Source organism: Micromonospora sp. A202 (assembly GCF_006715105.1).
GTDB lineage: Bacteria > Actinomycetota > Actinomycetes > Mycobacteriales > Micromonosporaceae > Micromonospora > Micromonospora zamorensis.
Window position 1 is genome coordinate 5,567,670 of record NZ_VFMP01000001.1, and the last position, 56,895, is coordinate 5,624,564.

Annotated in this window: 52 protein-coding genes (2 of these 52 running past the window's edge); 20 read left to right on the forward strand and 32 right to left on the reverse strand. The window is 72.2% G+C overall.

The window, feature by feature from the left end; translation table 11 throughout:
- From FBZ33_RS25680 to FBZ33_RS25695, 4 genes are all read right to left on the reverse strand, one after another.
- Positions 1–987, reverse strand: partial view of a chitinase gene (locus FBZ33_RS25680; RefSeq protein WP_141910970.1) — the 5' portion only. It extends 402 nt beyond the left edge of the window; the window shows 987 of its 1,389 coding nt (coding positions 1–987); it begins with the start codon at positions 985–987; its stop codon lies off the left edge, out of view.
- 150 nt (positions 988–1,137) lie between these two features.
- Positions 1,138–2,547, reverse strand: coding sequence for a carbohydrate-binding protein (locus tag FBZ33_RS25685; RefSeq protein ID WP_141910971.1), 1,410 nt, complete (start codon positions 2,545–2,547; stop codon positions 1,138–1,140).
- A 71-nt stretch (positions 2,548–2,618) separates the two neighbouring features.
- Positions 2,619–3,374, reverse strand: a complete 756-nt coding sequence (locus FBZ33_RS25690; protein WP_141910972.1) for a membrane protein insertase YidC — start codon at positions 3,372–3,374, stop codon at positions 2,619–2,621.
- A 102-nt stretch (positions 3,375–3,476) separates the two neighbouring features.
- Positions 3,477–3,770, reverse strand: coding sequence for a DUF6412 domain-containing protein (locus FBZ33_RS25695; RefSeq protein ID WP_231927131.1), 294 nt, complete (start codon positions 3,768–3,770; stop codon positions 3,477–3,479).
- A 173-nt stretch (positions 3,771–3,943) separates the two neighbouring features.
- Between FBZ33_RS25695 and FBZ33_RS25700 the strand changes: the two genes are divergently transcribed.
- Genes FBZ33_RS25700 through FBZ33_RS25710 form a run of 3 tightly spaced genes read left to right on the forward strand, consistent with a single transcriptional unit; the run spans position 3,944 to position 7,531 of the window.
- On the forward strand, positions 3,944–5,080 hold the full coding sequence (locus tag FBZ33_RS25700; protein ID WP_185755411.1) for a glutamate--cysteine ligase: 1,137 nt from the start codon (positions 3,944–3,946) through the stop codon (positions 5,078–5,080).
- Between the two features lie 24 nt (positions 5,081–5,104).
- Complete coding sequence (locus FBZ33_RS25705; RefSeq protein ID WP_141910974.1) at positions 5,105–6,484, forward strand: FAD-dependent oxidoreductase; 1,380 nt, start codon at positions 5,105–5,107, stop codon at positions 6,482–6,484.
- A gap of 27 nt (positions 6,485–6,511) precedes the next feature.
- Positions 6,512–7,531 carry a LacI family DNA-binding transcriptional regulator gene (locus FBZ33_RS25710; protein WP_370453044.1) on the forward strand — a complete coding sequence of 340 codons (1,020 nt, stop codon included), beginning with the start codon at positions 6,512–6,514 and terminating at the stop codon, positions 7,529–7,531.
- 113 nt (positions 7,532–7,644) lie between these two features.
- Here the strand turns inward: FBZ33_RS25710 and FBZ33_RS25715 are convergent, their stop codons facing one another.
- The 4 genes from FBZ33_RS25715 to FBZ33_RS25730 form a co-directional block, all read right to left on the reverse strand.
- The gene (locus tag FBZ33_RS25715; RefSeq protein WP_141910975.1) at positions 7,645–8,598 is read right to left on the reverse strand and encodes a carbohydrate kinase; all 954 of its coding nucleotides are present in this window, start codon (positions 8,596–8,598) and stop codon (positions 7,645–7,647) included.
- Complete coding sequence (locus FBZ33_RS25720) at positions 8,595–9,860, reverse strand: AGE family epimerase/isomerase (RefSeq protein ID WP_141910976.1); 1,266 nt, start codon at positions 9,858–9,860, stop codon at positions 8,595–8,597. The genes FBZ33_RS25715 and FBZ33_RS25720 overlap by 4 nt, the downstream gene beginning before the upstream one ends.
- A 235-nt stretch (positions 9,861–10,095) precedes the next feature.
- Positions 10,096–10,434 (reverse strand): nucleoside deaminase, encoded by a 339-nt coding sequence (locus FBZ33_RS25725; RefSeq protein ID WP_255509041.1) that lies wholly within the window; start codon positions 10,432–10,434, stop codon positions 10,096–10,098.
- Between the two features lie 82 nt (positions 10,435–10,516).
- Entirely contained in the window at positions 10,517–11,368 is an 852-nt protein-coding gene (locus FBZ33_RS25730; RefSeq protein WP_099848282.1) for a TIGR03619 family F420-dependent LLM class oxidoreductase, read from the reverse strand.
- Positions 11,369–11,444: 76 nt separating this feature from the next.
- Here FBZ33_RS25730 and FBZ33_RS25735 point away from each other — a divergent pair, with 76 nt between their 5' ends.
- Positions 11,445–12,311 (forward strand): aminoglycoside phosphotransferase family protein, encoded by an 867-nt coding sequence (locus FBZ33_RS25735; RefSeq protein WP_141910977.1) that lies wholly within the window; start codon positions 11,445–11,447, stop codon positions 12,309–12,311.
- A 61-nt stretch (positions 12,312–12,372) separates the two neighbouring features.
- On the opposite strand, the gene FBZ33_RS25740 is transcribed toward FBZ33_RS25735, so the two are convergent.
- Positions 12,373–13,182: an Fpg/Nei family DNA glycosylase gene (locus FBZ33_RS25740; protein ID WP_141910978.1), complete on the reverse strand. Its 810-nt coding sequence runs from the start codon at positions 13,180–13,182 to the stop codon at positions 12,373–12,375.
- A 268-nt stretch (positions 13,183–13,450) separates the two neighbouring features.
- Here FBZ33_RS25740 and FBZ33_RS25745 point away from each other — a divergent pair, with 268 nt between their 5' ends.
- The 3 genes from FBZ33_RS25745 (at position 13,451) to rocD (ending at position 16,682) form a co-directional block, all read left to right on the forward strand.
- A complete protein-coding gene (locus tag FBZ33_RS25745; protein WP_255509042.1) occupies positions 13,451–14,335 on the forward strand; it encodes a sulfite exporter TauE/SafE family protein in 885 nt (294 codons plus the stop codon).
- Between the two features lie 317 nt (positions 14,336–14,652).
- On the forward strand, positions 14,653–15,468 hold the full coding sequence (gene ddaH, locus FBZ33_RS25750) for a dimethylargininase (protein WP_172862232.1): 816 nt from the start codon (positions 14,653–14,655) through the stop codon (positions 15,466–15,468).
- Entirely contained in the window at positions 15,468–16,682 is a 1,215-nt protein-coding gene (gene rocD / locus FBZ33_RS25755) for an ornithine--oxo-acid transaminase (RefSeq protein ID WP_185755524.1), read from the forward strand. The genes ddaH and rocD overlap by 1 nt, the downstream gene beginning before the upstream one ends.
- Positions 16,683–16,733: 51 nt before the next feature.
- Here rocD and FBZ33_RS25760 read toward each other — a convergent pair whose 3' ends face one another.
- From FBZ33_RS25760 to FBZ33_RS25785, 7 genes are all read right to left on the reverse strand, one after another.
- Positions 16,734–17,888 (reverse strand): FHA domain-containing protein, encoded by a 1,155-nt coding sequence (locus FBZ33_RS25760; protein ID WP_088949971.1) that lies wholly within the window; start codon positions 17,886–17,888, stop codon positions 16,734–16,736.
- A complete protein-coding gene (locus tag FBZ33_RS32950; RefSeq protein WP_185755412.1) occupies positions 17,885–18,178 on the reverse strand; it encodes a 4a-hydroxytetrahydrobiopterin dehydratase in 294 nt (97 codons plus the stop codon). Before FBZ33_RS32950 ends, FBZ33_RS25760 begins: the two co-directional genes overlap by 4 nt.
- 191 nt (positions 18,179–18,369) lie before the next feature.
- Positions 18,370–19,422, reverse strand: a complete 1,053-nt coding sequence (locus tag FBZ33_RS25765; protein ID WP_141910980.1) for an acyl-CoA desaturase — start codon at positions 19,420–19,422, stop codon at positions 18,370–18,372.
- Positions 19,423–19,558: 136 nt separating this feature from the next.
- On the reverse strand, positions 19,559–22,969 hold the full coding sequence (locus FBZ33_RS25770; protein WP_141910981.1) for an SCO7613 C-terminal domain-containing membrane protein: 3,411 nt from the start codon (positions 22,967–22,969) through the stop codon (positions 19,559–19,561).
- A 48-nt stretch (positions 22,970–23,017) separates the two neighbouring features.
- Positions 23,018–23,338, reverse strand: a complete 321-nt coding sequence (cutA, locus tag FBZ33_RS25775) for a divalent-cation tolerance protein CutA (RefSeq protein WP_088949975.1) — start codon at positions 23,336–23,338, stop codon at positions 23,018–23,020.
- A gap of 9 nt (positions 23,339–23,347) precedes the next feature.
- On the reverse strand, positions 23,348–24,364 hold the full coding sequence (locus FBZ33_RS25780) for a 1-acyl-sn-glycerol-3-phosphate acyltransferase (protein ID WP_141910982.1): 1,017 nt from the start codon (positions 24,362–24,364) through the stop codon (positions 23,348–23,350).
- Positions 24,364–25,197 carry a patatin-like phospholipase family protein gene (locus FBZ33_RS25785; RefSeq protein WP_088949977.1) on the reverse strand — a complete coding sequence of 278 codons (834 nt, stop codon included), beginning with the start codon at positions 25,195–25,197 and terminating at the stop codon, positions 24,364–24,366. Before FBZ33_RS25785 ends, FBZ33_RS25780 begins: the two co-directional genes overlap by 1 nt.
- A gap of 166 nt (positions 25,198–25,363) precedes the next feature.
- On the opposite strand from FBZ33_RS25785, the gene FBZ33_RS25790 reads away from it, so the two are divergent.
- A complete protein-coding gene (locus FBZ33_RS25790; protein ID WP_255509043.1) occupies positions 25,364–26,788 on the forward strand; it encodes a serine/threonine-protein kinase in 1,425 nt (474 codons plus the stop codon).
- Between the two features lie 27 nt (positions 26,789–26,815).
- On the opposite strand, the gene FBZ33_RS25795 is transcribed toward FBZ33_RS25790, so the two are convergent.
- From FBZ33_RS25795 to FBZ33_RS25835, 9 genes are all read right to left on the reverse strand, one after another.
- Entirely contained in the window at positions 26,816–27,871 is a 1,056-nt protein-coding gene (locus FBZ33_RS25795; RefSeq protein ID WP_141912950.1) for a glycosyltransferase family 4 protein, read from the reverse strand.
- 157 nt (positions 27,872–28,028) lie between these two features.
- Complete coding sequence (locus tag FBZ33_RS25800; RefSeq protein WP_141910984.1) at positions 28,029–28,700, reverse strand: BON domain-containing protein; 672 nt, start codon at positions 28,698–28,700, stop codon at positions 28,029–28,031.
- 182 nt (positions 28,701–28,882) lie between these two features.
- Positions 28,883–30,445 carry a trypsin-like peptidase domain-containing protein gene (locus FBZ33_RS25805; RefSeq protein WP_141910985.1) on the reverse strand — a complete coding sequence of 521 codons (1,563 nt, stop codon included), beginning with the start codon at positions 30,443–30,445 and terminating at the stop codon, positions 28,883–28,885.
- Between the two features lie 62 nt (positions 30,446–30,507).
- Entirely contained in the window at positions 30,508–32,070 is a 1,563-nt protein-coding gene (locus FBZ33_RS25810; RefSeq protein WP_141910986.1) for a cell wall metabolism sensor histidine kinase WalK, read from the reverse strand.
- Complete coding sequence (locus tag FBZ33_RS25815; protein ID WP_030336721.1) at positions 32,067–32,768, reverse strand: response regulator transcription factor; 702 nt, start codon at positions 32,766–32,768, stop codon at positions 32,067–32,069. Before FBZ33_RS25815 ends, FBZ33_RS25810 begins: the two co-directional genes overlap by 4 nt.
- A gap of 86 nt (positions 32,769–32,854) precedes the next feature.
- On the reverse strand, positions 32,855–33,466 hold the full coding sequence (locus tag FBZ33_RS25820) for a PadR family transcriptional regulator (protein ID WP_141910987.1): 612 nt from the start codon (positions 33,464–33,466) through the stop codon (positions 32,855–32,857).
- Entirely contained in the window at positions 33,463–34,287 is an 825-nt protein-coding gene (locus FBZ33_RS25825; RefSeq protein WP_141910988.1) for a DUF4097 family beta strand repeat-containing protein, read from the reverse strand. Before FBZ33_RS25825 ends, FBZ33_RS25820 begins: the two co-directional genes overlap by 4 nt.
- A 139-nt stretch (positions 34,288–34,426) precedes the next feature.
- Positions 34,427–35,383: a 1-acyl-sn-glycerol-3-phosphate acyltransferase gene (locus tag FBZ33_RS25830; protein ID WP_141910989.1), complete on the reverse strand. Its 957-nt coding sequence runs from the start codon at positions 35,381–35,383 to the stop codon at positions 34,427–34,429.
- The gene (locus tag FBZ33_RS25835) at positions 35,380–36,174 is read right to left on the reverse strand and encodes a GNAT family N-acetyltransferase (protein ID WP_141910990.1); all 795 of its coding nucleotides are present in this window, start codon (positions 36,172–36,174) and stop codon (positions 35,380–35,382) included. The genes FBZ33_RS25830 and FBZ33_RS25835 overlap by 4 nt, the downstream gene beginning before the upstream one ends.
- A gap of 158 nt (positions 36,175–36,332) precedes the next feature.
- Here FBZ33_RS25835 and FBZ33_RS25840 point away from each other — a divergent pair, with 158 nt between their 5' ends.
- The 5 genes from FBZ33_RS25840 (at position 36,333) to FBZ33_RS25860 (ending at position 43,207) form a co-directional block, all read left to right on the forward strand.
- Positions 36,333–36,980: a hypothetical protein gene (locus FBZ33_RS25840; protein WP_141910991.1), complete on the forward strand. Its 648-nt coding sequence runs from the start codon at positions 36,333–36,335 to the stop codon at positions 36,978–36,980.
- A 142-nt stretch (positions 36,981–37,122) separates the two neighbouring features.
- Positions 37,123–38,058 carry an ABC transporter ATP-binding protein gene (locus FBZ33_RS25845; protein WP_141910992.1) on the forward strand — a complete coding sequence of 312 codons (936 nt, stop codon included), beginning with the start codon at positions 37,123–37,125 and terminating at the stop codon, positions 38,056–38,058.
- Complete coding sequence (locus FBZ33_RS25850) at positions 38,055–38,867, forward strand: ABC transporter permease (RefSeq protein WP_141910993.1); 813 nt, start codon at positions 38,055–38,057, stop codon at positions 38,865–38,867. The genes FBZ33_RS25845 and FBZ33_RS25850 overlap by 4 nt, the downstream gene beginning before the upstream one ends.
- A 287-nt stretch (positions 38,868–39,154) precedes the next feature.
- On the forward strand, positions 39,155–42,913 hold the full coding sequence (locus FBZ33_RS25855) for a multifunctional oxoglutarate decarboxylase/oxoglutarate dehydrogenase thiamine pyrophosphate-binding subunit/dihydrolipoyllysine-residue succinyltransferase subunit (RefSeq protein WP_141910994.1): 3,759 nt from the start codon (positions 39,155–39,157) through the stop codon (positions 42,911–42,913).
- 114 nt (positions 42,914–43,027) lie between these two features.
- Entirely contained in the window at positions 43,028–43,207 is a 180-nt protein-coding gene (locus FBZ33_RS25860; RefSeq protein WP_088949992.1) for a DUF6104 family protein, read from the forward strand.
- Positions 43,208–43,301: 94 nt separating this feature from the next.
- Here FBZ33_RS25860 and FBZ33_RS25865 read toward each other — a convergent pair whose 3' ends face one another.
- From FBZ33_RS25865 to FBZ33_RS25875, 3 genes are all read right to left on the reverse strand, one after another.
- Complete coding sequence (locus FBZ33_RS25865) at positions 43,302–45,464, reverse strand: bifunctional polysaccharide deacetylase/glycosyltransferase family 2 protein (protein WP_141910995.1); 2,163 nt, start codon at positions 45,462–45,464, stop codon at positions 43,302–43,304.
- Positions 45,457–46,122, reverse strand: coding sequence for a hypothetical protein (locus FBZ33_RS25870; protein WP_141910996.1), 666 nt, complete (start codon positions 46,120–46,122; stop codon positions 45,457–45,459). The genes FBZ33_RS25865 and FBZ33_RS25870 overlap by 8 nt, the downstream gene beginning before the upstream one ends.
- Positions 46,123–46,249: 127 nt before the next feature.
- Complete coding sequence (locus FBZ33_RS25875) at positions 46,250–47,368, reverse strand: NAD(P)/FAD-dependent oxidoreductase (protein ID WP_141910997.1); 1,119 nt, start codon at positions 47,366–47,368, stop codon at positions 46,250–46,252.
- Positions 47,369–47,469: 101 nt separating this feature from the next.
- On the opposite strand from FBZ33_RS25875, the gene FBZ33_RS25880 reads away from it, so the two are divergent.
- From FBZ33_RS25880 to FBZ33_RS25890, 3 genes are all read left to right on the forward strand, one after another.
- Positions 47,470–48,162, forward strand: a complete 693-nt coding sequence (locus FBZ33_RS25880) for a TetR/AcrR family transcriptional regulator (RefSeq protein WP_141910998.1) — start codon at positions 47,470–47,472, stop codon at positions 48,160–48,162.
- 76 nt (positions 48,163–48,238) lie between these two features.
- On the forward strand, positions 48,239–50,308 hold the full coding sequence (pta, locus tag FBZ33_RS25885; RefSeq protein WP_141910999.1) for a phosphate acetyltransferase: 2,070 nt from the start codon (positions 48,239–48,241) through the stop codon (positions 50,306–50,308).
- A complete protein-coding gene (locus tag FBZ33_RS25890; RefSeq protein ID WP_099848331.1) occupies positions 50,305–51,420 on the forward strand; it encodes an acetate/propionate family kinase in 1,116 nt (371 codons plus the stop codon). The genes pta and FBZ33_RS25890 overlap by 4 nt, the downstream gene beginning before the upstream one ends.
- Positions 51,421–51,427: 7 nt before the next feature.
- Here the strand turns inward: FBZ33_RS25890 and FBZ33_RS25895 are convergent, their stop codons facing one another.
- Both FBZ33_RS25895 and FBZ33_RS32955 read right to left on the reverse strand, forming a co-directional pair.
- Positions 51,428–52,045, reverse strand: coding sequence for a hypothetical protein (locus FBZ33_RS25895; protein ID WP_141911000.1), 618 nt, complete (start codon positions 52,043–52,045; stop codon positions 51,428–51,430).
- A gap of 2 nt (positions 52,046–52,047) precedes the next feature.
- A complete protein-coding gene (locus FBZ33_RS32955; RefSeq protein WP_185755414.1) occupies positions 52,048–52,221 on the reverse strand; it encodes a hypothetical protein in 174 nt (57 codons plus the stop codon).
- Positions 52,222–52,378: 157 nt separating this feature from the next.
- Between FBZ33_RS32955 and FBZ33_RS25900 the strand changes: the two genes are divergently transcribed.
- Both FBZ33_RS25900 and FBZ33_RS25905 read left to right on the forward strand, forming a co-directional pair.
- On the forward strand, positions 52,379–53,272 hold the full coding sequence (locus tag FBZ33_RS25900; RefSeq protein WP_141911001.1) for an alpha/beta hydrolase: 894 nt from the start codon (positions 52,379–52,381) through the stop codon (positions 53,270–53,272).
- Positions 53,273–53,299: 27 nt separating this feature from the next.
- Complete coding sequence (locus FBZ33_RS25905) at positions 53,300–53,845, forward strand: nucleotidyltransferase domain-containing protein (protein WP_141911002.1); 546 nt, start codon at positions 53,300–53,302, stop codon at positions 53,843–53,845.
- Here FBZ33_RS25905 and FBZ33_RS25910 read toward each other — a convergent pair.
- Positions 53,727–54,188, reverse strand: coding sequence for a MerR family transcriptional regulator (locus FBZ33_RS25910; RefSeq protein ID WP_141911003.1), 462 nt, complete (start codon positions 54,186–54,188; stop codon positions 53,727–53,729). The genes FBZ33_RS25905 and FBZ33_RS25910 overlap by 119 nt on opposite strands.
- A gap of 89 nt (positions 54,189–54,277) precedes the next feature.
- Here FBZ33_RS25910 and FBZ33_RS25915 point away from each other — a divergent pair, with 89 nt between their 5' ends.
- Both FBZ33_RS25915 and FBZ33_RS25920 read left to right on the forward strand, forming a co-directional pair.
- Positions 54,278–55,327 (forward strand): aldo/keto reductase, encoded by a 1,050-nt coding sequence (locus FBZ33_RS25915; RefSeq protein WP_141911004.1) that lies wholly within the window; start codon positions 54,278–54,280, stop codon positions 55,325–55,327.
- Positions 55,328–55,424: 97 nt separating this feature from the next.
- Positions 55,425–56,393: a dienelactone hydrolase family protein gene (locus tag FBZ33_RS25920; protein ID WP_141911005.1), complete on the forward strand. Its 969-nt coding sequence runs from the start codon at positions 55,425–55,427 to the stop codon at positions 56,391–56,393.
- A 110-nt stretch (positions 56,394–56,503) separates the two neighbouring features.
- Here FBZ33_RS25920 and FBZ33_RS25925 read toward each other — a convergent pair whose 3' ends face one another.
- Positions 56,504–56,895, reverse strand: the end of a protein-coding gene (locus FBZ33_RS25925) for a zinc-binding dehydrogenase (protein WP_088950004.1). 571 nt of this gene lie beyond the right edge of the window; the window shows 392 of its 963 coding nt (coding positions 572–963); its start codon lies off the right edge, out of view; it ends in the stop codon at positions 56,504–56,506.

Sequence of the window (56,895 nt, forward strand, 5' to 3'; positions counted from 1 at the left end):
GAAGTAGCCGCCGGCCGGGTTCTGCATGTCGATGGTCTGCGGTGCCATCGCAATGATCAGGCTCGACCCGACCTTGGCCCGCAGCGCGCGCAGCGCCTGCGCCATGTACGTCGGGTTGAGCCCGTTCTCCAGGTCGATGTCGATCCCGTCGAAGCCGTAGCGGGCGATCAGCGCGGCGGCGGTGTCGGCGAACGCGGTGGCCGAGGCCGCGTTGTTGACGGTGACCCGGCCGGTCTCGCCGCCGACCGAGAGGATCACCCGCTTGCCCCGGCTGTGCAGGGTGCGCACGTCGGCGGTGAAGTCCGCTTCGGTGTAGCCGCCGAGCGCGGTGGCCAGGCCGGGGTCAATGCCGAAGGTGAGCGCGCCGGGCGTCGCGGTTGCCTCGGCGAAGGCGACCGCGACCAGGTCGTACTCGTTGGGGACGTCGCGCAGCCGCAGCTCGACGGCGGGGTTGTCGAAGTTGTGCCAGTAACCGGTGAGCAGGTGCTTCGGCAGGTCACCGGTGGGCGGGTCGGTCGGCGGCGGGGTCGTCGGGGGCGGCGTGGTGGGCGGTGGGGTGGTGGGCGGCGGCGTGGTGGGCGGCGGGGTGCCGCCACCGCAGGCCACGCCGTTGAGCTGGCATCCGCTCGGCGAGCCGGAGCCGCTGGCCAGGAAGCCGAAGGAGACCGAGGCGCCCGGGGCGATGGTGCCGTTCCAGGACCGGTTGGTGAAGGTGTGCCGCTGGCCGGCGGAGGTGAGCAACGCGTCCCAGTAGCTGCCGAGGGTGGTGCCGGACGGCAGGTCGAAGGCGAGGCTCCAGCCGTTGATGGTCGAGCTGCCGCCGTTGGTGATGGTGTACTTCCCCTCCCACCCGGAGCCCCAGTCGGCGGTCTTGACGAAGCTGGCGGTCGGTCCGGCGGCGAACGCCGGGAGGGCCACCCCGGCCGCGCCGAGCGTCGCGGCGAGCGCGGTGACCAGGGACAGGACTAGGGATCTGGCAGGCTTCATGCGACCCTCCGCGCCCGGAAAAGGGCATCCATGGACGTCAACGTCACCGCTAATTATTAAGACAGTTAACTGTTTCTGTCCAGGGGTGGCCCGGATGAGCGGCCTCCCGTCGCGCGGGGCGGCGCGACGGGAGGCCGCAGAACGTCCGCGTCAGCGGCGGAAGGTGAACCAGTTGACGTTGACGAAGTCGTTCGGCTGGCCGCTGGTGAAGGTGAGATAGACGGTGTGCCGGCCCGTCACCCCGCCGCCGACGTTGCCGGGCACCGAGCGCCAGCTCTGCCAGCCGCCGGTGTTGCCGACCGCGAAGCTGCCGATGGGAGTCGCGGTTGGACTGCCCAGCCGCACCTCCACCAGACCGCTCACCCCGCCCGCCGCGCCGGACGCGACCCGGGCCACGAAGTCGCGCGGCGCGCTGGAGCCGAACTCGACGCCGTCGTAGCGCGCCCAGTCCCCGTTACGCAGCGCCGCGATGTTCTGTCCGCCCTCGGCGCACGCCTCGACGGCCACCCCGTTTTGGGCGTTGAACGACTCGGCCTGGAGCTGCCCGTACGCGTCCCTCGTCCCGCTCGGCGGCGGGGTGGTCGGCGGCGGGGTGGTCCCGCCACCCCGGCGGTACACGGCCACGTAGTCGACCAGCATCGGACGACCCGGGACGGTTGCCGCGGTCGGCGTGCCGCTGCCGGCCACCCCGTTCGGGAAGGCGCCACCCATCGCCACGTTGAGCAGCAGGAAGTAGCCGGCGTGCGAGGTCATCTGCGACCAGGCGGACGCACCGACCTGACTCTCCGTGACAGTGTGGTAGAGCTGCCCGTCGACATACCAGCGCAGTTGTTGGGGGCTGCTCGAGGCGTCCCACTCGAACCGGTACGTGTGGAACGCCGACTGGCAGCTGGCGCCCGGGCAGGCCCGGGACGCGCCGAGGCCGTTCGACTCGTTGCACGGCCCGCCCGGTGCGACGCCGCAGTGCAGCACGCCCCAGACGGAGTTGATGCCGTTGACGTTCTCCATCACGTCGAACTCGCCGATGCCCGGCCAGTTTTGGTAGTTGCCCCGGTAGGGCGCGCCCAGTGCCCAGAACGCCGGCCAGTAGCCGGCCGCCGCCGCACCGGTGACGTTCGGCATCTGGATCCGACCCTCGATCGCCAGCACGCCGCCGGCCGGGGCCTTGAAGTCGCTGCGCACGGTCTCGATCCGGGCGGAGGTCCAGCCTCCCCCACCGTCGCGCAGCGGTGTGATCCGCAGGTTACCGCCGCCGTCGTGGCTGACGTTGGCGGTGCTGGCGGTGTAGTTCTGGATCTCGCCGGTGCCCCAGTTGGCCGGGCCGCCCGGATAGTTGTGCCCCGTGTCGATGATCCAGTTGGCGGCCGACGGCAGGGTGCCGGCCGCGCCGGTGAAGTCGTCGCTCCAGACCGTGCTCCAACCGGCAGGTGGCGGTGGCACGGCGGCCTGCGCGGTCATGGTGACACCGGCCAGTGCGGTGGTGGTTGCGACGAGCAGGACGGACGCCAGCAGGCGGCGTCGGACGGGTGGGGCGGCGGTGGCCGCCAGGGGAGGTGGCATGGACATGCCTCTCTGCGGGGACGGATCGAGAGAGCGCTCTCTCAGAGTTGTACGTCCCGTCCACACAGTTGTCAACGTCGATCTGTCTCGGCGGACGCCGGAGGTGCCTGTGGTCGGCGCAGCACCGCCTGCTCGGCCGCCGACCACACACTCGTGGTGACCAGGTAGATCACCGCGGCGAGCGGCAGCACCAGCGCCACCAGCACCGTCGTGAACGGCAGCAGGGGCAGCAGCCGCCCGAGCACGGCCGCCCCCGGCCCCTCGGTGGGCGTACCGGCCACCGTCCCGACCGCCGCCGACGCCCGACGGGCCCGCCGCGACGACCACCACGCGACCGCCAGCAGCACCGCCAGCAGGGCGGCGAAGAGCGGGCCGGCCGCCCCGCCCAACCCGTCGCTGAGATGGTGACCCAGCGGCACCCCGGCGAGCCGCTCGTCGAGCAGCCCGGTGCCACCCTCGCTCGTGGTGAACAGCCGGTACAGGACCAGCAGGAAGGGAGCCTGGAGCAGCAACGGCAGGCAGCCGGCGATCGGGTTCGCCCCGGCCTTGGAGTACAACGCGAACACCTCGCGCTGAAGCGCCGCCGGGTCGTCCGCGTACCGCTGCTGCAGATCACGCACCTGTGGGGCGAGCGCCGCGCGGCGCCGCTCGCCGCGGACCTGCGCGACGGTGAGCGGCGAGATCAGCAGTCGGACGGCGACGGTGAAGAGCACGATGGCGGCGGCGGTCGCCATCCCGCCGGCCAGTGGTTCGAGCAGGTCGGTGAGCCAGGACAGTGCCGTGCCGGCAGCGCCGACGACGTCGTGCAGTGGTGCGAAGGCAAGCATGGAAAACCCCTCGGTCCGATTCCGGTGGGGCCCTCCCCCGGGCGGTGTCCGCTCGACAGGGGGGACCGGTGACGGCGGGATCGGCCGCGCGGCGGCGTGGCGCTACGCGGCCGAGGGGTGTCCGGGAGCGCGGGGACGAGGTCGGCCGGCGGCGTCCGGGTCGATCTGCCGGGGCACCCGTCGACCACGGGAACGGGCGCGCAACCCGGCCCACCGGGGGCCGGCGCCAGGCGTACCCGCGCGGTCGTGCACCCGAGCCGCCAGCACCACGGCGAGCAGCACCAGGGCGGTCAGCGCGGCGCCCGCGAGCAGGTCGGCCGGCCGGCCCGCGAGCAGGGTGAGCTGGGCGAACGCGTACAGCCACGCGAACCCGACGAATCCCAGCGGCACCGGCACGGGCTCAGCATAGGACCCGGTGTCACGCCGTCCGGGCGAATCGCGACCTCCGGGTGCCGGCACACCGAGGACGACGCGCCACCGCCACGTTTCCCGGCATCACCACGTTGGGTAACCAGACGACGGACCGACGCGGATGGGCCGCGATTCGGCAGAAACGGGCGGTGGTGTCGATGACCGGTCAGGTGGCGGAGGCGCTCAGCGAAGAGGCTGCGGCGACCGGATTGCTCACCGTGGGTGTCGAGGAGGAGTTCCTGCTCGTCGACCCGCACACCGGAGCCGCGGTCCCGGCCGTCGATCTGGTCATGGAGCAGGTGCCGGCTGAGCTGCGCGGGCAGGTGGAACGGGAGTTCCAGACCAGTCAGATCGAGATCGGCAGCCCGCCCGGCCTTGAGCTCTCGTCGATCCGGCACTCCCTCGGCGTACTGCGTCGGGCGCTCGCCGAAGCCGCCGAGCGGGCCGGCGTGACCCTGCTCGCCATCGGCACCGGCCCGGTGGACGGCCCGGTGCCGCCGGTGGTGGACAAGCCCCGCTTCGACCGGATGATCGAGCGGTTCCGACTGCTCGTCCCCGGCCCCGGCAACAACGGCATGCACGTGCACGTGGGCGTGCCCGACCCGGACACCGGCGTGCAGGTGCTCAACCACGTACGACCGTGGCTGCCGATGCTGCACGCGATCACCACCAACTCCCCGTTCTCCCGCGGCGAGGACACCGGCTACGCCAGTTGGCGATCCGTGGAGTGGGAGCGCTGGCCGTCGGTCGCGCCGACGCCGTTTCTGGAGTCGCACGAGCACTACCAGCGGCTGATCCGCCAGTTGATCTCCAGTGGGGTGATGCTCGACGAGGGGATGCTCTACTGGTACGCCCGGCTGTCGGCGAAGTACCCGACGGTGGAGCTGCGGATCGGCGACGTCTGCCCGTCGGTGGACGACGCGGTTCTGGTCGCCGCGCTGGTCCGGGCCCTGGTGGCCACCGCCATGGCGGATGTCGAGGCCGGCCGGCCGGCGTTGCAGACCGACCACCACCTGCTGGTCGGCGCGCACTGGCGGGCCGCCCACGACGGCCTGGAAGGCGAGGCCGTCGACGTCACCAACGGCGAGCTGCGCCCGGCCTGGGAGCTGTTGGACCGGTTCGTCGAGCGGATGCGACCTGCGCTGGAGCAGCATGGCGACTGGGCCGAGGTGACCGATCTGCTGGGTGGGCTGCGCCGGCACGGCACCGGGGCCGCACGGCAACGCGCGGTGTACGAGCGCACCGGACGACTCATCGACGTGGTGCAGGACGTCGCACGGCAGACCCGTGGCTGAACACCGTCGTGACAGGATGAGCCTGTGGCGCAACGCCTGATTGTCATCGGCGGAGACGCCGCCGGAATGTCGGCGGCGTCCCAGGCCCGACGCCGCCGCGACCGCGACGACCTGGAGATCGTGGTCTTCGAGCGGGGCCATTTCACCTCCTACTCGGCGTGCGGCATCCCGTACTGGATCAGTGGCCTGGTGCCGGGCCCGGACGCGTTGATCGCCAGGGATCCGCAGACGTTCCGCACCGAGTACGCGATGGACGTCCGGATGCGCCACGAGGTCACGGCCATCGACCTGGAACGCCGCGAGGTGGTGGCCCGGGATCTGGAGGGCGACGGAGAGGTCCGCGAGCGCTTCGACGACCTGATGTACGCCACCGGTGCGGTGCCGGTCAAACCGCCGTGGGCGGCCACCGACGCGGGTGGCGTGTTCGGCATGCAGACCCTCGACGACGGGGCGGCGCTGCGCGAGTGGTTGGACGCCGAGCCGAAGCCGCGCCGGGCCGTGGTGGTCGGCGGCGGCTACATCGGCGTCGAGATCGCCGAGGCGCTGATCCAGCGCGGCCTCTCGGTGACCCTTGTCGAGGCGGGCGACCAGCCGATGGCGACGGTGGACGCCGACATGGGCGAGCTGGTGGCCGAGGCCATGCGCGGCCTCGGCATCACAATCCGGACCGGCCTGCCGGTGACCGGCCTGGAGCAGCGGGACGGCCGGGTGTCCGCGGTGGTCACGGCCGAGGGGCCGATGCCGACCGACGTCGTGGTCCTGGGCCTCGGCGTACGCCCCAACGCCGCGCTCGCCGAGGCTGCCGGGCTGCCGATCGGGCCGACCGGTGGGGTCCGGGTGGACCGCCGGATGCGCGTGCCGGGGCTGCCCGGGATCTGGGCTGCCGGTGACTGCGTGGAGACCCTGCACCGGGTCAGCGGAATGCCGGTGCACGTGCCGCTGGGCACGCACGCCAACAAGCAGGGCAGGGTTGCGGGGATCAACATCGGTGGCGGGTACGCCACGTTCGCCGGCGTGATCGGCACGGCGGTGACCAAGGTCTGTGACCTGGAGGTGGGTCGGACGGGCCTGCGCGAGGGCGAGGCCAGGACGGCCGGCTTCGACTTCGTCTCGGTGATCGCCGAGTCGACCAACCGGGCCGGCTACTACCCCGGTTCCCGGCCGATGACGGTGAAGCTGCTCGCCGAGCGTCCCAGCGGCCGGTTGCTCGGCGCGCAGATCGTCGGCTGGTCCGAGGCGGCCAAACGGATCGACACGCTTGCCGTGGCACTCTGGAACGGCATGACGGTGGACGATATGACGTCACTGGACCTGGGCTACGCTCCGCCGTACGCGCCGGTGTGGGACCCGGTGCTCATCGCCGCCCGAAAAGCGGTCGATGCGCTCGCCGCGCTCGCCCGCTGACCCGCGTCCGCCGTGGAGGACCACCCCGTGACCCAGACCCCGACCCGGCCGACAGCGCGTCGACGCCCGACGATGGTCGACGTGGCCCGGCGCGCCGACGTCAGCCTGAAGACGGTCTCCCGGGTGGTCAACGACGAGCCGGTGGGGCAGGAACTGGTCAACCGGGTGCTGGCCGCCATCGCCGAGCTGGGCTTCCGGCGCAACGACATCGCCCGCAACCTGCGCTCCCGGCAGCTCAACGCCACCGTCGGGTTGCTCATCGAGGAGATCGCCAACCCGTTCTACGCGACCATCGCCAGCGTCGCCGCCGAGATCGCCGCCGCCCACGGCACCATGTTGATCACCGCCTCGTCAGAGGAGGACCCGGAGCGGGAACGCGCCCTGCTCCAGGACTTCACGCAGCGCCGGGTCGACGGGCTGCTGGTGGTGCCGGCGGGCCTCGACCACTCGTTCCTGCGTCGTGAGGTCGAGCTTGGGATGCCGGTGGTGTTCCTGGACCGGCCGCCGCAGGGGCTGCACGCCGACGCTGTGCTGTTGGACAACCGGGGCGGCAGCCATGCCGGGGTGGGCGCGCTGCTCGACGCGGGGCATCGCCGGGTGGGCCTCCTGCTGGGCGCGCCGAGCGTGCCCACGATGCGCGAGCGGCTGGTCGGGGCACGCGCGGCGCTGGAGGCGGCCGGGGTCGAGCCGGACGAGTCGCTGGTTCGCGAGAGGCTCATCGCTCCCGAGGAGGCCGGTCGGGCGGTCGCCGCGCTGCTCGACCTGGCGGACCCGCCCACCGCGTTCTTCTGCGCCAACAACCGGCTCACCGTCGGCGCGCTCCAGGAGCTGCACCGGCGGGGCAGTGACGCCGCGCTGGTCGGTTTCGACGACTTCGAACTGGCGCACCTGATGCCCCGGCCGCTGACCGTCGTCGGGTACGACACCCGGGAGCTGGCGAGGGTAGCCACCGAGCGACTGTTCCAACGCATAGCCGGCGACGACTCCGCACCGACGACCACAGTGCTCCCCACGAGGCTCCTACCCCGCGGCCTGACCCGCCCCTGACCCCTCCCCTGCTCCCTCCTCGGGCGTCGATCATGGAGTTGTGGTGCCGGGTATATGCCGCGAAGTGCGATCAAACGCCCACCACAAGTCCATGATCGACCGGGCGAGGGGTTCTAGCTCGCGGCGGTTAGCAGGGTTTCGACCTCGGCGCGGCTGGGCGGGTCTGCGCCTCGGCGCCCGCAGGTCAGCGCGGCGACCGTGGCGGCCTGCCGGAGCACCACAGCCCACTGCGGCGCGGTCACCGCGGTGAGCCGGTCGGCCGGCCGGTCGCCGAGTGCGTCGAGGTCGGCCAGCGCGGCGAGCAGACCGCCGGTGAACGAGTCGCCGGCGCCTACCGTGTCGACCACCGTGGTGCGTACCGCCGGTTGTTCGTGCAGCGTGCCGTCCGGGGCGAGCAGCCAGGCGCCCTCACCGCCCCGGGTCACAACCGCACAGCACACCCCGGCCGCATGCCACTCCGCCATCACGTCGGCCACCGACCGGTCCGGGTAGAGCCAGGCCAGGTCCTCGTCGCTGGCCTTGACCAGGTGCGCGAGGGGCACCTGCCGGCGTACCCGCTCCTGCTCGGCGGCCCGGTCCGTGACGATGCTCGGACGCAGGTTGAGGTCGATCGAGAGGGTGAGCGCGTCCCGGTGACGTTCGGAGGCGAGCAGGTCCTCCAGCACCTGCGCCCCGGGGGCCAGCGCGAGCGCGAGCGACCCGGTGTGCAGGGCTGTCGCCGTGGAGCCGGCCAGCTCGGGCAGCTCCTGCGGCGTCCACTGCCAGTCCGCCGCGCCGGCCAGCCGGAACTCGTAACTGGCCTGCCCGCTGGCGTCCAACGTGGCCACCGCCACCGACGTGGGCTCCTCGGCGCGGACCGCCCACCCCAGGTCCACCCGGTTGGCCCGCAGGTGCTCGGCGACCTGCCGGCCGTACTCGTCGGTGCCGAGCCGGGCCAGCAGTCGTACCGGCTGGTCGAGGCGAGCCAGGGTGACCGCCACGTTTGCCGGGGAGCCCCCTGGCACGGCCCGCTGGCCGTCGGCGGTGATCACCAGGTCGATCAGTGCCTCACCCGCGACCACGATCACGCGCCCACCTCGCCCGGTGCGAGCGGGCCGGCGCCGCCGAGCCCGTCGGCCGCGCGGGACAGCAGCACCGCCTGGTAGGCGTGGTAGACGTCCGGCCGGCCGTGCCAGACCGTGTCGGAGGGCAGGTTCTGTGCATCCAGCTCGTGCCGCCACCCGGTGCCGTCGATCAGGGTGCGCTGGGCGTACGCCCAGAAGACCCGGTACCAGTCGGCGTAGACCGCGTCCCCGGTGCGCCGGTGCAGGGTGATGGCCGCGCCGACCGCCTCGGCGAGGACCCAGTGCATCCGGGAGCGGACCACCGGTTGGTCATCCCAGTCGATCGTGTAGACGAAGCCGTCGGCGCCGTCGACCGCCCAGCCTCGTCGAACGGAGGCGGCGAACAGGGCACGGGCGTCGGCGAGCAGCCACCGAGGAGGCTGCGGAAGGACAGCCTCCAGTTCGAGCAGCAGCCGGGCCCATTCCAGCCAGTGGCCGATGGTGGAGCCGTACGGGCGGAACGGGTCCGCGGGCTGGTCCCGGTTGTAGTCGGGCAGCGGCGTCCAGTCGGCGGTGAAGTGCTCGGGCAGCCGCCAGTCGTGCCGGGCGGCCTCGCCGTGCACCAGGTGGGAGGCGATCCGCAGGGCCCGGTCGGCCCAGCTCGCGTCGCCGGTGGCGGCGGTGGCGGCGAGGAACGCCTCGACCATGTGCATGCTGCTGTTGGCGCCGCGGTAGTCCTCGGTGACCGTCCAGTCCCGGTTCCACGATTCGCGGACCGCGCCGGCGTCGTCGTCCCAGAACCGGTCCCGCACCACGCTCAGCACGTCGGCGAGCAACCGCTCCGCGCCCGGCCGGCCGGCCCGCGCGGCGCTGGACGCGGCGAGCAGCACGAACGCGTGGTCGTAGCCGGCCTTCCGATCGTCGACGGGTGCCCCCTGCTTGTCCACCGCGCTGAACCAACCGCCGTACCGATCGTCGCGCAGCAGGGTGCTGAGCGCGGCGATCCCGTGGTCGACGAGAGCGGCGGCGTCCGGGTCGCCGTGGCGGTGGGCGAGGGCGGCCACGTGGGTCATCCGGCAGGTGATCCAGGTGAACACCGGCTCACCGCGGTCCGGGGTGCGGTCGTCGGTGAGCCACCAGAAGCCGCCCTCGGGCCGAACCGACCGGCCGGCCGTGTCGAGCAGTGTGCGGGCCTGATCGGCGAGGAACTCCTCCAGATCGGGCAGGTCGGGTGACCCGGCGGGAGCGGGGGTCTTTGCGGCGTCGGATCGGGGCACGTCGGTCATCTCAGCTGGTCACCGTCGGGTAGGAAAGGGACATACGGCCAGGATCGGCGGGCGGACCGGGTCCGCGCCGGAAAACCGCCAACGGGACGCCCCGAGCTGCGGGTGCGATCGGGAGTGATCATGCGTACGATTCCCCCCTTTTGCCCGTTGACATCGTTGTCACTTGCCAACCCTGCTCCGGTGATCGGTCGACTGTCAATTCCGGTTGCGTCACACCGCTCCGGGCCGGATCTGGTCAGTAATAGTCGTCGATCGGCTGGCGCGCCTCGTCGAAGAGCGCCGGCCCCTCGTAACGAACCAAAGGCAGCGGCGGCGTGGCGGGCTTGACCTCCTCGAACTGCTCGCTGGACAGCGCGTACACCACGCGTCCGAGGCCGGAGCGGTCGATGGCGGTCGCGCACATCGGGCAGGGCTGGCAACTGGTGAACATGGTGGTGCCGGCAGCCTTCTCGGCGGGAAGCTCCCGAGCCGCCCAGCGGGCCAGCTTCAACTCCGGATGAGCGGTGATGTCCGCCTCGGAGACCACTGTGTTGTGGTCCTCGATCAGGACGACGCCCTCGGCATCGACCAGCAACGAGCCGAACGGCCGTTCGCCGGAAGCCCCCGCCTGACTGCGAGTTCCACGGCGCGGCGGAGAAACCTTTCGTCGTCGGGTGTCATCGGCCCTCCTGGGATCTGTGATGTGCGGCCACGGCCGCCAGTGTCCGCCAGGCACGCTCGGGCTGGCGGATCTCGGTCAGGTCGCCGTTGAACGGGTCGAGCACCACCGCCTCGGCGCCGAGCAGTCGGATCTGGTCGATGTCGGCGGTGATCTGGTCGATGGTGCCGACACCGGCGAGCCGGTCCGGGGCGGTGACCGGCTCCCGGGTCTCCTGGAGTGCGATGCGCGGCACCAACGCGGGCACCGGGCGGCCCAGGTCAGCGGCGATGGTCTTCAGTCGTGCGGCGGCCTCGGCCAGCCGTCCGGGTGCCACCCGCAGCGGGTGCCAGGCATCACCGAGCAGGACCGCGCGGCGCATGCCGGCTTCGCTGTTGCCACCGACCCAGATCGGGATCGCACCCGAGTCGTAGTCGTCGGTGTTCTGCCAGGCGTCGCGCATGGCCCGCAGGTGGTCGTCGGTCAGCGCGCCGCGCCGCTGGAACGGCACGCCCAGCGCCTCGAACTCCTGCCGGGCCCAGCCGACGCCGACCCCGAGGACGAGCCGGCCGCCACTGAGCCGGTTGAGGTTCGCCGCCATCCGGGCCATGAGCAGCGGGTGCCGGTACGGGACGATGAGCACAGTGGTGCCCAACCGGACCCGGGAGGTCACCCCGGCCAGCCAGGACAGCGTGGTGAACGGCTCGTAGAACGGCGCGGGGTACTGCTCGGCCACGTCCGGGGTCACCACGATGTGATCGGAGACCATCAGCAGATCGAAGCCGAGACCCTCGACCGTCTGCGCCCACCGACGCAGCACGTCGGGGTCGGTGCCCGGGGCGAAGTTCGGTACGTTCACGCCGATCTGCACGGCCCTACGCTAGCCACTGTGGACCCGGCATGGGAACAGGCCACCAACGCAGCGGTGGACGGCCCAGGATGGTCGGATGGATCTCCCCGAGGGCCTCGACTGGGTCCGTACGACACCGGCGGGCCGGACCTGGCTCGGCACCCTCCCGACGTGGCTGGCGGAGTGCACCGAGCGGTGGTCGCTGCGACTCGGCCCGCCCTTCCGCTACGCCTATGCATCCCTGGCACTGCCCGCGGACCTGCCCGACGGCACGGCGGCGGTGCTCAAGCTCCAGTACCCGGACGAGGACAGCCGGCACGAGGCCGACGCCCTGGCCCAGTGGAACGGCGACGGGGCGATCCGGCTGCTCGCCCACGATCCGGAACGACGCGCCCTGCTGGTGGAACGCTGCCAGCCCGGCACTCCGCTGCACGAGCTTCCGATGGACCGCGCGCTGGACGCGATGACCGCCCTGCTGCCCCGGCTGTGGCGACCGGCCGGCGCGCCGTTTACCCCGTTGACCGAGGAGGCCGCCGGCTGGATCGACCGGATGCCTGACAACTGGGAACGGGCCGGCCGGCCGTACGAGCGACGGCTGCTCGACGCGGCACTCGACCTGCTCACCGGGCTGGCGTCGAGTCAGGGCGAGCAGGTGCTGGTCAACCAGGACCTGCACGCCGGCAACGTGCTCGCCGCCGACCGGGAACCATGGCTGGCGATCGACCCGAAGCCGCTGACCGGCGAGCGGGAGTTCTCGGTCGTGCCGATGGTGCGCGGTCGGGAGTTGGGTCACTCGCCAACGGCCGTCCGGCACCGGCTGGACCGGCTCACCGCCGAGCTGGGGCTGGACCGCGAGCGGGCCCGGGGTTGGACGATCGGGCACACGTTGGCCTGGAGCATCGACGGTGCGGTCGTCTTTCCGCACCAGGTCGAGGTGGTCCGCTGGCTGCTCGACGCCGACTGAGGTCCGGCAGCGCCGCGAGTCGCCCGAAGGGCGGGGCGGTGCATGCGTCGGGGCGGGCGGCTCAGACGGCCTGGCAGGTCCGGCACCAGTACAGGTTGCGGCCGGCCAGCTCGCCGCGGCTGACTTCGGTGCCGCAGACGTGGCAGGGCGCGCCGGGGCGGCGGTAGACGTACACCTCGCCACCGTGCCGGTCCACCCGCGCCGGCCGGCCCATCGCCTCCGGCAGGTGCGCGTCACGCACGGTGTCGATGCGGCCGTGCTCGACCGCGAGTCGCATCAGCCCGACCAGGTCGGCCCAGAGCGCGTCCCAGTTGGCCCGCGTGAGCCCTCGGCCGGGCATCGTCGGCGGCAGGCCGGCCCGGAACAACGCCTCGGTCACGAAGATCAGCCCGGTGCCGGCCACCACCGACTGGTCCAGCAGCAGCGCGGCGAGGGGCGTGGGGCTGCGCGAGATCCGGGCGTACGCCCGCTCCGGGTCGGCGTCGGTGCGCAGCGGGTCCGGTCCGAGGCGGTCCCGCAGTGCGGCCACCTCGGGTGGGGTGATCAGCTCGCAGGCCGTGGGTCCGCGCAGGTCGAGCCAGTGCCGATCGCTGGCGAGTCGCAGCCGCACCTGACCGACCGGCTCCGGCGGCTCCCCCGGGCCGTCGGTGAACTTGCCGTACAGCCCGAGGTGTACGTGCAGGGTCAGCTCACCGGCGTAGTGGTGCAGCAGGTGCTTGCCGTACGCCTCGGTGCTCTCCAGCACCGTCCCGGTGAGCCGGGCGGCGCCGTCGGCGAAGCGGCCCTGCGGGCTCGCGGCGTGCAGCTTGTCCCCGGCGAACAGCTCGGCGTGCCGAGCCGCCAGGCGATGGATCGTGTGTCCCTCTGGCACGGGTGCCAAGGATAGCCAGCCGCGCTGGCACGGCGATCGACTCGGGTTTCTGAAAACCGGGGTGTCCAGGCGTGCAGGACACCGCGACCTCCAGGAAACCGAGTCGATCAAGGCCGGCCGTGGCGCTCGTGCCCAGTCGATCAAAGCCGAGCGTCGAGCCCGTACCCAGGATTGGTGTCAGGAAACGCCCAGGTGGGTATTCGAGGGTCGACACCGCGTGGGTGCCACCCGTTTCGTCGGCCACCACGCATTCATCAGGAGGTGTGTAGTGGTCAGGATTCCTTCGCTGTCCCGCCGGTCCGAGCCGGCACCGACGCGGGACGAGAACCTCGACGGTCGCATCGACGACCGGGACACCCCGGTCGCCAGCGGCCGGGACAGCTCAACTCAGACCGACGTGGACCAGCCCGGGGACGGCGAGCGCAGTCGCCCGGTGGTCACCGATCGGGACGCAGACCAGACGACGTACCGCAGCGCCGCCGCAACCGACGACCAGCCCGGCGATCAGGCCGGCAACCAGCCCGGCGAGGCCGAGCGGCGGGCCGCCGAGCGGGCTGCGGTAGCCCGCGCCGCCACCGCCCGACCCGCGGAGAGCACAACTGCCACCGCCCGTCCGGTGGAGACGGAGCCGCGCAGCGGCGCCGCCAGCCCGGTCCTGACCGAGCCCCGGCCCGGCACCGACCCGACCACGGGGCGCACGGCCGACCGGGACACCGACCTCGACGGCACGACCCCGCGACCCGACACGACGGACCGGGTCACCACCGACCGCCCGGTCGACCCGACCCCGGACACGACCGCGCCCGAGCCGCCGGTGACGCGCGGCCCGAAGCCGCGGGCCAGCCTGCTCGCCACCCTCGGCCTGATCGTCGCCGTGGCCGGTGCGATGTTCGTGCTGACCGGCACCCTGGCCGGGTACGGCATCGGGCTCGGCGCGTTCGGCGCGGTGCTCTCGGTGCTCGGCCTGATGGCCACCCGCCGCCGGCACGTCGCCGGCAAGACCGACGCGCTCTTCGGCGTGCTGATCGGGCTGGCCGCCGTGGTGATCGGGGTGCTGGCGATGACCGGCCAGTTTGACTGGCCCACCACCGACGGCGACTGGGTGCAGCGCTTCCGTGAGTGGCTTGACTCACAGTTTGTCGATCGTTTCTAGCGGGCACTGTTCCGCTCGCCGGTGATGCACCGGCGAAAAGCCGGCGGTTCGCCGGCAGCCCGAACACTCCGGTGGTTCACCGGCCGGGCGACACCCTTTCAGGGGCGGCGGTTCGCCGCCCCTGAAGTGTTTCCGGGGTCGGGCACGCCTGACACAACGAATCGCTCCCGGCAGTCGCTCAGACGCAACGAATGTTCGGTCCGCGCAACTCTCAGTGGTGGATCCTGCCGCTGACGCCGCATACCGTTGAGCAACGGCGCCAGCCCGTGGGCCACGGTGGCCGGGCGCGCCCGACCCCTGGGAGCAGGACAATGACGATGGACGCCACCAGCCAGCGCCTGTTGATGTGCCGGCCGACGTACTTCGCCGTCGATTACGCGATCAACCCCTGGATGGACCCGACGGCGCCGGTCGACGCCGCGCTGGCCGTCCGGCAGTGGGAGCAGCTGCGCCAGACGTACCGCGACCTGGGCCACACCGTCGAGGAGATCACTCCGGTGCCCGGCCTGCCCGACATGGTCTTCGCCGCCAACGGTGGCACCGTGATCGACGGCAAGGCGATGGCCGTGCAGTTCCGCGACCCGCAGCGGGCCGACGAGGCACCGGCGTACCGCGCCTGGTTCGAGGACGCTGGCTTCGAGATGTACGACCCGAAGCACGTCAACGAGGGCGAGGGCGACGTCCTGCTGGCCGGCGACCACCTGCTGGCCGGCACCGGCTTCCGCACGGCGCACGCCTCGCACGCCCAGTTGCAGGAGGTCTTCGGCTACCCGGTGATCACCATGCAGCTGGTCGACCCGCGCTTCTACCACCTGGACACCGCGCTGACCGTGCTCGACGAGCGGACCGTGGCGTACCTGCCCGAGGCGTTCTCCCCCGGCAGCCAGGCCGTGCTGCGCCGGCTCTTCCCCGACGCGGTGCACGCCACCATGGCCGACGCCGAGGTGCTGGGCCTGAACGCGGTGAGCGACGGCCGGCACGTGGTGCTGCCCGCGCAGGCCACTGACCTGGCCGCCAAGCTGCGCGATCGGGGCTACGAAACCATCGGGGTCGACCTGTCCGAGCTACGTAAGGCCGGCGGCGGACCGAAGTGCTGCACGCTGCGACTCCGTCAGGGAAAGGCAAGCAAGTGATCGTGGATGACAAGCTGCGTACGCCGGGCGCGGTCCGGGACGCCGAGCGCTGGACGGCGCACAACTACCACCCGCTGCCGGTGGTGATCTCGTCCGCGGAGGGTGCCTGGCTCACCGACGTGGACGGCCGGCGTTACCTGGACTGCCTGGCCGGCTACTCGGCGCTGAACTTCGGCCACCGGCACCCACAGCTGATCGCCGCCGCGCACGCACAACTGGACCGCCTCACGCTGACCAGCCGCGCGTTCATCCACGACCAGTTCGCCGACTTCTGCCGGGAGCTGGCCGAGCTGTGCGGCAAGGACCTGGTGCTGCCGATGAACACCGGCGCCGAGGCGGTCGAGACCGGGATCAAGGTGGCCCGCAAGTGGGGCTACCAGGTCAAGGGCGTGCCCGCCGGGCAGGCCAACATCGTGGTCGCCGAGGGCAACTTCCACGGCCGGACCACCACCATCGTGAGCTTCTCCACCGACGAGGACGCCCGCGCCGACTTCGGGCCGTACACCCCGGGGTTCACTGTCGTGCCCTACGGCGACCTGGACGCGCTGACCGCCGCGATCGACGAGAACACCGTTGCCGTGCTGCTGGAGCCGATCCAGGGCGAGCAGGGCGTGGTGGTGCCGCCGGAGGGCTACCTGCCGGGCGTACGCCAGGTCTGCACCGAGCGCGACGTGCTCTTCATCGCGGACGAGATCCAGTCGGGTCTGGGGCGTACCGGCAAGACCTTCGCCTGTGACCACGAGGGCGTCGTGCCGGACATGTATCTGCTCGGCAAGGCGCTCGGCGGCGGCATCGTGCCGGTCTCCGCGGTGGCCGCGAACGCCGACGTGCTGGGCGTGCTCAAGCCCGGCCAGCACGGCTCCACCTTCGGCGGCAACCCGCTCGCCTGCGCGGTCGCCATCGAGGTGGTGCGGCTGCTCGCCACCGGCGAGTTCCAGCGCCGCTCCGCTGAGCTGGGTGAACGGCTGCGGGCCGGCCTGGAGGGTCTGGTCGGCAAGGGTCTGGTCGGGGTACGCGTCCGCGGTCTGTGGGCCGGTCTGGACATCGACCCGGCGCTGATGACCGGCCGGGAGGCCTGTGAGCGGCTCGCCGCGCGCGGTGTGCTCGCCAAGGACACCCACGGCTCCACCATCCGGCTCGCCCCGCCACTGGTGATCACCGAGGACGAGATCGACCTGGCGGTGGCCCAGTTGGCCGAGGTGCTGGCCAGCTGAACCACTGATGTGCCGAAGGCGGGCGTCGGGGTGCCGACGCCCGCCTTCGCGTCAGGGACGGGGTAGGCGCATGGCCATCGTCGGAGCCTCGGCCATCACCGACGTGGGGGTGAACGGGGCACCGGTGGGCAGTTCCTCGGCCCGACCGATCTGCACCCCGGGGTACAACTCCACCATGTCGTTCTCGCCCAACACCCGGGACTGCTGCGGTGCCAGGGGGATCCGGTCCGACTCGGCCATCGAACCGGCCGGCCGGATGCCCGAGCCGTTGGTGCTGACGTCGGTCACGATGACCTCACCGACCCGCAGCTCGAAGTGGACGTGACCACGGCTGATCCATCGCCGCGCCTCGTCGTTGAGCCACTGCCCGAGCATGATCCCGCCTTCCTGCTCGGGTGCCCGGCCGGCCACCACCGGCTGGTCCTCGCTCAGCACGAACCGCCGCCGGACCAGGCCGCCGACCCGCACCGCGAGCACCTCCGAACGTGGGCGAGGCCCGCCGTCACCGAGCCGTACGCCGTGTCGGGGGCAGGTTGGTACGCCGTTACGCAGCGCGGGCGGCGGCTGTGCGGCGGGGCTGCGGTCGGCGCCCCCGGCCAGGTCGGCGAACGCGCCACCCCCACCACCGCCACCGAACAGCGCGCAGCCCGACTCCGGGCAACGCCACTGGCGGGCCAGCAGCTTCACCCCGGTCGGCGAACGCTTGCCGGCAACCGGCGAGTGCCCACCACCGACGTGCGCGATGAACACCGGCCCGCCGGCGCCCGGCACCGGCGCGACCACCCGACCGGGCTGCTCGACCAGCCACGGGAACCGACCGCGCAGCCCGTCGAAGCGCACCCGGCTGAGCACCGGCAACCCGAGCAGGTCGGCGACCTCCAACATCCGGTCACCCGGGTTGTCGAGCACCTCGACGAGCCCGTCGTCGGCCCAGCGGCGGACGACCATCCGCTCGTTGGAGGTGAGGTCGGCGTCGGAGAGCAACGCCCGGTGCACCACCGCGTAGACCTGGACGCTGTCCTCCTCCAACTCGCGGGAGAGCGCGTCGATGACCATGCCGAGGCGCAGCAGGCTGGCCGGCCGTCCGCCGTCGATGTCCTGATAGCGGATCACCTCGGCCAGGTCGATGACCGCCCTCGCCAGCGACGGGTCGGTGCAGACCCGCCCCTCGATGGCGTCCAGAACCTTGCTGATCTCGAATCTCATGCCGCGCTCCGGACGATGTCGTCGATCCGCCGAGCCAGCTCGATGTCACGGTGGGTGACCCCACCGGACGAGTGCGTGACACAGCGGAAGGTCAGGGTCCGCCATCGGATGTCGATGTCGGGATGGTGGTCGAGCTCCTCGGCCACCGTCGCCACCCGGTCCACCACCGCGATGGCCGCCGGGAAACTGCCGAGCTGGGCGGTACGACCGATGCCGGTCGGATCACCCGACCAGTCGGGCAACCGGCCCAGCTCTTCTCGCACCGCGTCCGCGGTGAGCAGGTCTGCCATGACCAGACCCTACCGGTGGCGCGTAGGACGGGCCGTACGCGCCACCGGTGGCCAGCTCAGCTGGCGATCAATCTCTTACAGCCGCAGACGCTCTGCCAGAGCCCCGACATCGGGTGCCACGATGGGGCGGGCATCATCAGATGCCCGCCCCACCGTTCAGTCCTCGTAGCCGCGCAGCGGCCGTTTCCTTCTCAGCCGCGCAGCGGCTGTCCCACCTCGTGCAGGTGACCGAGCGCCTGCCGGTACGACTCGACCAGCCCGGTCTCCGCGTACGGGATGCCCTGCTCCGCGCAGTAGGCGCGAACGATCGGTTGCGCCCGCCGCAGGTTGGCGCGGGGCATGTTCGGGAACAGGTGGTGCTCGATCTGGTAGTTGAGCCCGCCCAACGTGGCGTCCACCAGCCAGCTACCCCGCACGTTGCGGGAGGTCAGCACCTGCTTACGCAGGAAGTCCAGCTCGTCCTCGGCGGTCGGCATCGGCATGCCCTTGTGGTTGGGCGCGAACGAGCAACCCATGTAGAAACCCCACAGCGCCTGGTGCACGACGGCGAAGAGCAGCGCCTTGACCGGCGACATGACCGCCAACAGCAGTGCCACGTAGGCGGCGGTGTGTGCGACGAGCAGCACGGCCTCGACCGCCCGGCGCCGCATCGGGGTGGTGTACCGGCCGTCCGACTCACGCCCGACGATCGCCCGGATGCTCGCCACGTGCAGGCTCAGACCCTCAAGCAGGAGCATCGGGAAGAAGAGGTACGCCTGTCGCTTGGCCATCCAGCGGTTGATCCCACGGGTCTCCAGGGCCTGCTCGGGCGTCCACACCAGCGCGCCCGCGCCGACGTCCGGGTCCTCGTCCTCGTGGTTCGGGTTGGCGTGGTGCCGGTTGTGCTTGTCGACCCACCAGCCGAAGCTGATTCCCACCGCCGCGTTGCCGGCGAACAACCCCACCAGCTCGCTGGGACCGCGCCGACGGAACATCTGGCGGTGCCCGGCGTCGTGACCGAGGAACGCCACCTGGGTGGTGGCCACCGCCATCAGGGCCGCGAGCGGCAGCTGCCACCAGGAGTCGCCGAGCAGGAACACGGCCACCCAGCCGGCCACGAAGGCCCCGAGGGTGAGCACGATGCGGGCGACGTACCAGCCGGGGCGCCGCTCCAGCAGGCCTGCCTGGCTGATCCGACGGGACAACTGTGCGTAGTCACTGCCTCGCCGTTGTACCGGCGGTTCCGCCACCGCTCCGAGCGCCATCGCTGCTCCCGTTCCGCTTACGCCCGTACCGGGGTGGTTCGGGCTTAATGTCAAGTCTCCCGATCGCGGTAGCGGTGAGTAACCCCGACAACCCCCGAATAGGGGGTAGGGCAGGCCCTACCCCCCCTGGTTCGACTCAGCCCAGCCGGCCTACCGCGGCGCGCAGTCGAGCCACGTCACGCCGCCGCCGCTCGTAGGTGGCGGCGAGCCCTACCAGCGCCAACCCGCCGACCCCCAGGTAGATCCACCGGGGCAGCAGATCCCATCCCCGGGCCAACTCGTGCAGCGCCAGCAGCGTCAGCACACCGCCGCCGAGCAGCACCGGTGCCTGCCATCGGCGGGTCGCCCCGGCCAGCACCGCGCCCAGCGCCGCAGCGCCGAGGAGCAGTCGCCGCACCGGCTGCGGGTCCGGCCCGGTCAGCACCGACACGAGGCTCGGCAGCAGCGCCGCGACCAGCCCCGGGCCGAGGGCTGGCCAGCTGGTCAGCCCCGGCCGGGTCCGCAACGCCAGCAGGCCCGCGCCGAGGGCGAGCGCCGCAGCCGGCAGGGTGTACGCCTCCAGCACCGTCACCCCGCCGGCTGCCAGCAACACCCATGCCCCGAGCAGCTCGCTGGCGGCGGCGATGCCGGCGAACGCCCACCGCCGGCCGGCCGGCTCCCCCCGGCGCAGCAGCCGCAGCGCCACGGCGGCACCCCAGAGCACGCAGACCGTGGCGAGGTGTCGCGCCGCCTCGACGGTGAACACCGCCGCCACCAGTGCCACCGCCTGCGCGGCAGCGTCCAGCACCCGCCCGACCAGACCCCGCGCCGGGGTGGTCGCGGCGGCGACAGCCAGCACCAGCGCGGCCACCGCCAACAGGGGGTACGCGGCGGCCCGCAGCGGCAGCCCTCCCACCAACGAGGCGGTCACCGCCAACGCGGACGCGGCACCCACCGCCGCGAGACAACCGGCGATCCGCACCTCGACCGTGCGCGCCCCGACGGCGACGACCACCGCCACCACCAACAGCACCCCCTCGGCAGCGAGCGAACCGGCTCGGGTGGCCAGCAGCCCTGCCACACCGGAGGCGACCAGCACCACACCCAGCGGTACGGCGATCGGTGCGAGCCCCGGGTGAGGCGCGGCCAGAGCGGCGAGCAGCAGCGCGGCCGACCCGGCGAGGAGCACGGCGGCAGGCAGCACCGGCCACGGCGCGCCGACCGCGACGAGCAGCACCGGCAGCGCCGCCGCGGCGAACGGCAGCGCGGGCAGGACCGGTGGGCGGACCCGCCGGCCGGCGACCACGGCGGCCACCGCCAGCACCACCAGTGCCAACCCGACGGGCAGCGCTGCCGGCTCGGCGACGACGGTGGGCACCCCCGACCAGACCCGTCCCGGGTCGCCGTACGGCGACACGAGCGCGGTCAGCACCCTCGGCAGAGCCGCCAGCACGGCGACCACCGCCAGAGCGCCGCCCGCCACCACCACCGGGACCGACAGGTGGGCCTCGTCCTCCTGCCGATCCCAGCGGACGACGAGGGCGACCCCCAGCGCCGCCAGCGCGGCGTACAGCGCGATCGGCTCGTTCCCCGCCAGGACCAGCGGGGCGAGGCCGGGCACGGTCATGGCGACCAGCGCGCCGGTCACCGCGTACCCGATCAGCTCCACCCGCTGGCGACGCGCCGCGAGCACCGCGACCAGCGGCAGCCCGGCGGCGATCAGCGCGAACCTCGCCTGCCACCAGGGCGGCGCGCCAACGGCGAACGACGCCACCACCGCGATCCCGGGCAGCGCGAGCTGCGCGACCAGCAGACCGCCGCCGGCCACCTGCCGGTACGGCCCGGCGCCCCGCCGGACGGCCAGTGCCAGCCCGACCACGGCGATGACGCCGAGCGTCACCAGCACACCGGCCGGGGCGGCCAGGGCGACCAACAGCCCGTGCCCGAGCAGGACGGCACCGCCGAGCGCGCGGGTGAGCAGGGAGGCCAGGTGGGTCGCCGGGCGGATCAGGACGGCGAGCAGCAGCGCGACCCCGCCGACCAGGTCGACGGCGAGGACCTGCGGCCAGGTGGCCGACCACCCGGCCGGCAGGGCCAGCAGCACCGCCACCGCGCCGGCCGTGGCGAGCGCCGCTCGGGCCCGCCGGGGCAGCAGCAGCACCGTCGCGCCGACCCCCAACGCCACGGCGGGTGCGAGCTGCCAGCCCCAGTCCAGGGCCGGTCCCCTGCCGGCCCCCCGCCACGGCGGCAGCGACCGGCCTGCGGCGGCGACCGCCAGCGCGACGGTGACCAGCGCGGCCACCTGGGCCGTGCCCGCCGCGACCAGCAGCGCCCCGGCGCGCGGTCCGGTCCACCAACCACCGGCGCCCGCCACCTCCGCTCCGGACCTGACCGGCAGGATCCGCACCGCGGCGGCCAGCCCGAGCGCCACCGTCGCCGACGCGAGCAGCAGCAGGGACGGCCGCAGCTCGGCCACCGGGCGCAGCAGGGCGGCGGCGAGCACCGGCACCAGCAGCCCGGCGGCTACCGCCCGCAGCGCCCGCCCGCCGACCAGCCAGGCCGCACCGAACCCGGTCAACGCGACCAGCAGCAGCGGCAGCCCGGCCAGCAGTGGCGACCCTGCCGCCCGTCCGAGGATCAGCGGCGTCAGGGCACACCCAGCGGCACCGACGAGAGCGGCGACGTGACCGATCCCGGCCGACACCCTGCCGACGAGCAGCGCCACCCCGTCCCGGCCGCGCAACGCGGCCAGCACGGCCAGGTTCACCAGTGCCACCCCGAGCAGGACCAGTGACCAACCGGCGGCACCCGGTTCGGCCCCGACGGCGAGCAGCGGCAGCACCGGCTGGGCGGCCAGCAGCGCGGCGAACCAGGGCCCGGTCAACCCGCTCCACCGGCCGTACGCGACGGCGACCGCCGCGCTGGCCCCCCCGACCAGCGCGGCGTACCGGCTGCCCGGCCAACCGGCCACCCCGGCCAGGTCCACCGACCAGGCCGCGTAACCGTCCAGCACCACCAGCAGCAGACCCACAGCGGCGAAGGTCTCCGCCGTGCCCCGCAACCCTCGACGGACCGCCAGCAGCGGCACGGCGAGCGCGAGCGCGGTGAGCGCGGCCAGGATCGACGCCCGTCCGCCGACTCCCACCGCCGCCCAGGCCACCGCGGTGAACACGACCGCCGCGGTGCCCAGCAGGAGTCCACCGAGGACGAAGAGCAGACCCTGGACGGTCCGGGTCGAGGTTTCGGCCGCGCCCGGCGCCGCGACCGGGACGAGAGCTGGCACCGGCCCGACGAGGGGCGCCGGGCGTGCCCCGGCGGAGGCGGCCAACCCGGCACGGACGACCGCCGCCAGCTCGGACCGCCGCCGCGACAGGGCCGACAGGCGACCGGCCAGCTCGGTGTACGCGTGACGAGCCCGTTGCACCTGCGGCTCAAGCTGGGCGATCTCGCGGCTCAGCCGGACCACCTCGGCGGCGGTCGGATCGGGCGCACGGGAACAGCCGGTGCAACCGACGGTCAGGTCGGCCGGAGCACCGCAGGCGGGGCAGGGATAGCGGGTGTCGTCCACCCGGTCATCATCGGAAGCCGACCGGGGTGCGGCACAGAGTGCGCGTACTCAGGGCCGGGTGTGCTCGTGCACCCAGGTGGCGTACGCCGGGTCGCCGCTCTCCACAGTGGACACCAGGATCTCCGGCACCTCGTACGGATGACTGACCCGGATCTGGTCCACCAACGCGGAGAGCCGGTCGGGTGCGGTCTTGAACTGCACCGACCACTCGGTGCTGGTCTCCACACCGGACCTCCACCAGTAGGTGCTGTCCACCTGACCACCCACCTGGGCGCAGGCGGCGAGCCTGCCGGCGACGGCCGCAGCCGCCAGCACGTCGGCGACCGAACGCGCATCCACCACCGTCGTCACCACGCAGATCTGATCCACGACCGCACCCTACGCGGCATTGTCCCGATTAGACGCGATCCAGGCATCGATCCGCGCCCACCAGTCGAAGAGCCAGTCGATGCGTTCCTGCCGCCCGGCCGGCACCTCCTCCGGTGGCACCGACCAGAACCGCATCACGATCCGCTTGTCCATGGGCAGTTCCCGCCAGACGTCGGCGACGGTGAGCATCCGGTCCAACCCGGTGTGGGCGACGAAGATGACCCCGGCGTCCGGGGCGGCGTCCAGCGCGGCGAGCATTCCGCCGGGTTGCGGGGCGAGCACGTGACGCATCCGCTCGGCGCGCAGCGCCATCCGTTCCAGCCCGAGGGAACGCAGCCGGGCGATGGCACGCAGTCGTCGCTTGGGGGTGAAGTTGCCGCCCTCAGGGAAGATCACGAACGCGTCGTTGTCGTCCAGGCCGGCGGCCAGGTGCCCGACCTGGCGTACGGTCTCCTCGCCGCGCTCCGGCGTCGGCGCGATGAACCGGTTGGGCAGTCGGTTGAGCAGCACGTCGATCGCCGGGTCCCACTGGAGGGTGTCCTTGAGGACGATCCGTGGCTCCCGGTTGAACCAGTTGACCAGCCCGTGGATCAGGATGAACGAGTCGCCCGGTCCGGCGTGCCGGCAGAGCACCAACTCGGGCCGGCCGGGCAGCGCCGTGTCCGGGTCGGTGCCCACCACGTCGATGCGCAACCGCAGGGCCCAGCGGGCCTGCCAGAACAGCACCCGCAGGAACCAGCCGGCCAGCACGTAGTGCGCGCGCTGGAAGGCCGGAGACCGGGTCCGCCAGCCGAAGCCGGAGACGACCCAGAGCAGGAACAGCGCGAGCAGCGCGGCGGCATCCCAGACCAGGTAGACGCAGCCGATCCAGAGCAGCCGCAGCGGACGCAACCGACCCGGGAACAGCGGGGACACGGCAGCGGCGAGCAGCGCCCAGATCGGCAACGTGGTGACCACGACGAACGCGAGCGCCACCACGGCGGGGGCGAACAGCAACCGACGCAGCCACCTGGGGGGCAGCGGCATCATCGCTCCAGATGGGTGGCGAGGTAGCGCCGCGAGGCGGTGTACGCCCGGCTGATCCGCCGCCCCACCGCCGCCATGTCCCGGTACGCCCACGGTGTGTCGTCGCGGGGGTTCAGCCCTCCGGTCGGCAGGACGTGCACCTCCACCCCCTCGGGCAGTGCCGCCATCTCCCGGAAGAAGCGGTGCCGGCGGGAGATCTCGAACGCGACCTGCGCGATCTCCCACGGCCGGCGGGGCGGTGTCAGCTCCCGTTCGATCCGACCTACCTGGAGGACGTAGATCCGGCGGGCGCCGACTGCCACCGCCTCGCCGATGGGGATGGAGTTGACGATGCCCCCGTCCACGTAGTGCGCGCCGTCGATCTCCATGGGTGGGAGCAGACCCGGCACCGACGCCGACGCCAGCACCGCCGGCACCACCGGGCCGCTGTCGAACCAGTGCTCGGCCGCCCGCTCGATGTGCGCGGCGCAGCAGCGGAACGGCACCCGCAGGTCGGCGAAGGTGGTGTCCACGCCCAGTTCGGTCTCCAGCAGCCGGCGCAACGGCCGGCGAGAGTGCAGGTGGGTACGGGCGGCGAAGCGGCGCAACTGCCTGGCGACCGAGTCGCCGTACACCTCGCTGGCCTCCGGCGAGGCCCAGAGCCGGACCAGCCGGTCGGTCACCGCCTCTGTCGGGTCGGCGGCGACCAGCGCGCCGTTCACCGCGCCGATCGAGGTGCCGAGCACCATGTCGGGTGTGATGCCGGCGCGGAACAGCGCCCGCAACATGCCCACCTCGACCGCGCCGAGCACGCCCCCGCCGCCGAGCACGAATGCCACCGGTCCCGCCGCCATGCCTCTCATCCTGGCACGGGCGCGCAGCCGACCTGCCGGCCACCGGCACCGGGCGGTCGGCGCACGGCAGGCACCGCCCGCCGACAGCTGACCGATGACGGCGTTGACAGGCCGGAGACATTCGCGCAACCTGATACCGCTCCCACCCCTGAGGCAGGTGCGATCGGTGAAGGCAGCACTGCATCCGGGCCGGTTACTGGCTCGCAGATACCGACTTCTCGACCAGATCGGCGCCGGCGGCATGTCGGTCATCTGGCGTGCCCGGGACGAGGTGCTGGACCGGCTCGTCGCGCTCAAGGTGCTCGCCCCCTCGCTGGCCGCCGACGCGCGGTTCCGGGGCATGGTGCGCGAGGAGGCCCGGGCCGCCGCCCAGTTGGTGCACCCGCATCTGACCTCGGTGCACGACTACGGCGAGACGGTCGACCCGGACGGCTCGATCACCTCGTTCGTGGTGATGGAGCTGCTCAGCGGCGAGGAGTTGGAGCTGCGGCTCACCGAGGGGCCGCTGCCGTGGGCGGAGGCGATCGAGGTGGGTGCCCAGGTCGCGGAGGCGCTGGCCGCGGCGCACCGGCTCGGCATCGTGCACCGGGACGTCACCCCGGCCAACGTGATGATGACCGCGACGGGCGTCAAGGTGCTCGACTTCGGCATCGCCACCCGGATCGGCGCGCCCGATGAGGACGAGGACGGCGAGACGTTCGGCACGCCGGCGTACGTCGCCCCGGAACGCCTCGACGGCGCGCCGGCCCAGCCGTCCACCGACGTGTACTCGCTCGGCGTGCTGCTGCACGAGGCTCTCACCGGCCGGGTCCCGTACCCGGCGGACACCTGGGAGCAACTCAGCGCCGCGCTGGCCGACGGCCCGCCGCCCACGCTCGCCGACCTGCCGGATCTGCCCCCACCGGTGGCCCGGATCTGCCTGCGCAGCCTCGCCCGCAACCCGGCCGACCGGCCGACCGCACGGCAGGTCGCCGCCGTGCTGCGCGACCAGTTGCTGCCTCCCGATCCCCCGGCCGCGACCATCCGGGTGCCCACCCAGCCCCTGCCGCCGCAGCCGGCCACCGTGCCAGCAGCGGCGGGAGGGACAGCCGCCGGTTCGGTCTGGTCCCGTCGACGGCTGGTGCTGCTGCTCGTCCTGGCCGTCGGTGTCACGCTGGCCGGAGTGGCCCTTCTGCCCGAGGATGAGCCGACACCCCGGACGCAGCCCTCGGTCGCCCCGGCGACCACCCCGCCGAGCGACAGGCCGGTCCCGGCGTCGTCCCAGCCGAGCGCGTCCCCACCGCCGGCGAAGCCGAGCACCGGCTCGCCCGCCTCGAATCCGGGCACCCTCGTCGAGGCCGCCAACCGGGTCGACGGGCTGATCAGCGCCGGGCTGGGCGCGGGGGAGATCCGCGACGACGTGGGTCTCGACCTGCGCAACGAGCTGCGCAACCTGACCGTCGCGGTCAGCTCCGGCCGCGACGAGCTGGCGCCACCGGTGGCCCGGCTGCGCGAGAAGGTCGCGGTCCGCCTCGGCGAGGGCGGCATCAGTCCGGCGTACGCGTCTCGGCTCGACGCCGCCATAGTGGAGCTGGGCGGTGCCGAGGTCTGACCGCGCGGACACGCCGGGACGGGCGGGTCAGCGGGCCGGGACCCGGGCCGATTCGCGGATGTCGTACCGGCCGGCGGCGAAGCGTCGGTAGATCGCCGCGTAGCCGTCCGCCATCCGCTCGACCGAGAAGTTCTCCGCGACGTGCGCCACGCAGTCCTCCGGGTCGAGCCGCTCCGCCGCGAGCACCGCTGCCGCCAGTTCCTCCGGCCGTTCACAGGCCAGCCCGGTCAGCCCGGGCCGGATCAGCTCCGGCACGGCCCCCCGGTTGAGGGCGACCACCGGTGTGCCGCTCGCCATCGCCTCCAGCATCACCATGCCGAACGGCTCGTCCCACTGGATCGGCATGATCAGGCAACGGGCGTCGACGAGCATCCGCAGCGTCTCCGCGCGGCCGGCGTTGAGCACGACTGTCACGTTCTCGTCGACCAGCGGCGCGACGACCTGCTCGTAGTAGCGGCGCTCGGCCGGCTCGTTGCACTTGCCGGCCAGCAGCAGGGGCACCCCTGCCTCCCGGCACGCCCGGATGGCGACCTCGGGGCCCTTGTCCGGGCTGAAGCGGGCCAGCCACAGCACCGGCCCCGTCCCGGGTCTGGTCTTGCGAGGAAAGCCGCGGATGTCCAGCGCGTTGTGCACAGTGCCGGCCCAGGGCAGGTCGGTGTTCAGCCGACGTTGGGTGTGCGAGATCGCCACCAGGGCGACGCCCGAGTCGATGTCGCTGAGCACGTCCCCGTACTCCCCCACGGGGTTGCCGTGCACGGTCGCGACCGTCGGGACCGCCCGGCGGCCGGCGACCAGCGGGCCGATCGTGGTGTGGTCGTGGATGACGTCGAAGTCGGCCGCGGTGATCAGCCGATTCACCCGGGCCAGGTGAGCCAGCTCCGGCAGTGACTCGCCGAGCCGCTCGTACTGGACCTCGGGGACGGTGGAGACGAAGCCGTGGGCCGCCGTGCCGTGGTCGTCACCGGCACCGAACAACGTGACCTCGTGCCCCTGCCGGCAGAGCGCGTCCACCAGGGCGGCGACGACCTGTTCGAGGCCGCCGTAGCCGGGTGGCGGCACGGACAACCAGGGTGGAACCACCATCGCGATGCGCAACGACCGCTCTTCCGGGCGGCCCGCTGGCGAGTGGTTCACGGCCACGAGTCCTCCCCGTTGATCCCCGGTGCGGCGTCACCGCCGGTCCGGACGGTCGGCGGCGATTTCCCAGTGACGTCCCCGGTAAACCGGACAAGGCGGACGCTCACCCGCCCACCAGGATCTGGTCGTGGACTGCCCGCACTCCGGGGGCGGACCAGGCCACCCGCTCGACCTGCTCGCGTTCCCACCAGGATCGGACCACCCCGGCGAGGACGAGCGTGTCGCCGTCCACCTCGACGGTCACCCGCTCCGCACCGAGAGTGCGCATCAGTGCCCCCTCCACGTCCCGTCGCAACCGGTCGGCGGCCAGTGCTGCCGGAGGTCGCACCTCGATCAGGTTGGTGAGACCCCGTACGCCGTCGAGCCGGCGCAACTCCCCCTCGGCGGCGCGCCGCTGCCAGCCGAACTCGACCTCACCGCGCAGCATCAGCCAGCCGTTGGCCACTGTCACGTCCAGCCGCTCAGCGGGCACGAAGCTGTCCCACTCCAACGCCCGGGACGCGGCGAGGGCAACCTCGGCGTCGGTGCGCCCCGGCGTACCGGGCAGCCGCACCTCGATCTCGTCGGCCACTGCCCGGACGCCCCGGACCCGCTGAGCGGACCGGGTCGCGACCCAACTACGAGCGGCACCGTCCACGAAGCCGGTCAGGGTGACCACTCCCTGGTCGACGCTCACGCCGATCTCGTTCGGTTGCAGCTGGGCGTCCCAGGCCAGCTGCGCCAGGACGTCGCGTTGGATCCGCTGGTCCTCGCGGACATCCACCACCCCGGTCATGGCACCCACCCCCGGTTCCCCCTCGCCGAGACTCGCCCGCCGAACGTGCCGGAAACCGGGGTGACGGCGGTTCACCCGATCCGGATGAACCGCCGCCGGGCGGAAAAAGCGGCGGGTGACGGAGCCGACCCCCTCGGCCCCGCCACCCGCCGCTGGAGGGAGGAAGCAGGTTCAGTTGTCCGTCAGGACGTCTCGGCGAGCGTCACGGTTACCGACTTCTCGGTGCCGTTCCGCTTGAACTGCACCTCGACCCGGTCGCCGACCTTGCCGGCCTGCACCGCGCCGACCAGGTCGTCCGAGTCGTTGACCGGCTTGTCGCCGAAGCGGGTGACGACGTCGCCACGCTGGAGGCCGGCCTTCTCGGCCGGGCTGCCCGGGGTGACCGACGCGACGAGCGCGCCGCCGCCCTCGGCCTGGTTGACGCCCACCCCGAGCGACGGGTGGCTGACCTTCTCGCCACGCTGGAGCTTGCCCGCGACGTCCTTGGCCTTGTTGCTGGGGATGGCGAAACCGACGCCGATGTTGCCGGTGCTCTGCCCGGAGGTGGCGATGGCGGTGTTGACGCCGATCACCTCGCCCCGAGTGTTGACCAGCGCGCCGCCGGAGTTGCCCGGGTTGATCGGCGCGTCGGTCTGGAGCAGACCGGAGATCGAGCTGACGGCCTGGCTCTGCTGCTGGCTCGGGTCCTGCGGCTGACCCTCGCCGGCCCGGATGGTGCGGTCCCGGGCGCTGAGGATGCCGGAGGTCACCGAACCCTGGAGGCCGAGCGGGCTGCCCAGGGCGAGCACCTGGTCGCCGACCTGCATGGCGTCGCTGTCGCCGAACTTGGCCGGCTTGAGGTCGCTGACCCCGTTGGCCTTCACCACGGCCAGGTCGGTCTTCGGGTCGGTACCGATGACCTTCGCGTCGGCCTTCTTGCCGTCGGCGAAGATCACCTGTACGGCGCCACCGGCGGCGTTGGCGACCACGTGGTTGTTGGTCAGCACGTACCCGTCGGCGCTGAGCACCACCCCGGAGCCCTCACCGCTGTCGGTGGTGATCGAGACGACGCTGTCCTGCACGGAAGCGGCGATCTTCGGGAGGTCGGCGCTGTTGATGACCGGTGCCGCCGAGTAGGTGCGGGTGATGCCGCCGCCGTCCCCGTCGAGGGCGAGGGCGAGGGCACCGCCGGCGACGCCCGAACCGAGCATCAGGGCGAACACCGCGACGCCCGCTCCGGCGAACTTGGCGATCCGACTCGGCCGGGGGCCACTGCCGGGCGGCGCGACCTGCGGGCCCCACGGCGGAACCGGCTGGCCCGGCTGCTGCCCGAGGTGCTGGCCGTGCTGGCCGAGGTGCTGGGTGTGCTGCTGGTGCTGCGGGTAGGCGCCCGGCTGACCCCCGCCCGCCCAGCCGGACTGCTGGCCCGCGTACCAGGGCGCGCCGGGGTGGTGGCCGGCGGTCGGCTGCGGGTAGCCGTGCTGGCCGGGCGCCGGGTAGCCGGAGACCGGGTACGGCGGCGCGGACGGGGTGGCGGCCGGCGGCTCGTACCCGGTCAGCTGGGGGGTGGCCGGCTGAGCGGCGGGCGCGGCGGAAGTGACGGCCGTGGCGTCCGTGTCGTCACCGGCGGTCGGGACGACCTGGACGGGGGTGGTCGGGGAGTCGGACTGCGCGCGCTCGTCACGCGGCAGCTCGGCGGTGGGGTGCGACGGCTCGGCGTCGGTGGGGGCCGGCCGGCGCTGCGGGTCGGACTCGAACTCGGTCATGGAACTACCTTCTCCCTCCGCACTGCGATCAACCTGGAACCGTCCTGGAAGTTGGCTGAAAGTCACTCGTCCGCCGCGTCGATCTGTGCCAGCAGTGGGATCCGGACCCGGAAGGTGGCGCCACCACCGGGCGTCTCGGCCACCGAGACCGAGCCGTGGTGGGCGGCGACGAGCGCCGCCACGATGGCCAGGCCGAGCCCGGTGCCGGTGTTGCCGTCGGCTCGCCGCGTCCGTGCCGCGTCGGCCCGGTAGAACCGTTCGAAGACCCGTTCGGCCTGCTCCGGGGAGAGGCCGGGGCCGGTGTCGGCGACCTCCACCACGGCGAAACCGCCCGGTTCGCTGTGCAACCGCACGCGGATCTCGGCGTCCGGCGGGGTGTGGGTCAGCGCGTTGGTGACCAGGTTGCCGATCACCTGGCGCAGCCGCGCGTCGTCGGCGGACACGACGAGCGGACCCGCGTCCGGCTCGATCTCCAGCTCGATCCGCCGATCCGGGGCCATGGCCCGGGCGGCGTGCACGGCATCGGAGGCCAGCACCGGCAGCTCCACCGGGGTCAGCGACAGCGGCCGCTCCCGATCCAACCGGGCCAGCAGCAGCAGATCCTCCACCAGCAGCCCCATCCGGGCCGCCTCGTCCTCGATCCGGCGCAGCAGGCCGGCGGTCTGCTCCGGTGCCCGCGCCGCACCCTGCCGGTACAGCTCGGCGAAGCCGCGAATGGTGGTCAACGGGGTCCGCAGCTCGTGCGAGGCGTCCGCGACGAACTGCCGCATCCGCTCCTCGGAGCGCCGGGCCCGCGCCTCCGACGCCTGGGCGGAGGCGGCGGCGTCCCGGGCGGCGCTCTCGGCCCAGCGGGCCGACGTCTCCGAGGCGGCTCTGGCGGTGAACGCCGCCTCGATCTGGGTGAGCATCGCGTTCAGCGCGCGCGACAGCCGACCCAGTTCGGAGGTGGGATGCTCCTCCCCCGGCTCCGGGTCGGGCACCCGGCGGGTCAGGTCACCACCGGCGATGGCGGCGGCGGTGCGTTCGATCTCCACCAGCGGTTTGAGGCTGGTCCGGACGATCGCCGCGCCGACCGAGGCCAGCATGATCAGCACAGCGCCGCCGACCAGCAGGTCGATCCAGGCCAGCCGCTTGACGGCTTGGTCGACGTCGGTCAGGTGCTGGCCGATCGCGGCCATCTGGCCGTTGGGCAGCTCGGTGTAGAGCACCCGCCAGCGCACCGAGCTGTCCCGGGCCCGGACGGTGAACGGAACACCGCCGCTGGCCTCCTCCTGCGCCTGGAAACCGCTCGCGTCGTTCGGCCACGAAGGCAGATCGTCCACCCGAAAACGGGACGAGTCGTACACGGGGGTCTGCGCCTTGGCAGTGATCACGTTGGTCAGCACGACCAGGTAGTCGCTGGGCAGCGAGACGCCGTTCGACGACGGCGTGATGGACTGGATCCGGTTGGCGGAGACGCGCAGCTCCAGGTCGATCTGGTCGACCAGGTAGTTGTGCAGGAAGTACGCGGTCGAGACGCTGATCACCAGCAGGGCGGCGGCGACCAACGCCAGCACCGAAGTGACCAGCTTCACCCGCAGCGGGACGCTGCGGACCCGCCCTTTCGCCTGCTGGACCCGGTTCACGCCGCCGGCTTGCGCAGCACGTATCCGACGCCGCGAAGGGTGTGGATCAGCCGGGGCTGGGTGGTGTCGACCTTGCGTCGCAGGTAGGAGATGTAGGACTCGACGATGTTGTCGTCACCACGGAAGTCGTAGTTCCAGACGTGGTCGAGGATCTGCGCCTTGGACAGCACCCGGTTGGCGTTGAGCATCAGGTAGCGCAGCAGCTTGAACTCCGTCGGCGAGAGCTGGACGCGCTGGCCGGCCCGGTGCACCTCGTGGGTCTCCTCGTCCAACTCCAGGTCGGCGAAGGTGAGCCGGGACGGGGCCTGCTCGCCGGTAGTGGTGCGGCGCAGCACGGCGCGGATCCGGGCGGTCAGCTCCTCCAGGCTGAACGGCTTCGTGACGTAGTCGTCGCCGCCCAGGGTCAACCCACGGATCTTGTCGTCGGTGGCGTCCCGGGCGGTCAGGAAGACCACAGGCGTACGCGTGCCGCCCTCGCGGAGCATCCGGATGACCTCGAAGCCGTCGAGATCCGGAAGCATCACGTCGAGCACCACCAAGTCGGGCCGGTGGTCCTTGGCGGCGTTGAGCGCCGCGCTCCCACTGGTCGCGGTGGCCACGTCGAAGCCCGCGAACCGCAGGCTCGCGGAGAGCAGTTCGAGGATGTTGGGGTCGTCCTCGACGACGAGGAGTCGCGCCTCGGTCTGGGTAGCGGGCATGGGCCCATCATCGGTGACGTCACTGCGCCGGCGCTGGATGGTTCCTGGAAAATGCCTGTGAGTCGTGGCCGGACCCTTGACCCTGCTCAGCGCAGCAGGCGGCGCAGCCCGTCCAGGGCGCCGTCGAGCAGCCGGATCGCGGTGCTCAGCTGGGTTTCGCTGAACTGTCGGGCATGCACGAGCCGGCCCACCTCGGCGGTGAACGCGGCCAGCCGCTGGTCGAGTTCGTCGAGCAGCGCGGCCTGCGGCCCGGCGGTCGGCGTCGGCCGGGGCGGCGCCGCAGGGGCCTCCCACCGGTTACGCCGGGTCTGCCGGGTGGCCTCGCTCAGCTCCCGTTTGAGGTCGCGTACCGACCCGCGCACCTCGCTGCGGATCTCGCCGGCCAGGCTGGAGAGATCGGCCACCGAGGCTGCGATGTCCGATTCCAGCTCGGTCAGCTCACCGGCGCGCTGGTGCAGCTCGGCACGGCCGGCGTCGGTGATGTCGTACGTCTTGCGGCCGCCGGCAGCGGTGTGGCTGACCAGCCCCTCGGCCTCCAGCCGTTGCAGGCGGGGATAGATGGTGCCGGCGCTGGGCGCGTAGAGCCCGAGGAACCGGTCCTCCAGAAGGCGGATCAGCTCGTACCCGTGCTTCGGGCCGTCGTCGAGGAGCTTGAGGAGATAGAGCCGGAGCCGTCCGTGGCTGAACACGGCGGTCACGGCAGCTCCTCGGAATCGTTGTCGACCGCTCGGGCGAGCAGGGCGATGCTGCCCGAGGTCGCGGAAGCCCAGAGCTTACCTTCGCCGGCACCGAGCACTCCCTCGCTGCTGCGCAGTGGGAACGTCGAGGTGCGGACCTGCGGAAAGCCGCTGGTGATCCGGCCGGAGGCGGTGTGCATCTGGACGGCGAGGTCGCTGTCCTCGCGGACCCGGACGGTGATGCTGCCCGAGATGGTGGTCAACCGGATCTCGCTGCGCCGGGGGTTGTCCAGGTCGCAGGTGATCGCCCCGGAGACGGTCTGCGCACGCACCCGCTCGGCGGCGCTGTCGGCGAGGATCACCTCCCCGGAGACCGTCTCCAGAGTGAGGTCGCCCCGGACGCCGAGCGCCTCCACCGGCCCGGAGGTGATCGTCGCGGAGGTGTTGCCGCGCAGGCCCATCAGGGTGATCTGACCGGCGGTGACATGCACAGTGGTCTGCCGGCGCAGACCGGAGGCGACCACCGAGCCCGCTACCAGCCCCAGGTCGGCCAGAACCTCGGCGGGCACGGCGAGCGAGACGTCCACCCGGGGGTAGCGGTGGATCATCCGGAACCAGCGCAGGACGTCCGTCCAGCCGTGGCCGCGCTCCTGACGGACGGTGAGCCGGCCGTCGGAGTGGTCGATCAGGACCGGCCGGCGACCGACCTGGGTGACGTCGATCCGGGTCGGGCCGTCGGTGGCGACCACGTTGAGCCGGCCGCTCACCAGGCGGACGTCCAGCCGGGTGACCGGGCCGTCCACGGTCAGCCGCTGCGGGCTCTCGACCGTCCATCCGGCCATGGGTTTCCTCCCCTCGACGACGCGCGGACACGCGCCTGACAGGGAGGACAGTAACGCGATACATCGCGATAGCACAAGACAGGTCGCGTATTGGTCGCCCTGCGCCGGGCGGGGTCGCCGAACGGCGACCCCGCTCCCCTCAGGCCGCCAGGTCCAGCTCCCGGCCGGACGCCTGCACCGGCACGACCGGGACCGGCATGGACACGGCGACCGCCGGGGTCACCGTGGGCACCGGACGCAGCCGAGTCCGCGCCACGCCGCCTGCCGGCAGCAGGTGTACGGCCGACTCGGCCGCCCGGGCCAGCAACCGTCGGTCCGCAGCACGGGCCGGGTGCAGCGCGGCGGCGATCGTCACCGACACCACGATGTCCCGCGCCGCGACCACCCGGGCCACCGAGCGCAGCAGGGTGTCCGCACCGAGGAAGGCCGTTGCTGTGGTGGTGGAGCCGATGGCCTCGCAGTGGTAGGCGAGCCGCAGCGGCACCACCGGGCTGCCCGCGTCGATCGCCGCCTGGAACATCGCGGGCCGGAAACCGCCGCCGGGTCGGCAGTCGGCAGCGCCGTCACCAGCGCACCAGGTCGTACCCTCCGGAAAGACCGCCACCAACCGGCCGGCGCGCAGCGTCTCGGCGACCCGCCCGACGCTCATCGGCAGTGCCCGCGGCCGGGACCGGTCCACGAAGACCGTGCCCGCCGCCGCGGCCAGCAGCCCGACCACCGGCCAGGAGCGGATCTCCCGCTTCGCGACCATCCGGGTGGGCGCGACCGCCAGCACCGCGAGGATGTCCAGCCAGGAGACGTGGTTGGCGACCAGCAGCGCCCGCCGTCGGGGCAACCGACCCCGGATCACCAGCCGGACGCCGAACGCCCGCGTGGTCGCCCGGGCCCAGCCGCGTACCGCCGCCTGCCGCTCCCGGGTCGGAAGCACGGGCAGCAGCAGCACCAGGCCGACCCCGGCGACCAGCATTCCGGTCGCGGCGACCAACCGCAGCACCCGGCGGGCCACCGGCACGGTGGGCACCTCGCCGGCCGCCGGCAGGCAGTCGTCGTCACAGCCTGAGGAGGGCCGCCACAGATCGTGCGCCCCGGTGGTCACCGCTGCTCCCCGCCCAGGAAGTGGCGCAGGTAGCGCGGGTTCATCCGGTCCAGGGAGAAGAGCACGTAGAAGTCCGCGCACCCGAAGTCGGGGTCGTACGCCGGCTCGCCGCAGATCCACGCGCCGAGCCGGAGGTAGCCCCGCAGCAGCGGTGGCACCACGACGCGCCCCGCCGGTCCAACAGCGGCCACCGGCGCGGCGGCGGCCGGGCCGGGAGCCGTGGCCGACTCGGCGAACCAGGGTCGCCGTGGGCGGACCCGCAACGGCGGCGGTGACAGGTGCCGGGCCTGGGCCTGGCTCCACACCTCGGCGACCGTGCGCCCACCGTCGGCCACCGGCACCGAGGCACAGCCACCGAGCCAGCGGGAGCCACGCAGGTGCAGGTACCGGGTGATGCCGGCCCACATCAGATTGATCACCGCGCCCGAGCGGTGGTCCGGGTGCACGCACGACCGACCCGCCTCGACGAGGTCGTCGCCGAGCGGGTCGAGCGCGGAGAGGTCGAACTCCTCCTCGGCGTACCGCTGGTCGGTGCGTCCGGGCGGTAGCAGCCGGTAGGTGCCGACCACCTCGCCGGTGCTGTCCTCGCGGACGATCAGGTGGTCGCAGTACGCGTCGAAGGGGTCCACGTCCAACCCGGCCTCGCCGGGAAGGAGGGTGGCGCCGAGTTCGGTGGCGAACACCTCGTGGCGCAGGCGTTGCGCGGCCGCGACCTGGGTGGGGTCGTCGGCGATCAGCAGGGTGTATCCGCTGGTCTTCAGGGATGTGCCAGCGGCATGCAGAACGGCCATGGGATCTGTGTAGGTGCCCGGGTTGCCATCCACGGGGACCACCGGTGTCGATCGGGTGAACGCCGGCCGGCGAGACCGCTCGCGGCACCCGGCGAAGACCGTGCGAGGCTGCCCGGGCAGGCCGGCGAAGGCGCCGGTACGCCCACCGGAGGTCGACGATGCGCATCGAGTCCCGCTACAACGGGCCCCCGGGTTCCGGCAACGGCGGCTGGAGCGCGGGAGTGTTCGCCACCGAGGCCGGCGGCAGCGAACCGGTCGAGGTGACGCTGCGCCGGCCACCACCGCTGGAGACCGAGTTGACGCTGGTCGACGGTGCGGTCCGTGACCCGTCCGGCGAGTTGGTGGCCGAGGTGCGCCCGGCCGAGGTCGTCGTTGCCGTCGTACCCCCGGTGGACCTGGCCACGGCGGTGGCCGCGGCGGCCCACTTCCCCGGCCTGGTCGAGCATCCGTTCCCCGGCTGTTACGTCTGCGGGCCGCAGCGGGCGGACGGGTTGCGGATCTTTCCTGGCCGGCTGCCCGATGGGCGGACCGCGGCGCCGTTCCGGGCACCCGAGCAGGTCAGCGAGGCCACGGTCTGGGCGGCGCTGGACTGCCCCGGCGGTTGGGCGGTGCTCGCGCCCGGTCGCCCGTACCTGCTGGGCCGGATCGCCGCCGTGGTCACGGCGCTACCCGGACCGGGCGACGAGTGCGTGGTGACCGGGGCGTTGCTGCGCTTCGATGGGCGCAAGGCGCTCGTGCACACCAGTCTGTACGGCCCGCACGGGTCGTTGCTCGGCGCGGCACGGGCAACCTGGATCGCCCGCTGAACCCGGGCCGTAGTCCGCAGGGATGAGTCGCCTCCACCCCGCGACGGAGGCAAACGTACCGACCGCGCCTGATTGACCTTGTTGCCACGGGCCGTCACGCTGTGCCACGGCGTACCTCGACGCCACACACGGGAGGAGAACGATGACTGACGGGCAGAGAAGCCCCACCAGCGACGGTCAGATCGTGGTGTCCGGTCTGACGAAGCAGTACAAGAACGTCCGGGCGGTGAACAACCTGTCCTTCACCGTGGCGCCGGGGCGGGTGACCGGCTTCCTCGGCCCGAACGGCGCAGGCAAGACCACCACGCTGCGCATGCTGCTGAATCTGGTCACCCCCACCGCCGGCACGGCCACCATCAGCGGCCAGCGGTACGCCGACCTCGCCACCCCGCTGCGGCAGGTCGGCGCGGTGCTGGAGGCGTCCAGCGCGCACAAGGGCCGCACCGGCATCAACCACCTGCGGGTCATCTGCGCTGCGGCCGGGCTGCCCAAGCAGCGGGCCGACGAGGCGTTGGCCCTGGTCGGCCTGACCCCGGCGGCGAAGCGCAAGTTCAAGGGTTACTCGCTGGGCATGAAGCAGCGGCTCGGCATCGCCGCCGCGATGCTCGGTGACCCCCGCGTGCTGATCCTCGACGAGCCGGCCAACGGGCTGGACCCGGAGGGCATCCGGTGGATGCGTGGATTCCTCAAGAACCTCGCCCACGAGGGCCGCACCGTGCTGGTCTCCAGCCACCTGCTGTCGGAGATGCAGTTGCTCGCCGACGACGTGGTGATCATCGCGGCCGGTCAGCTCATCCGGCAGGGGCCGGTCGACCAGGTCCTCGGGTCGATGGCGCAGGGCGCCCTGGTCCGGGTCCGCACCCCGCAGGCCGAGGCGCTGACCGCCGCGCTGAAGGCGCAGTCGGCCACCGTCGACACCGACGAGCACGGCACCCTGCTGGTCGCCGGGGTCGACGCACCCACTGTCGGCCGGGCTGCCTTGGCCGCCGGGGTGGAACTGCACGAACTGTCCACCGAACGGCCCGACCTGGAACGGGTCTTCCTGGAGCTGACGGCCGGAAAGGCGGGCATCCGATGAACCTGGTCCGATCCGAGCTGCTCAAGATCCGTACCACCAGCACCTGGTGGTGGCTGGCTATCGGCGCGTTCCTCTCGATCGCACTGGCCTTCGCTGTCAACGCGTGGTTGGCGGTCACGGCGCTCGGCGGCGACGCCGAGGAGATCGGCGTCAGCGCCGATCAGGCGACAGCGCCGGCGCAGGCGGCGAACCTCTACACCTCGGGCCAGTACCTCGGGCTGATGTTCGTGATGCTCATCGGCATCCTGATGGTCACCAACGAGTTCTTCCACCAGACCGCGACCACGACGTTCCTGACGACTCCCCGGCGAACGTCGGTCATCGTCAGCAAGCTCGTCGCCGCCAGCCTGCTCGGCTTCATGTTCTGGCTGGCCACCACGCTGATCGACCTGGCCGCCGGCGCGATCTTCCTGTCCGCCAACGACTACGGCACTCAGCTCGGTGAGTGGCCGGTGCAGCGGGCACTGCTGTTCAACCTGCTGGCCTACGCCATCTGGACGATCCTCGGTGTGGGCATCGGCACGCTGATCACCAACCAGCTCGGTGCGGTGATCACGGCGGCGGTGCTCTATCTGATCGGCACCCAGGTGGTGGGTCTGCTCTTCCTGCTCCTGTCGAACCTCCTCGACAGCGAGGCGGTTCTCAAGTGGCAGGTCGTCTGGCCCGCTGTGGCATCCCAGGTCATGATCACTGAGGGCACCTCGGAGTTCACACCGTCCTGGTGGGTCGGTGCCCTCGTGCTGATCGGCTACGCGCTGGTCAGCGGAATTGCCGGAGTTCTGCTCACCCGGCGGCGCGACATCGCCTGATGGCGTCTGCGACCCCGGGGCGGCAACGACAGGTTGGCCGCTCCGGGGTCGGGCGTCACCCTCGGCGACCGGCCGCGCGAGGGCCGGCGGTTACCAGTTCGACACGGTGCGCGCAGGCGTTGCTGAACTTCTGGCATCTTCTGTGAAACCGGCCACGGGACCGAGGCGGAAATGCCTGCGGGATCGGTACGGCGTAGCCTGGGAGCCGTACCCTCCGTGCCCCTGACCGGGCGGGAGGAACACACCGCGTGCCACACAAACCCGCGTGAAAGAGGCGATTACCGGCCGTGTCGACCCAGCAGACTTCGCAGGAGAACCCACTAGCGGGTTTCGGCCCGAATGAGTGGATCGTCGAGGAGATGTACCAGCGTTACCTCGCCGACCCAACGAGCGTCGATTCGGCCTGGCACGACTTCTTCGCCGACTACCGCCCGGCGCCCGGAGCGGCCACCCCGCGCGGCACCGAGTCGTCGAACAAGCCAGCCGCCGCTCCCGAGCCCGACGGCCAGCCGGAGGCAGCCGCGGAGGTGGGCCAGCCGAGCGCCAAGGCGAAGCCGGCGACCGCCACGAAGCCGGCCGCCGCGCAGTCGGCACCGGCCAAGCCCGCCGCCGCTCCGGCCACGCCCAAGGCCGCGCCGGAGAAGGCCGCACCGGCCAAGCCGGCCGCCAAGGCCGCCGCGCCGGCCGCTGACGGTCCGCAGACCACGCCGCTGCGCGGCGTCGCCGCGAAGATCGTCCAGAACATGGACGCCTCGCTGAGCGTGCCCACCGCGACCAGCGTCCGCGCGGTCCCGGCCAAGCTGCTGGTCGACAACCGCATCGTGATCAACAACCACCTCGCCCGGGGGCGCGGTGGCAAGGTCAGCTTCACCCACCTGGTCGGTTACGCGCTGGTCCGGGCGCTGGTCCAGCACCCGGAGATGAACAACTCCTTCGCCGAGGCCAACGGCAAGCCCGCCGTGCTCCGGCCGGCGCACGTCAACCTCGGCATCGCGATCGACCTGGCCAAGCCGGACGGCAGCCGCAACCTGGTGGTCCCCTCCATCAAGGGCTGCGAGACGATGGACTTCCGGCAGTTCTGGCAGGCGTACGAGGACGTGGTCCGACGGGCGCGGCGCAACGAGCTGACCATGGAGGACTACTCCGGCACCACGATCTCGCTGACCAACCCGGGCGGCATCGGCACCGTGCACTCGATGCCGCGGCTGATGCAGGGCCAGAGCGCGATCATCGGCGTCGGCGCGATGGAATACCCGGCCCCCTACCAGGGCATGTCCGAGACCACCCTGGCCGAGCTGGCCGTCAGCAAGATCATCACGCTGACCAGCACGTACGACCACCGGATCATCCAGGGCGCCCAGTCCGGCGAGTTCCTCAAGGTGATGCACGAGCTGATCCTGGGTGAGCACGGTTTCTACGACCAGGTCTTCACCTCGCTGCGCATCCCGTACGAGCCGGTGCGCTGGGTGCGCGACGTCGCCGTCAACTCCGAGGGTCAGATCAACAAGACCGCCCGGGTGCACGAGCTGATCCACGCGTACCGGGTGCGCGGTCACCTGATGGCCGACACCGACCCGCTGGAATTCAAGATCCGCAAGCACCCCGACCTGGACGTCCTCCAGCACGGGCTCACCCTGTGGGACCTCGACCGCGAGTTCCCGGTCAACGGCTTCGCCGGCCGGCAGCGGATGAAGCTGCGCGAGATCCTCGGCGTGCTGCGCGACTCCTACTGCCGCCGGGTCGGCATCGAGTACATGCACATCCAGGACCCGGAGGAGCGTCGCTGGGTCCAGGAGCGGATCGAGCGCAAGTACGAGAAGCCAGCCGCCGACGAGCAGAAGCACGTGCTCAACCGGCTGAACGCCGCCGAGGCGTTCGAGACCTTCCTGCAGACCAAGTACGTCGGCCAGAAGCGCTTCTCGCTGGAGGGCGGCGAGTCGCTCATCCCGCTGCTCGGTGAGGTGCTGGAGTCCTCGGCCGAGAACGGCCTGGACGAGGTCGTCATCGGCATGGCCCACCGGGGTCGGCTCAACGTGCTGGCGAACATCGTCGGCAAGCCCTACGAGAAGATCTTCTCGGAGTTCGAGGGCCACCTGGACCCGCGCTCGACGCAGGGCTCCGGCGACGTGAAATACCACCTGGGTCAGAACGGCAAGTTCACCACCCCCGACGGCGAGCACTCGGTCAAGGTGTCGGTGGTGGCCAACCCGTCGCACCTGGAGGCCGTGGACCCGGTGCTGGAGGGCATCGTCCGGGCCAAGCAGGACCGGATCGACCTCAAGCTCGAGGGTTACACAGTGCTGCCGCTGGCGGTGCACGGTGACGCCGCGTTCGCCGGGCAGGGCGTGGTCGCCGAGACGCTCAACCTGTCGCAGCTGCGCGGCTACCGCACCGGCGGCACCGTGCACGTGGTGGTCAACAACCAGGTCGGCTTCACCACCGCCCCGGAATACAGCCGGTCCAGCCTCTACAGCACCGACGTGGCCCGGATGATCCAGGCGCCGATCTTCCACGTCAACGGCGACGACCCGGAGGCCGTGGTCCGGGTGGCCCGGCTGGCCTTCGAATACCGGCAGACGTTCAACAAGGACGTCGTGATCGACATGGTCTGCTACCGGCGGCGCGGGCACAACGAGGGCGACGACCCGTCGATGTCCAACCCCCAGATGTACAAGATCATTGACTCGAAGCGCTCGGTCCGCAAGCTCTACACCGAGGAGCTGATCGGCCGCGGCGACATCACCGTGGAGGACGCGGAAGAGCTGCTGCGCGACTACCAGGCGCAGCTGGAGAAGGTCTTCAAGGCCACCCGGGACGCCGCGGCGGCACCGCGCCAGCTCAACCGGCCGCGCCGCGAGGAGGAGCCGGAGCCGCAGGTCGACACCGCCACCGACGCGTCAGTGGTCAAGGCGGTCGGCGAGGCGCACATCAACCTGCCGGAGGGCTTCACCCCGCACAAGCGGATCCAGCAACTGCTGGACCGGCGGGCGAAGATGTCCGTCGAGGGCAACATCGACTGGGGCTTCGGCGAGATCATCGCGCTCGGTGCGCTGCTGCACGACGGGGTCACGGTCCGGCTGGCCGGCCAGGACTCGCGTCGCGGCACGTTCGTCCAGCGGCACGCTTCGGTGGTCGACTCCCGCACCGGCGAGGACTATCTGCCACTCAAGTCGCTCACCGGCGACGGCGAGCGCTCCCGGTTCTTCGTGCACGACTCGCTGCTCAGCGAGTACGCGGCGATGGGCTTCGAGTACGGCTACTCGGTGGAGAACATCAACGCGCTGGTCGCCTGGGAGGCCCAGTTCGGTGACTTCGTCAACGGTGCCCAGTCGGTGATCGACGAGTTCATCTCGTCCGGCGAGGTGAAGTGGGGCCAGCGCTCCGCCGTCACCCTGCTGCTGCCGCACGGCCACGAGGGCCAGGGCCCGGACCACACCTCCGGCCGGCCGGAGCGGTTCCTGCAGATGTGCGCCGAGGACAACATGCGGGTGTCCATCCCGACGACCCCGGCGAACTACTTCCACCTGCTGCGCCGCCAGGCGCTGTCGCCCAAGCGCAAGCCGCTGGTGGTGTTCACGCCGAAGTCGCTGCTGCGGCACAAGCTCTGCGTCTCGTCGGTGGAGGACTTCACCACCGGCACCTTCCAGCCGGTGCTGCGCGACACGGCCGCCCCGGCACCGGAGGCGGTGAAGCGGGTGCTGCTCTGCTCGGGCAAGGTCTACTACGACCTGTTCCAGGCCCGGCAGGAGCGCGGCGTCACCGACACCGCGATCCTCCGGATCGAGCAGCTCTACCCGCTGCCGGTGGAGGAGATCCGGGCCGCCCTCGCGCAGTTCCCGAACGCGGAGGACTTCGCCTGGGTGCAGGAGGAGCCGGCCAACCAGGGTGCCTGGTCGTTCGTCGCGCTCAACCTGCTGGAGCACCTCACGGACGTCCGGCTGCGGCGGATCTCCCGCCCGGCCGCGGCCGCCCCGGCGGTCGGCTCGGCCAAGACCCACGAGGTCGAGCAGAACGCGCTGATCGAGGCGGCTCTCCCCCGCCCGTGACCTGACCGCACCGCGAGAGCCGGGGCAGGGCCGTTCACCACGGTCCTGCCCCGGCTCCGTCGGTCCACTTGACCACCCGCCCGGCCCTGCCGGGCCGAGTAGGAGGACGTACCCATGTACTTCACCGACCGTGGCATCGAGGAGCTGGTCGAGCGCCGGGGCGACGAGCAGGTGACCCTGGAGTGGCTGGGTGAACGCCTGCGCGACTTCGTCGACCTCAACCCCGACTTCGAGACGCCGATCGAGCGGTTCGCCACCTGGCTGGCCCGGCTCGACGACATCGACGAGGACTGAGCCACCCGGTGCCGGGAAGCGCCGCCCGGCTGGGCATCTGACGGGCGGCTGACGGCTGGCCGCCGGCGACTGGCCGCTGGCCGGCGCCTGCCGGTCAGCCGGTACGGGAGGCGACGGGTTCCAGGCCGGTGCGTCGCAGTTTCTGCCAGCCCAGCCGGCCGCCGGTCAACGCGGTGACCACGGCCTGGATCATCACCAGATACATCAACTGCCGGTAGACGAACTGCTGGAGCGGCAACACCCACAGCACGCCCAGCTTCTCCCGGTCCAGCCGGAACGCCACCACCGCGGTGACCAGCTGCACGCCGAGCATGACCAGCCAGGCCACCGCCGTGGCGGTCCGGTCGAGGAAGAAGAGGCCGTACAGGGCCAGCAGGTCGATCACCGGCGCGAGCAGCGGCAACAGCACGCCGAAGAGGCTGAGGAAGAACAGGCAACGCCGGGTGAACCGGCCGGACGCACCCCTGTCGAACACGGAGCGGCGATGCTTCCACATCGCCTGCATGGTGCCGTAGCTCCACCGGTAGCGCTGTTTCCAGAGCTGGCCGATGCTCGTCGGCGCCTCGGTCCAGGCGCGGGCCGTCTCCTCGTAGACGACCTTCCAGCCGGCCCGGCCGAGCGCCATGGTGACGTCGGTGTCCTCGGCCAGGGTGTCATCGGTCATTCCCCCGGCGTACCGCAGCGCCTGCCGCCGGAAGCCGCCGATCGCCCCGGGCACCGTCGGCATGCAGCGCAGCGTCTCGTAGAGGCGCCGGTCCAGGTTGAATCCGATGACGTACTCGATGTGCTGCCACTTGGCGATCAGGCTGCGCCGGTTGCCGACCTTCACATTGCCTGCCACCGCGCCCACCTGCGGGTCGGCGAAGGGCTGCACGAGCCGACGGACGGCGTCGGGTTCGAAGACGGTGTCCCCGTCGACCATGACGATCAGGTCGTGCCGGGCCAGCGCCACGCCGGTGTTCAACGCGCTGGGTTTGCCACCGTTGGGCTTGCGCACCACCCGGACATTGGGCAGGCGGAGGGCGTCGACGATGTCCGCGGTCCCGTCGGTGGAGCCGTCGTCGACGACGACCACCTCGATTCCGCCGGGATGGTCGCCGCCGGCGAGTGAACGGACCGCCGCGGCGATCCCCTCCTTCTCGTTGTACGCCGGGACGATCACCGACACCGGCGCGGTGACCGGCGGCCCCCACGTCCAGTCCCCGGCTCGACGGCGCCGGGCGTGTCGCCCGGCGAGCAGGAACAGCACGGCGGTACGCCCCAGCGTGAGCACCCCGACGAGCACGAAGAGGATCCCGAACACGCTCAGCACGTGGTCGGCGCCCCGTACCGCCCAGACCAGCATCCGGCCGCGCCAGCGGTCCCCCGCGGTGGCTGCGGCACCGGATTCCGCCCGGTGGTCGACACCGGCGGCGGCGAAGGCGAGGTTCAGTCCCTCGGTCGCGGTGACGAAGCGGTATCCCCGTTCCTTCATCATGGGGATGAAGCGATCGAGGGCGGCGACGGTCTGTGCGCGGTCACCGCCGGCGTCGTGCCAGAGGGTGATCGCGCCCGAGGCACCGTCCGGGGTGGCGTTCTCGACGATCCTGTCGACGCCGGGCAGCGCCCAGTCCTGGCTGTCGGTGTCGTTCAGCACGGTCAGGTACCCGAGGTCACCGGCGGCGATCAGCACCGGCCAGTCCTGGTTGTCGATCGCGTCGGCATGCGAGGAGTACGGAAACCGGACCAGTGAGGTGCGCACGCCGGTGACGGCGGCGAGGGCGAGCTGGGTCTGGGCGTATTCCAGGTCTCGCCGCCATCCGGACAGCTCGCTGAGGTCGGGGTGGGTGAACGTGTGCACGCCGAGCTCGTGGCTGCCCTCGACCAGGTTGCGGGCCATGTCGGGGTGCCGGGCGACCTGCGAACCCAGCACGAAGAACGTGCCCTTGACCTGGTGGGCGTCCAGGACGCGCAGAACCTCGGGGGTCCAGACCGGGTCGGGGCCGTCGTCGAAGGTGAGCGCGATGGTCCGTTCGGGCAGGCGGTAGGAGCGGACCTGCTCGCTGTTGGCGCTGATGATCGGCCCCCCGTTCACCACCGAGGTGGGGACCTCGCGTTGCCCCTGGTTGCTGTGCTGGTGGTCCGGGGTGAAGAAGGCGTTGGTGTACGCGTTGACCAGGAGCACGCCGGTCAGGACCGCCAGAAGCATGCCGAGCAGGACCCAGCGCGGTGGCGGTACGGCCCGGCGGCGGCGGGCCGTGATCGCCGGCTCAGCCATCCGCGGGGAGTCCGTCGGTGGGGGAACCGCCGGGCTCGATGTCGATGGTTTCCTCGGGCGGGGGCGGCGGGTCCTCGGTCGAGGGTGAGTCTGCGGGTGTCGGAGCCGCCGAGGTGGTCCGCCCCGGGCTGGGCGAGGTCGGCACACCGGCGGGGTCACCGCTCGCCGGGCGGGTGGCGCTCGGTGACCGTGTGGGGGCAGGCGAACGGGGAGCCGGGGCGACGGTGGGTGCCACAGTGGCCGCCGGCGTACGGGGGACGGCTGTCGAGGGCTCGGGGATGGCGGTGATCGCCTCGGCCTGCGGCGACTGGGGCCGTTCAGACTGCTCGACCTCGTCCAGGAAGGGGAGCACCGTGTGCGGCTCCACCATGCCGCCGGCGAAGCTGACGGCCACCAGCCCGGTGTAGGTCAGACCCAGTAGACCGACGACGTACGCGAGCCAGCGCAGGCGGGAGCGGCGTCGGCCGCTGGGGTCGACGAAGACCGGAGGCGGTTGGGGCACGGCGGCGATCAGCGCGGTGGGGTCGTCGGAGCGGTTGACCACCATGGTGGGCTCGTCGAGCGGTGCCGCCGGGCGGGCCCGGGAAACGCCGTCCATGCCTGCCGGCGTCAGCTTCCCGGTCGGCGTATCGTCGCTGCTCAAGCCCCGGGTGGTCATGGGGTGGGAGTCTAAGCGTGAATTTTTCTCAGCTCTGACGATGGCTCACTGAATGAGACGCCGACCGCACCGTCGGGCCGCGCCGGGCCGCCGCGACCACCTTGCCCGGCAGCCGGACGAGTCAGCGTCAGCCGCCGATGAAGGCGTTGATCAGCTTGTGGGGTGTGCCGTCGCCCAGCATGTCCTCAAGGTCGGGACCCTCGGCGTTCGCCCCGACGCTACGCACGAACATTGCCCGCTCGTATTCGGCGAGCGCCGTCTCCACGTCGTCGGGGTGCGCGGCGATGGCCTCGCCCAGTTCTGCGCCGTCCAACAGGGCCAGGTTGGCACCTTCGCCGTTGGGGGCCGCCAGGTGTGCGGCGTCGCCGAGCAGGGTCACCCCGGGCGTCCGGTCCCACCGGTGCTCGGCGGGCAGGGTGAAGATGTGGCGCAGGACCGGTGGGGTCTCGCCGTCGGTGACCAGAGCGGTGAGCTCAGGCGCCCACCCGTCGAACTCCTGCACGATCCGAGCGGTGGCGACGTCGGGGTCGGTGAAGTCGATGGTGGCGAACCAGTCCTGCGGCCTGGCGAGCATCACCCAGGTGTGCAGGTTCCCGTCGCGCTCCCGGTGGGCCAGGATTCCCTTGCCCGGCTCCAGCACCATCATCGCTCCGCCGCCAACGGTTTCCGCGCTGGTCGGGTGCCGGGCATCCCCATCGAACAGGTGGGTCTCGATGAACGAGAAGCCGGTGTATTCGGGTGTCGCGTCGGAGAGCAACGGTCGGACCCGGGACCAGGCGCCGTCCGCGCCGACCAGCATGTTCGTGACGACGGCAGTGCCGTCGGCGAAGGACACCTCGTGGCGGCCCTCACCAAGGGTCCGGACGCCGCTGACCTTGTGGCCCCAGCTGACGGTGCCGGCGGGAAGCGAGTCGAGCAACATCTGCCGCAGTTCACCGCGCTGCACCTCGGGGCTGCCACCCGTGCCGTCGTCGGGCACGTCGAGCAGGAGGGTCCTGCGCCGGTCCAGGATCCGCATCGCCTGACGCCCCTCCAGGATGAGTTTGCGGAACTCCCCGGTCAGGCCCGCCATCTCCAGCGCCGGCTGGCCGTTGTAGTCGCGGATGTCCAGCAGGCCGCCCTGGGCCCGCGTCGCCGGGGACGTCTCCGCCTCGTAGACCGTGCACGGGACGCCGCGCACGTGCAGCACGCGGGCCAGCACCAGGCCGCCCAGACCCGCTCCGATGATCGTGATCGGTGTCGTCATGGTGGTCCTCCAGATCTGATGGGCGACCCTTTTGGATCGCCGCTCCAAACGACGTTAACACGCGGTTGGAGCGGCGATCCAATGGGTGCGACACTAGGGGCATGGCAAAGAGAACGGCGAACGGATCCGTGCACTCCCGGCGGCGCACGGACAGCCTGTCCAGGGAGCTGATCATCCAGACCGCGATCGAGATCCTGGACAGCGACGGCGAGAGCGCGCTGACGCTGCGTGCGCTCACCGTTCGCCTGAAGACCGGCTACGGCGCGATCTACCACCACGTCGCGGACAAGGGCGACCTGCTCGCGGCCGCCACCGACGACGTCATCAGCCGCGTCCTGTCCGGCACGGCCACCGCCGCAGGCCCGCGCGACACCCTGCGCCTCCTCGCCCAGGGCCTGTTCGACGCGATCCACACCCACCCCTGGGTCGGTGCGGAACTCTCCCGGCAACCGTGGCGGCCCGCGCTACTGGACTTCTACGAGAGCATCGGCAGACTGCTGGACGCGCTCGCCGTCCCCGAGGAGGCGCGCTTCGACGCGGCCGGGACGCTCGTGAACTACGTCCTCGGCGTCGCCGTGCAGAACGCCGCGAACGCCCGACACCTCACTGGCAGCGACGCGGACCGGCAGGCGTTCCTCAACACCACCGCCGCGCAGTGGGCGCAACTGGACCCCGCCAGGTACCCGTTCGTGCACGCGACGGTGACGCAGCTACGCGAACATGACGACCGTGAGCAGTTCCTGGCCGGCATCGACATCTTCCTGGCCGGCATCGCAGCCCTCCGCCAGAAATGACCACCTGTCGGATCAGGCGGTGGACGAGGGCCATTGGGCCTGGGTGGCGGATCTCGCGATCTTCTAGGGTGGGTACGTGGCTCGCAGCGTGTATCTGACCAGCGTCGGTTCGGGCGGGGGCAAGTCGACCATCGCCCTCGGGCTGGCGGAGCTGTTGTCCCGACAGGTCGGGCGGATCGGCGTGTTCCGGCCGCTGGTCTCCGGCACCGGCCCCGACCCGATCCTCGCCCTGTTGCACGACCGCTACCGGGTCGACCTGCCCGAGGCCGACCTGACCGGCATGACATACGCCGAAGCGGCAGCGCTCGTCGCCGACGGGCGCCGGGAGGAGCTGATCTCCCGGGTCGTCGAGCGGTACCGGGCGGTCGAGCGGCAGTGCCCGGCGGTGGTCGTGGTGGGCAGCGACTTCGACGACCCGGGTGACCCGGCCCATCCCCGGGAGCTGGCCTTCAACGCCCGGCTGGCCACCGAGTTCGGCAGTGTGGTGGTGCCGGTGGTGGACGGTTTCGAGCAGGAGCCGGCGGCCGTCGCGGCGGCCATGCGGGGCGCGTACCACGATCTGGCCGACCTGGGAGCGACAGTGCTCGCGGTGATGGCCAACCGGGTGGCCGGGCCGATGACGCTGCCCGACCTGCCGGTCCCCGCGTACGCCATCCCGGAGGTGCCGACGGTGTCGGCGCCGACGGTGGCCGAGGTGGCGGCGGCGCTCGACGCCACCCTGCTGGCCGGGGACGACGCCGCGCTCGGCCGGGACGTGCTGGACTTCGTGGTCGGCGCGGCACACGTGCCGACCCTGCTGGACCACCTCACCGAGGGCGCCCTGGTGATCACCCCCGGGGACCGGGCCGACCTGCTCGTCGCCGCGAGCGCCGCGCACGTGGCCGGGCAGGTGTCGGTGGCCGGGCTGGTGCTCACACTCGGCGAGCAGCCCGACCCCCGCGCCATGCGGCTGGTGGAGGGGCTGAACACCGGGCTCGCGGTGCTGTCCGTACGCAGCGACAGCTACGACACGGTGGCCGCGTCCAGCCGGATCGAGGGCCGGCCCAGCGCGGCCAACCCGCGCAAGGTGGAGGCCGCGCTGGGCGCCTTCGAGCGCTGCGTGGACACCGACGACCTGGCCCGCCGGTTGCGGGTCAGCCGGTCGACCCGGGTCACCCCACTGATGTTCGAGAACGAGCTGATCGACCGGGCCCGCTCGCAACGCCGGCACCTGGTGCTGCCGGAGGGCGCCGACGACCGGATCCTGCGCGCGGCGGAGATCCTGCTCCGCCGTGGGGTGGCCGAGCTGACGCTGCTGGGCCGACCGGACGACATCACCCGGCGCACCCGCGAGCTGGGCATCGACCTCGGCGACGCAAACATGGTCGACCCGGTCACCAGCGACTGGCGGGACGACTTCGCGGCCGAGTACGCGCGGCTGCGCGCCCATCGGGGTATGACCGCCGAGCTGGCGCACGACATCGTGGCCCAGCCCAACTACTTCGGAACCCTGATGGTGGCGACCGGACGAGCCGACGGCATGGTCTCCGGCGCCACGCACACCACCGCCGCGACCATCCGACCGGCGTTCGAGATCATCCGTACCGTGCCGGAGGTCTCTGTCGCATCCAGCGTCTTCTTCATGCTGCTGGCGGACCGGGTGCTGGTTTACGGAGACTGCGCGGTCAACCGCGACCCGGACGCCGCGCAGCTCGCCGACATCGCGATCTCGTCGGCCGACACCGCCGCCCGGTTCGGCATCGAACCCCGGGTGGCCATGCTGTCGTACTCCACCGGCAGCTCCGGTGCCGGCGCGGACGTGGAGAAGGTCGCCGCGGCCACCGCGCTGGTCCGCGAACGCCGGCCCGACCTGCTGGTCGAGGGGCCCATCCAGTACGACGCGGCGATCGACCCGGCGGTGGCGGCCACGAAGCTGCCGGGAAGCCCGGTCGCCGGGCACGCCACAGTCTTCATCTTCCCGGACCTGAACACGGGCAACAACACCTACAAGGCGGTGCAGCGCTCGGCCGGGGCGGTCGCCGTCGGCCCGGTCATGCAGGGCCTGCGGCGGCCGGTCAACGACCTGTCCCGCGGCGCCATGGTGCCGGACATCGTCAACACCGTGGCGATCACCGCCATCCAGGCGGCCACCGAGGAGGCGTCGTGAGTCGGGTGCTGGTGCTCAACTGTGGGTCGTCGTCGGTGAAGTGGCGCCGCTACGACGGTGAGCAGGTGCTCGACCACGGCACGGTCGAGCGGGTCGGTGAGCCCGGTGGCGGCCCGGCGGACCACGCCAGCGCCGTCCGGCAGATCCTGGACGGGCTGGACCTGACCGGCCTGACGGCGGTCGGGCACCGGGTGGTGCACGGCGGCCGGAAGTTCAGCGCACCGGTGCTGGTCGACGACGCGGTCCTGGCCGCCATCAAGGACCTGGTGCCGCTCGCCCCGCTGCACAACCCGGCCAACCTGGCCGGCATCGAGGTGGCCCGCGCGGCGCTGCCGGACATCCCGCAGGTCGCCGTCTTCGACACCGCGTTCCACCACACCCTGCCGGAGGCCGCCGCGACGTACGCGATCGACCGCGAGGTCGCCGAGCGGTACGGCATCCGCCGGTACGGCTTCCACGGCACCTCGCACGCGTACGTGTCCCGCCGCACCGCGCAGCTGCTGGGCCGCCCGTACGAGCAGCTCAACACGATCACCCTGCACCTGGGCAACGGGGCGAGCGCCTGCGCGGTGGCGAACGGTCGCAGCGTCGCCACCTCGATGGGCATGTCCCCGTTGCAGGGGCTGGTGATGGGCACCCGCAGCGGTGACCTCGACCCCACGGTGATCTTCCACCTGCGCCGGGAGGGCGGGCTGTCGGTCGACGAGATCGACGACCTGCTCAACCACCGCAGCGGTCTACTCGGGTTGACCGGCGTGAACGACATGCGCGAGGTGCTCCAGCGCCGGGCGGCCGGTGACCGGGCGGCGGAGCTGGCCTTCGACGTGTACTGCCGGCGCATCACCGGCTACGTCGGGGCGTACTACGCGCTGCTCGGCCACGTCGACGCGATCACCTTCACCGCCGGGGTCGGCGAACACGCGGCGCCGGTCCGGGCTGCCGCGCTGGCCGGCCTGGACCGGCTCGGCATCGCCGTCGACGATGTCCGCAACGGCGGCGAGGGCGACCGGGTGATCTCACCCGACGGCGCCGAGGTGAGTGTCTGTGTCATCCGCACCGATGAGGAACGGGAGATCGCCCGGCAGACCCGGGACGTGGTCGCGCGGGGCTGACGACGCGTCAGCGGCGGGCGTTGCGCCGACGCCGGGCACTGACGGTACGGCGGACCCGGTCCCGGCCGGGCCCGCGTCTGGCCCGCGTCGGGCCGGAAGCCCGGTCCGGCAGGGTGGCCGACCAGACCATGCTCCCACCGATCACGGCGAAGGCCAGACCGAAGGGGATGCCGCCCCAGGCGTTGAGGACGAACACCGAATCATCGGTGTTGCCGTTCTCGGCGAGGAACTCCTCGGGGTGCACCGGGTCGACCCACACCCGTAGCACCGCCGGCGGTTCCTCCATGCAGCCGCCGGCCGAGCCACAGAGGATCCGCTCGGAGTACCGGACACCCTCGTAGTCGTATCCGACCTGGATGGTGTCGGTGCCGCCGCCACGTCCGGTGGTGTCCCGGCGGTCGCTCACGTCAGCCAGAACCGGCACGCCCTCGGCCCGTAACCGCTCAGCCTTGGTGTGCAGGTGCCACTTGTAAGCGGCGACGCTTGTCGCGTACGCGAGGCTGGTGAGCAGGAGCAGGGCGCCCATGACAGCCGGACCGCGGCGGATGCTCCGGAGCCTGGTCAGCAGGGACGCCGACGGGTCGTCCGCCGGCCGCCGGCTGGGCGCGTCGGCCCGGTCCGGCACGCTCAGCTCGTCGCGAGCCAGGCGACGAGGGCGACCAGCACGACCACGACGACCGCCGCGCCGATGATCAGCGGCAGGCGGGACGGCGACGCCGCCGGCGCGGCGGCCTCCGGCGTCTGGCTGAACGCGCGGAACGCCTCGGTGTTGCCACTGGGGTCGGTGTAGTTCTCAGGCATGCCGGTGACCCTAGCGAAGCCGGTCCAGACGCACCGCCCCCGCCCGCACCGCCCGCTCGGGTCGACCCGCCCGGCGGAGCGGACCCGACCGGGTGGCGGGCACAGCCGGGCCGGTCGGCGGGGTCGTTGCGCACACTCGGGCACCTACCGTGGAACCATGGGGGCGCGACGGCTGGTCGCCGTACTGGTGACGGCGCTGCTGGCTGGTTGCGCGCCGGCCACCGCCACGATCGACGAGGCCACCGGGCCGGTGTCGGCGCGTCGGGCGCCCGAGGGGTCGTACGCCGTCGGCGTGCGTACGCTCACCTTCGATCCGCGCTCGGCGCGCCCACTGCCGGTGACGATCTGGTTTCCGGCATCGGCGGACAGGGTGGCGGCCGGGCGGTTCCCGGTGGTGGTCTACAGCCACGGGCTGGGCAGCCGCCCCGATCTGCACGCCGGCCTGACCACCCGCTGGGCGGCGGCGGGGTTCGTGGTGGCCGCTCCCGCGTACCCGCACACCTGGCAGGGCGCCGCCCACTTCACCCGGGCCGACGTCCGCAACCAGCCGGCCGACGCGTGGCGGCTGATCCGGCACCTCGGGCGGCTCGACCGCAACCGCGAGGATCCGCTCGCCGGTCACCTGGACCTGACGTCGGTCGGCGCCGCAGGGCACTCGGCGGGCGGTTTCACCACCTCCGGCATGTTCAGCGAGGGGCACCCGGCCCGGTTACGCGCCGGGATCGTGATCGCCGGGGGCGGGTTGCCCGGCAGCTTCGCGGGGCCGGTCGCGCCGGTGCTCTTCGTGCACGGCACAGCCGACGCCGTGGTGCCGCTGACGGTCGGACGGGCGGCCTACGGGCGTACCCCCGGCCCGGCCGCGTTCCTCAGCCTGCTCGGCCAGGACCACGGCGCGTACCTCACGCCGGGCCATCCGGGTTTCGCCCCGGTCCTCGCCACCACCACCGATTTCCTGCGCTGGACGCTGTACGGAGACAAGGCGGCGGGAGCCCGTCTCCCGGCCGACGCCCGCACTCCCCTGACCCGCTACGAGTTCCGTCCCGCCCACTGAACCCGGCCGAGTCGTTACGGTCGTCAGATGGACGAGCTTGCGCGCCGGCAGTTGGCGAGCATTGCCGAGGTGGTCGCGGTGACCGGGGCGGACGGTATCCCGGTGTGGCTGCGCGGTGGCTGGGCGATGGACTTCCAGCTCGGCACGGTGACCCGTCCGCACCTGGACGTCGACTGGTACTGCTGGCGCGACGACGCGGACCGGCTGGCCGACCTGTTGCTGGCCCGGGGCTGGCTTCCCGACCCGAGAATGCCGGTGGAGTCGCAGTTGGACCTGTTCGCCGCCGACGTGGAGGTCAGCTTCGCGTACCTGGGTCGCGATGCCGCCGGGCGACCGACGGTGGGTGCCGGGTCCTGGGCCGGCACCCCGCTGCCAGCCCGGATGCTGGACGCCCCACCCGGCCGGATCGGCCCGCTCACCGCGCCGACCATCTCGGTGGCGGCCCAGATCGAGTTCAAGCAGATGTACCCGGTCTGGATGCCGGAACGTCCCCGTCGCCCGAAGGACGGCGAGGACCTGGCCCGGCTGCGCGCCGGTTCTGGTCGAGCAGATCCTCGTACACCCCGACCTTGAAGGTGATCAGGTCCAGGCACTGGGCGAGCCGGCCGAGCTGGTCGGTGACGCGCCCGTGGTGCTCGCGCAGCAGCGCGAGTCGTTCCTCCTCGTTGCCCTCGCCCTCGCGAACGAGGTCGGCGTAGCGGCGGAGCGCGGGCAGCGGCATGCCGGAGGCGCGGAGAATGATGCAGACCTCCAGCCAGTCGACGTCGTCCTGGCTGTAGACGCGACGCCCGGCGGGCCCACGGCGTACGGGGCTGACGAAGACACCCTGCTGCTCGTAGAAGCGGAGCGCGTGCACGCTCAAGCCGGTGCGTTCGGCGACCTGTCCGATGCTCAGACTCGCGGTGACCTCAGCCATGCCGAGCAGGGTAGCGAGGGTTGACCTAGAGCCGACTCTAGCTCCTACGGTGCCAGGTGATCACCACTGAATCACCTAGGAGCATCGGCATGCGCTATCGCACCCTCGGCGGCACCGGCATCGAGGTGAGCACCCACTGCCTCGGAACCATGATGTTCGGTGCCGTCGGAAACCCCGACCACGACGACTGCGTCCGCATCGTCCACTCCGCCCTCGACCAGGGCATCAACGTCGTCGACACCGCCGACATGTACGGCCGCGGCGAGTCCGAACAGATCGTGGGCAAGGCGCTGCGCGGGCGCCGCGACGACGTCGTGCTCGCCACCAAGGTGCACTTCCCGATGGGCGAAGGCCCGAACCAGGGTGGCAACTCGCGGCGCTGGATCCTCAAGGCGGTCGAGGGGAGCCTCCGGCGGTTGGACACCGACTGGATCGACCTCTACCAGGTGCACCGTCCCGACCCCTCGACCGACATCGAGGAGACACTCTCGGTGCTCACCGACCTCGTCCGCGAAGGCAAGATCCGCGCCTTCGGCTGCTCGACGTTCCCCGCCGAGGAGATCGTCGAGGCACACCAGGTCTCCGAGCGCCGCGGCCTCGGACGCCTGCGCACCGAGCAGCCGCCATACTCGATCCTGGCCCGCGGCGTCGAGGCCTCGACCCTGCCGGTCTGCCGCCGGTACGGCATGGGGGTGCTGGTCTGGAGCCCGCTCGCCTTCGGGTTTCTCAGCGGGAAGTACCGCAGGGACCAGCCCGTCGACCTGTCGACCGGACGTGCCGCCCTGCGGCCGGCGCAGTTCGATCCCACGATCGCCGAGAACGCCGCCAAGCTCGACGCCGTCGAGCAGCTCGTCGACCTCGCGGCCAGCATCGGGTGCACGCTTCCACAGCTCGCCATCGCCTTCACCGTGGCCCATCCGGCCGTCACCTCGGCGATCATCGGACCGCGGACCGTGCCGCAACTGGAGGACCTGCTCAAGGGCGCCGCACTCACCCTGGACGACGCGACACTCGACCGGATCGACGAGATAGTGCCGCCCGGCACCAACCTGTACAACCCGAACGCCGCCTTCCGGCAGCGTTCCCTGACCGACACGGCGCTGCGGCGACGCCCTCTCGCCGACCGTGCCGCAGCCTGAGTGAGCCTGACGCCGGGACGCAGCGGTCGGTGATCGGGTGGGCACAGCGCGCCGAAGCCCGCCGGGCGGATCCGTCGGGCAGGGCACAATTGGATTCATGTCGCGTCGCGTCACTCCCGCACTGATGGCCAGCACCGTACTGATGGCCGGTCTGGTCGGCTGCTCAGCGGACACCCGCCCGAGTCAGAGCGGGCAGGCACCGCCGGTCGAGCCGAAGGCCGCCGCCACGCCGACACCGCAGGTCCCCTCCGGAAAGGCCCCGCAGCGCGCTTTCGCGGTCGGCGTACGCCAACTGAAGCTGGACCGGGACGGCCGCGCGCTGCCGACGACGCTCTGGTACCCGGCGGCCGGGCAGTCCGGCGGCGCTGCCAAGCGGTCGGCGGCGGCGGCGGAGGGCCGGTTCCCGGTGGTGATGTTCAGTCACGGTCTGGGTGGGCGGCCGGACGACTACGCCACCCTGCTGACCCGCTGGGCGGCGGCGGGTTTCGTGGTGGCCGCGCCGACGTTCCCGCACACCTCCCGGGGCGCGGACAACAACGTCCTCGACGTGCTCAACCAACCGGCTGACGTGTCGTACGCGTTGGATCAGGTGCTGGCGTTGGACGGCAAGGCCGGCGACGCGTTGCGCGGCCGGTTGGACGGCGAGCGGGTGGCCGCGGCCGGGCACTCGGCGGGCGGGGTAACCACCATCGGTCTGTTCACCGCGAGCAGGGACGAGCGGCTGGACGCGGGTGTGGTGTTCGCCGGCACGGCGCTCGGTGTGGGCACCGCGTTCGCCGGCGCGGCAGCACCGCAACTGTTCGTGCACGGCGAGTTGGACGAGGTGGTCGAGTACGCGGCGGGCAAGGCCGCGTACGACAAGGTGCCCTGGCCGAAGGCGATGCTGAGCCTGCCCAAGGGCGACCACGGGCGGGCGCTGCTCAGCGACGGCGCCACGCTGCGGGTGGTCTCGGACACGTCGGTCGAGTTCCTGCGCTGGTCGCTCTACGGCGACCCGGCGGCCAGGAAGCGCATCCCCACCGACGCAACACGCGGCGACATAGCCACCTTCGACGACCACCTCTGACCCGACCGGGCCGAAAACGGCGAAGATCCGCGCAACATCAGGGATGTTGCTGCCTCAGCGCGCCCCGAGGCAGCAGTTTCCCTGATGTTGCGCGGATCATGACGGCAGCGTCAGGCTGTGTGGTCGATGACGATCTTGCCGAAGGCGTCGCCGGAGTGCAGCCGGGCGAAGGCGTCCTCGACGCGGCTGAACGGCACCACGCTGTCCACCACCGGGCGCACCTCGTTCTCGGAACAGAACGCCAGCAGCTCGTACAGCTCCCCCGGCGTGCCCATCGACGTGCCCAGGATCTCCAGCTGCATCGCGAAGAGCCGGCGCAGGTTGACCGCCGGCTGGTGCCCGGCGGTCGCCCCGGAGACCACGATCCGGGCCATCGGCGCGGCCGACTTCAGCGAGTGGTCGAAGGTGGCCGCACCGACCGTCTCGATCACCACGTCGACCCGTTCCGGCAGCCGGGCACCGGGTTCCACGGCGGTGGCGCCGAGGGCGGAGATCCGTTCCC

What these genes read in the sequence shown, in the direction of transcription:
- FBZ33_RS25690 (WP_141910972.1), bottom strand. Translation starts at nt 3,374, where the DNA reads ATGCTTGCCTTCGCACCACTGCACGACGTCGTCGGCGCTGCCGGCACG.
- FBZ33_RS25805 (WP_141910985.1), bottom strand. Translation starts at nt 30,445, where the DNA reads ATGACCGAGTTCGAGTCCGACCCGCAGCGCCGGCCGGCCCCCACCGAC.
- FBZ33_RS25850 (WP_141910993.1), top strand. Translation starts at nt 38,055, where the DNA reads ATGAACCTGGTCCGATCCGAGCTGCTCAAGATCCGTACCACCAGCACC.
- FBZ33_RS25835 (WP_141910990.1), bottom strand. Translation starts at nt 36,174, where the DNA reads ATGGCCGTTCTGCATGCCGCTGGCACATCCCTGAAGACCAGCGGATAC.
- FBZ33_RS25685 (WP_141910971.1), bottom strand. Translation starts at nt 2,547, where the DNA reads ATGCCACCTCCCCTGGCGGCCACCGCCGCCCCACCCGTCCGACGCCGC.
- FBZ33_RS25760 (WP_088949971.1), bottom strand. Translation starts at nt 17,888, where the DNA reads ATGAGATTCGAGATCAGCAAGGTTCTGGACGCCATCGAGGGGCGGGTC.
- FBZ33_RS25870 (WP_141910996.1), bottom strand. Translation starts at nt 46,122, where the DNA reads ATGACCACCCGGGGCTTGAGCAGCGACGATACGCCGACCGGGAAGCTG.
- FBZ33_RS25720 (WP_141910976.1), bottom strand. Translation starts at nt 9,860, where the DNA reads ATGACCGACGTGCCCCGATCCGACGCCGCAAAGACCCCCGCTCCCGCC.
- FBZ33_RS25815 (WP_030336721.1), bottom strand. Translation starts at nt 32,768, where the DNA reads ATGCCCGCTACCCAGACCGAGGCGCGACTCCTCGTCGTCGAGGACGAC.
- FBZ33_RS25825 (WP_141910988.1), bottom strand. Translation starts at nt 34,287, where the DNA reads ATGGCCGGATGGACGGTCGAGAGCCCGCAGCGGCTGACCGTGGACGGC.
- FBZ33_RS25700 (WP_185755411.1), top strand. Translation starts at nt 3,944, where the DNA reads ATGACCGGTCAGGTGGCGGAGGCGCTCAGCGAAGAGGCTGCGGCGACC.
- FBZ33_RS25785 (WP_088949977.1), bottom strand. Translation starts at nt 25,197, where the DNA reads ATGGCGGCGGGACCGGTGGCATTCGTGCTCGGCGGCGGGGGCGTGCTC.
- FBZ33_RS25900 (WP_141911001.1), top strand. Translation starts at nt 52,379, where the DNA reads ATGGGGGCGCGACGGCTGGTCGCCGTACTGGTGACGGCGCTGCTGGCT.
- ddaH (WP_172862232.1), top strand. Translation starts at nt 14,653, where the DNA reads ATGGACGCCACCAGCCAGCGCCTGTTGATGTGCCGGCCGACGTACTTC.
- FBZ33_RS25800 (WP_141910984.1), bottom strand. Translation starts at nt 28,700, where the DNA reads ATGACCGGGGTGGTGGATGTCCGCGAGGACCAGCGGATCCAACGCGAC.
- FBZ33_RS25780 (WP_141910982.1), bottom strand. Translation starts at nt 24,364, where the DNA reads ATGCCGCTGCCCCCCAGGTGGCTGCGTCGGTTGCTGTTCGCCCCCGCC.
- FBZ33_RS25860 (WP_088949992.1), top strand. Translation starts at nt 43,028, where the DNA reads ATGTACTTCACCGACCGTGGCATCGAGGAGCTGGTCGAGCGCCGGGGC.
- FBZ33_RS32955 (WP_185755414.1), bottom strand. Translation starts at nt 52,221, where the DNA reads ATGCCTGAGAACTACACCGACCCCAGTGGCAACACCGAGGCGTTCCGC.
- FBZ33_RS25735 (WP_141910977.1), top strand. Translation starts at nt 11,445, where the DNA reads ATGGATCTCCCCGAGGGCCTCGACTGGGTCCGTACGACACCGGCGGGC.
- FBZ33_RS25840 (WP_141910991.1), top strand. Translation starts at nt 36,333, where the DNA reads ATGCGCATCGAGTCCCGCTACAACGGGCCCCCGGGTTCCGGCAACGGC.
- FBZ33_RS25920 (WP_141911005.1), top strand. Translation starts at nt 55,425, where the DNA reads ATGTCGCGTCGCGTCACTCCCGCACTGATGGCCAGCACCGTACTGATG.
- FBZ33_RS25845 (WP_141910992.1), top strand. Translation starts at nt 37,123, where the DNA reads ATGACTGACGGGCAGAGAAGCCCCACCAGCGACGGTCAGATCGTGGTG.
- FBZ33_RS25915 (WP_141911004.1), top strand. Translation starts at nt 54,278, where the DNA reads ATGCGCTATCGCACCCTCGGCGGCACCGGCATCGAGGTGAGCACCCAC.
- FBZ33_RS25880 (WP_141910998.1), top strand. Translation starts at nt 47,470, where the DNA reads ATGGCAAAGAGAACGGCGAACGGATCCGTGCACTCCCGGCGGCGCACG.
- FBZ33_RS25765 (WP_141910980.1), bottom strand. Translation starts at nt 19,422, where the DNA reads ATGGCGCTCGGAGCGGTGGCGGAACCGCCGGTACAACGGCGAGGCAGT.
- FBZ33_RS32950 (WP_185755412.1), bottom strand. Translation starts at nt 18,178, where the DNA reads ATGGCAGACCTGCTCACCGCGGACGCGGTGCGAGAAGAGCTGGGCCGG.
- FBZ33_RS25795 (WP_141912950.1), bottom strand. Translation starts at nt 27,871, where the DNA reads ATGGTGGTTCCACCCTGGTTGTCCGTGCCGCCACCCGGCTACGGCGGC.
- FBZ33_RS25875 (WP_141910997.1), bottom strand. Translation starts at nt 47,368, where the DNA reads ATGACGACACCGATCACGATCATCGGAGCGGGTCTGGGCGGCCTGGTG.
- FBZ33_RS25865 (WP_141910995.1), bottom strand. Translation starts at nt 45,464, where the DNA reads ATGGCTGAGCCGGCGATCACGGCCCGCCGCCGCCGGGCCGTACCGCCA.
- FBZ33_RS25910 (WP_141911003.1), bottom strand. Translation starts at nt 54,188, where the DNA reads ATGGCTGAGGTCACCGCGAGTCTGAGCATCGGACAGGTCGCCGAACGC.
- FBZ33_RS25905 (WP_141911002.1), top strand. Translation starts at nt 53,300, where the DNA reads ATGGACGAGCTTGCGCGCCGGCAGTTGGCGAGCATTGCCGAGGTGGTC.